This window comes from Colwellia hornerae (genome assembly GCF_007954355.1).
GTDB classification, from domain to species: Bacteria; Pseudomonadota; Gammaproteobacteria; order Enterobacterales; family Alteromonadaceae; genus Colwellia_A; species Colwellia_A hornerae.
Map to the genome: position 1 here is coordinate 1 of NZ_VOLR01000026.1, position 55,265 is coordinate 55,265.

General features: G+C 36.5%; 49 protein-coding genes, 4 tRNA genes and 1 pseudogene. 38 read left to right on the forward strand and 16 right to left on the reverse strand.

Going from position 1 to position 55,265, the window contains the following annotated elements:
- Positions 1-130, reverse strand: a pseudogene (locus ESZ26_RS15705) (IS110 family transposase); the annotation flags it as partial.
- Between the two features lie 125 nt (positions 131-255).
- Here ESZ26_RS15705 and ESZ26_RS15710 point away from each other — a divergent pair.
- From ESZ26_RS15710 to ESZ26_RS15745, 8 genes are all read left to right on the forward strand, one after another.
- On the forward strand, positions 256-1,119 hold the full coding sequence (locus ESZ26_RS15710) for a TIR domain-containing protein (protein WP_170246401.1): 864 nt from the start codon (positions 256-258) through the stop codon (positions 1,117-1,119).
- Positions 1,120-1,599: 480 nt separating this feature from the next.
- Entirely contained in the window at positions 1,600-2,487 is an 888-nt protein-coding gene (locus ESZ26_RS15715) for an alpha/beta fold hydrolase (protein ID WP_146800411.1), read from the forward strand.
- 244 nt (positions 2,488-2,731) lie between these two features.
- Positions 2,732-3,439 (forward strand): SDR family oxidoreductase, encoded by a 708-nt coding sequence (locus ESZ26_RS15720; protein ID WP_146800412.1) that lies wholly within the window; start codon positions 2,732-2,734, stop codon positions 3,437-3,439.
- Positions 3,440-3,544: 105 nt separating this feature from the next.
- Complete coding sequence (locus ESZ26_RS15725) at positions 3,545-4,627, forward strand: DUF418 domain-containing protein (RefSeq protein ID WP_146800413.1); 1,083 nt, start codon at positions 3,545-3,547, stop codon at positions 4,625-4,627.
- A gap of 341 nt (positions 4,628-4,968) precedes the next feature.
- Entirely contained in the window at positions 4,969-5,253 is a 285-nt protein-coding gene (locus ESZ26_RS15730; protein WP_146800414.1) for a hypothetical protein, read from the forward strand.
- A 98-nt stretch (positions 5,254-5,351) separates the two neighbouring features.
- Positions 5,352-5,891 carry a hypothetical protein gene (locus tag ESZ26_RS15735; protein WP_146800415.1) on the forward strand — a complete coding sequence of 180 codons (540 nt, stop codon included), beginning with the start codon at positions 5,352-5,354 and terminating at the stop codon, positions 5,889-5,891.
- A gap of 322 nt (positions 5,892-6,213) precedes the next feature.
- The gene (locus ESZ26_RS15740) at positions 6,214-6,960 is read left to right on the forward strand and encodes a CPBP family intramembrane glutamic endopeptidase (protein ID WP_146800416.1); all 747 of its coding nucleotides are present in this window, start codon (positions 6,214-6,216) and stop codon (positions 6,958-6,960) included.
- Between the two features lie 356 nt (positions 6,961-7,316).
- Complete coding sequence (locus tag ESZ26_RS15745; protein WP_146800417.1) at positions 7,317-7,547, forward strand: glutaredoxin family protein; 231 nt, start codon at positions 7,317-7,319, stop codon at positions 7,545-7,547.
- A gap of 380 nt (positions 7,548-7,927) precedes the next feature.
- Here the strand turns inward: ESZ26_RS15745 and ESZ26_RS15750 are convergent, their stop codons facing one another.
- Positions 7,928-9,154, reverse strand: a complete 1,227-nt coding sequence (locus tag ESZ26_RS15750) for a DEAD/DEAH box helicase (RefSeq protein WP_146800418.1) — start codon at positions 9,152-9,154, stop codon at positions 7,928-7,930.
- Between the two features lie 559 nt (positions 9,155-9,713).
- On the opposite strand from ESZ26_RS15750, the gene ESZ26_RS15755 reads away from it, so the two are divergent.
- The gene (locus tag ESZ26_RS15755) at positions 9,714-10,262 is read left to right on the forward strand and encodes a hypothetical protein (RefSeq protein ID WP_146800419.1); all 549 of its coding nucleotides are present in this window, start codon (positions 9,714-9,716) and stop codon (positions 10,260-10,262) included.
- Positions 10,263-10,281: 19 nt separating this feature from the next.
- On the opposite strand, the gene ESZ26_RS15760 is transcribed toward ESZ26_RS15755, so the two are convergent.
- Positions 10,282-11,256 (reverse strand): DnaJ C-terminal domain-containing protein, encoded by a 975-nt coding sequence (locus tag ESZ26_RS15760; RefSeq protein WP_146800420.1) that lies wholly within the window; start codon positions 11,254-11,256, stop codon positions 10,282-10,284.
- Between the two features lie 198 nt (positions 11,257-11,454).
- Here ESZ26_RS15760 and ESZ26_RS15765 point away from each other — a divergent pair, with 198 nt between their 5' ends.
- A complete protein-coding gene (locus ESZ26_RS15765; protein WP_146800421.1) occupies positions 11,455-11,730 on the forward strand; it encodes a GNAT family N-acetyltransferase in 276 nt (91 codons plus the stop codon).
- Between the two features lie 160 nt (positions 11,731-11,890).
- Here the strand turns inward: ESZ26_RS15765 and ESZ26_RS15770 are convergent, their stop codons facing one another.
- Positions 11,891-12,229, reverse strand: coding sequence for a GIY-YIG nuclease family protein (locus ESZ26_RS15770; RefSeq protein WP_146800422.1), 339 nt, complete (start codon positions 12,227-12,229; stop codon positions 11,891-11,893).
- Positions 12,230-12,696: 467 nt separating this feature from the next.
- On the opposite strand from ESZ26_RS15770, the gene ESZ26_RS15775 reads away from it, so the two are divergent.
- The 5 genes from ESZ26_RS15775 to minE all read left to right on the forward strand — a co-directional run bounded on the left by ESZ26_RS15775 (position 12,697) and on the right by minE (position 15,179).
- Complete coding sequence (locus ESZ26_RS15775; protein ID WP_146800423.1) at positions 12,697-12,969, forward strand: DUF904 domain-containing protein; 273 nt, start codon at positions 12,697-12,699, stop codon at positions 12,967-12,969.
- Entirely contained in the window at positions 12,969-13,250 is a 282-nt protein-coding gene (locus tag ESZ26_RS15780; protein ID WP_146800424.1) for a cell division protein ZapA, read from the forward strand. The genes ESZ26_RS15775 and ESZ26_RS15780 overlap by 1 nt, the downstream gene beginning before the upstream one ends.
- Positions 13,251-13,341: 91 nt before the next feature.
- A complete protein-coding gene (gene minC / locus ESZ26_RS15785) occupies positions 13,342-14,061 on the forward strand; it encodes a septum site-determining protein MinC (RefSeq protein WP_146800425.1) in 720 nt (239 codons plus the stop codon).
- Positions 14,062-14,089: 28 nt separating this feature from the next.
- The gene (gene minD, locus ESZ26_RS15790) at positions 14,090-14,899 is read left to right on the forward strand and encodes a septum site-determining protein MinD (protein ID WP_070374181.1); all 810 of its coding nucleotides are present in this window, start codon (positions 14,090-14,092) and stop codon (positions 14,897-14,899) included.
- 1 nt (position 14,900) lies between these two features.
- Positions 14,901-15,179 carry a cell division topological specificity factor MinE gene (minE, locus tag ESZ26_RS15795; RefSeq protein ID WP_070374180.1) on the forward strand — a complete coding sequence of 93 codons (279 nt, stop codon included), beginning with the start codon at positions 14,901-14,903 and terminating at the stop codon, positions 15,177-15,179.
- Positions 15,180-15,315: 136 nt separating this feature from the next.
- Here the strand turns inward: minE and ESZ26_RS15800 are convergent, their stop codons facing one another.
- The 4 genes from ESZ26_RS15800 to ESZ26_RS15815 form a co-directional block, all read right to left on the reverse strand.
- Positions 15,316-15,960 carry a DsbA family protein gene (locus tag ESZ26_RS15800; protein WP_146800426.1) on the reverse strand — a complete coding sequence of 215 codons (645 nt, stop codon included), beginning with the start codon at positions 15,958-15,960 and terminating at the stop codon, positions 15,316-15,318.
- Positions 15,957-16,400, reverse strand: coding sequence for a disulfide bond formation protein B (locus ESZ26_RS15805; RefSeq protein ID WP_146800427.1), 444 nt, complete (start codon positions 16,398-16,400; stop codon positions 15,957-15,959). Before ESZ26_RS15805 ends, ESZ26_RS15800 begins: the two co-directional genes overlap by 4 nt.
- Before the next feature lie 70 nt (positions 16,401-16,470).
- Positions 16,471-18,630, reverse strand: coding sequence for a S46 family peptidase (locus ESZ26_RS15810; protein WP_146800428.1), 2,160 nt, complete (start codon positions 18,628-18,630; stop codon positions 16,471-16,473).
- 239 nt (positions 18,631-18,869) lie between these two features.
- The gene (locus tag ESZ26_RS15815) at positions 18,870-20,957 is read right to left on the reverse strand and encodes a dipeptidyl-peptidase 3 family protein (RefSeq protein ID WP_146800429.1); all 2,088 of its coding nucleotides are present in this window, start codon (positions 20,955-20,957) and stop codon (positions 18,870-18,872) included.
- A 258-nt stretch (positions 20,958-21,215) separates the two neighbouring features.
- On the opposite strand from ESZ26_RS15815, the gene ESZ26_RS15820 reads away from it, so the two are divergent.
- A complete protein-coding gene (locus ESZ26_RS15820) occupies positions 21,216-22,040 on the forward strand; it encodes a M90 family metallopeptidase (RefSeq protein WP_146800430.1) in 825 nt (274 codons plus the stop codon).
- A gap of 268 nt (positions 22,041-22,308) precedes the next feature.
- Positions 22,309-22,830, forward strand: coding sequence for an NUDIX hydrolase (locus ESZ26_RS15825; protein WP_146800431.1), 522 nt, complete (start codon positions 22,309-22,311; stop codon positions 22,828-22,830).
- A gap of 67 nt (positions 22,831-22,897) precedes the next feature.
- Here the strand turns inward: ESZ26_RS15825 and ESZ26_RS15830 are convergent, their stop codons facing one another.
- Together ESZ26_RS15830 and ESZ26_RS15835 are read right to left on the reverse strand one after the other, a co-directional pair.
- On the reverse strand, positions 22,898-23,209 hold the full coding sequence (locus ESZ26_RS15830) for a GIY-YIG nuclease family protein (RefSeq protein ID WP_146800432.1): 312 nt from the start codon (positions 23,207-23,209) through the stop codon (positions 22,898-22,900).
- Positions 23,210-23,307: 98 nt separating this feature from the next.
- Entirely contained in the window at positions 23,308-24,252 is a 945-nt protein-coding gene (locus ESZ26_RS15835; protein ID WP_146800433.1) for a response regulator, read from the reverse strand.
- A gap of 307 nt (positions 24,253-24,559) precedes the next feature.
- Here ESZ26_RS15835 and ESZ26_RS15840 point away from each other — a divergent pair, with 307 nt between their 5' ends.
- The 3 genes from ESZ26_RS15840 (at position 24,560) to ESZ26_RS15850 (ending at position 27,996) form a co-directional block, all read left to right on the forward strand.
- Positions 24,560-26,164, forward strand: a complete 1,605-nt coding sequence (locus tag ESZ26_RS15840) for an ABC-F family ATPase (protein ID WP_146800434.1) — start codon at positions 24,560-24,562, stop codon at positions 26,162-26,164.
- Between the two features lie 187 nt (positions 26,165-26,351).
- The gene (locus ESZ26_RS15845) at positions 26,352-26,810 is read left to right on the forward strand and encodes a YehS family protein (RefSeq protein ID WP_146800435.1); all 459 of its coding nucleotides are present in this window, start codon (positions 26,352-26,354) and stop codon (positions 26,808-26,810) included.
- 4 nt (positions 26,811-26,814) lie between these two features.
- A complete protein-coding gene (locus ESZ26_RS15850; protein WP_146800436.1) occupies positions 26,815-27,996 on the forward strand; it encodes a DEAD/DEAH box helicase in 1,182 nt (393 codons plus the stop codon).
- Here ESZ26_RS15850 and ESZ26_RS15855 read toward each other — a convergent pair.
- Positions 27,993-28,376, reverse strand: a complete 384-nt coding sequence (locus ESZ26_RS15855) for a YkgJ family cysteine cluster protein (RefSeq protein WP_146800437.1) — start codon at positions 28,374-28,376, stop codon at positions 27,993-27,995. The genes ESZ26_RS15850 and ESZ26_RS15855 overlap by 4 nt on opposite strands.
- Positions 28,377-28,555: 179 nt before the next feature.
- Between ESZ26_RS15855 and ESZ26_RS15860 the strand changes: the two genes are divergently transcribed.
- Together ESZ26_RS15860 and ESZ26_RS15865 are read left to right on the forward strand one after the other, a co-directional pair.
- Positions 28,556-29,380, forward strand: coding sequence for an SDR family oxidoreductase (locus ESZ26_RS15860; protein ID WP_190278412.1), 825 nt, complete (start codon positions 28,556-28,558; stop codon positions 29,378-29,380).
- Positions 29,381-29,430: 50 nt separating this feature from the next.
- Entirely contained in the window at positions 29,431-29,961 is a 531-nt protein-coding gene (locus ESZ26_RS15865; RefSeq protein ID WP_146800439.1) for a peroxiredoxin family protein, read from the forward strand.
- A gap of 42 nt (positions 29,962-30,003) precedes the next feature.
- Here the strand turns inward: ESZ26_RS15865 and ESZ26_RS15870 are convergent, their stop codons facing one another.
- The gene (locus tag ESZ26_RS15870) at positions 30,004-30,492 is read right to left on the reverse strand and encodes a glutathione peroxidase (protein WP_146800440.1); all 489 of its coding nucleotides are present in this window, start codon (positions 30,490-30,492) and stop codon (positions 30,004-30,006) included.
- 30 nt (positions 30,493-30,522) lie between these two features.
- Positions 30,523-31,374 carry a bifunctional methylenetetrahydrofolate dehydrogenase/methenyltetrahydrofolate cyclohydrolase FolD gene (gene folD / locus ESZ26_RS15875; protein ID WP_146800441.1) on the reverse strand — a complete coding sequence of 284 codons (852 nt, stop codon included), beginning with the start codon at positions 31,372-31,374 and terminating at the stop codon, positions 30,523-30,525.
- A gap of 353 nt (positions 31,375-31,727) precedes the next feature.
- On the opposite strand from folD, the gene ESZ26_RS15880 reads away from it, so the two are divergent.
- From ESZ26_RS15880 to ESZ26_RS15940, 13 genes are all read left to right on the forward strand, one after another.
- Positions 31,728-31,804, forward strand: a tRNA-Pro gene (locus ESZ26_RS15880).
- A gap of 47 nt (positions 31,805-31,851) precedes the next feature.
- Positions 31,852-31,928 (forward strand) — tRNA-Arg (locus ESZ26_RS15885).
- A gap of 17 nt (positions 31,929-31,945) precedes the next feature.
- Positions 31,946-32,021: transfer RNA gene (locus ESZ26_RS15890), tRNA-His, on the forward strand.
- 57 nt (positions 32,022-32,078) lie between these two features.
- Positions 32,079-32,155 (forward strand) — tRNA-Pro (locus ESZ26_RS15895).
- A gap of 459 nt (positions 32,156-32,614) precedes the next feature.
- The gene (tig, locus tag ESZ26_RS15900) at positions 32,615-33,922 is read left to right on the forward strand and encodes a trigger factor (protein WP_146800442.1); all 1,308 of its coding nucleotides are present in this window, start codon (positions 32,615-32,617) and stop codon (positions 33,920-33,922) included.
- Between the two features lie 229 nt (positions 33,923-34,151).
- Positions 34,152-34,760: an ATP-dependent Clp endopeptidase proteolytic subunit ClpP gene (gene clpP, locus ESZ26_RS15905; protein ID WP_083278125.1), complete on the forward strand. Its 609-nt coding sequence runs from the start codon at positions 34,152-34,154 to the stop codon at positions 34,758-34,760.
- 80 nt (positions 34,761-34,840) lie between these two features.
- Positions 34,841-36,118: an ATP-dependent protease ATP-binding subunit ClpX gene (clpX, locus tag ESZ26_RS15910; protein WP_146800443.1), complete on the forward strand. Its 1,278-nt coding sequence runs from the start codon at positions 34,841-34,843 to the stop codon at positions 36,116-36,118.
- Between the two features lie 158 nt (positions 36,119-36,276).
- On the forward strand, positions 36,277-38,625 hold the full coding sequence (lon, locus tag ESZ26_RS15915) for an endopeptidase La (protein WP_146800444.1): 2,349 nt from the start codon (positions 36,277-36,279) through the stop codon (positions 38,623-38,625).
- A gap of 291 nt (positions 38,626-38,916) precedes the next feature.
- Positions 38,917-39,192 carry a nucleoid-associated protein HU-beta gene (hupB, locus tag ESZ26_RS15920; protein WP_070374161.1) on the forward strand — a complete coding sequence of 92 codons (276 nt, stop codon included), beginning with the start codon at positions 38,917-38,919 and terminating at the stop codon, positions 39,190-39,192.
- Positions 39,193-39,389: 197 nt separating this feature from the next.
- A complete protein-coding gene (locus ESZ26_RS15925) occupies positions 39,390-41,303 on the forward strand; it encodes a SurA N-terminal domain-containing protein (RefSeq protein ID WP_146800445.1) in 1,914 nt (637 codons plus the stop codon).
- An 87-nt stretch (positions 41,304-41,390) separates the two neighbouring features.
- On the forward strand, positions 41,391-41,999 hold the full coding sequence (locus ESZ26_RS15930; RefSeq protein ID WP_146800446.1) for a class I SAM-dependent methyltransferase: 609 nt from the start codon (positions 41,391-41,393) through the stop codon (positions 41,997-41,999).
- Between the two features lie 289 nt (positions 42,000-42,288).
- Complete coding sequence (locus ESZ26_RS15935) at positions 42,289-43,155, forward strand: class I SAM-dependent methyltransferase (protein ID WP_146800447.1); 867 nt, start codon at positions 42,289-42,291, stop codon at positions 43,153-43,155.
- On the forward strand, positions 43,148-43,909 hold the full coding sequence (locus ESZ26_RS15940; protein ID WP_146800448.1) for a type 1 glutamine amidotransferase domain-containing protein: 762 nt from the start codon (positions 43,148-43,150) through the stop codon (positions 43,907-43,909). Before ESZ26_RS15935 ends, ESZ26_RS15940 begins: the two co-directional genes overlap by 8 nt.
- Positions 43,910-43,948: 39 nt before the next feature.
- On the opposite strand, the gene ESZ26_RS15945 is transcribed toward ESZ26_RS15940, so the two are convergent.
- Together ESZ26_RS15945 and ESZ26_RS15950 are read right to left on the reverse strand one after the other, a co-directional pair.
- On the reverse strand, positions 43,949-44,470 hold the full coding sequence (locus tag ESZ26_RS15945; protein WP_146800449.1) for a VF530 family protein: 522 nt from the start codon (positions 44,468-44,470) through the stop codon (positions 43,949-43,951).
- A 66-nt stretch (positions 44,471-44,536) separates the two neighbouring features.
- Positions 44,537-45,370, reverse strand: coding sequence for an SDR family NAD(P)-dependent oxidoreductase (locus tag ESZ26_RS15950; RefSeq protein WP_146800450.1), 834 nt, complete (start codon positions 45,368-45,370; stop codon positions 44,537-44,539).
- A gap of 80 nt (positions 45,371-45,450) precedes the next feature.
- Here ESZ26_RS15950 and ESZ26_RS15955 point away from each other — a divergent pair, with 80 nt between their 5' ends.
- A complete protein-coding gene (locus ESZ26_RS15955; protein ID WP_146800451.1) occupies positions 45,451-46,260 on the forward strand; it encodes a crotonase/enoyl-CoA hydratase family protein in 810 nt (269 codons plus the stop codon).
- 237 nt (positions 46,261-46,497) lie between these two features.
- On the opposite strand, the gene ESZ26_RS15960 is transcribed toward ESZ26_RS15955, so the two are convergent.
- Complete coding sequence (locus ESZ26_RS15960) at positions 46,498-49,047, reverse strand: EAL domain-containing protein (RefSeq protein WP_146800452.1); 2,550 nt, start codon at positions 49,045-49,047, stop codon at positions 46,498-46,500.
- A gap of 426 nt (positions 49,048-49,473) precedes the next feature.
- On the opposite strand from ESZ26_RS15960, the gene ESZ26_RS15965 reads away from it, so the two are divergent.
- Together ESZ26_RS15965 and ESZ26_RS15970 are read left to right on the forward strand one after the other, a co-directional pair.
- Complete coding sequence (locus ESZ26_RS15965) at positions 49,474-53,433, forward strand: response regulator (protein WP_146800453.1); 3,960 nt, start codon at positions 49,474-49,476, stop codon at positions 53,431-53,433.
- 2 nt (positions 53,434-53,435) lie between these two features.
- On the forward strand, positions 53,436-55,094 hold the full coding sequence (locus tag ESZ26_RS15970) for a CheR family methyltransferase (protein ID WP_146800454.1): 1,659 nt from the start codon (positions 53,436-53,438) through the stop codon (positions 55,092-55,094).
- Positions 55,095-55,265 lie beyond the last annotated feature (171 nt).

Sequence of the window (55,265 nt, forward strand, 5' to 3'; positions counted from 1 at the left end):
AGGCGGCTTTATTACTGAGTATTTTACCTAGATGAGTTGATTTAGCGCCACGTTGGTCTTCAATATAAGCGACTTCAGTAAATGTTTTATGGGTATCTAAGCCAATGAAAAGTATGTTATGTTTTATCATGCTAGCCTCTGTTTGATAATGTTGACACATATATTATGGCTCTGGTTTGTAAAACTAACCCACATTTAGAGGCTAGCACCTTGTGGGGAGTCATTGTGTCTATATGCAGTTCAAGGATCCGAGTAGTGAAGCTGTTAAAAAATAAAATCAATAAACTAGCAGAAATGAGTGAAGCGTTTAATTGGAAAAACGGTAGTAAAAAGCATGATTCTCTAGAGCTGACTTTTGGGGGGCATTCACCTACGTGGGATACATGGGTAAATGATATAGAAAATATTTTGAAACTAACAGTTAAGCCAAATTCAGAACCTTTTGTTTATTTTAAAGCTGCAAATAATTCAAAGGTAAAAGGTAATAGTGAAGATAAATTTGAGTTTGCAAAAGACAGTTATATTAAAGCATTAAATGCGTTGATTTCGTTAATAGATGAAGGTGATATATTTAATGAATTATTAGTTTCAGGGCCACCAAAAAAAATAAATAACCCCAATGGCTCTCCTGAAAAAATAAAGGCATCTTCCTCCCTAGTACCAAGAAATAATAAAGTATTTATTGTTCATGGACATGACAATGCTTTAGAAATTGAATTAGCACTATTTCTTGCACAGATTGGAATTAAGCCAATTTATTTGCATGGAGAAATTGATGGTGAGCAAAGTATCATTGAAAAACTTGAAGCTAACAGTGACGTCTCCTATGCATTCATATTACTTACCCCTGATGAAGTTTTGTATACGATTGAGCAATCTAGTGTTGTAGATGTTGATAGAAAAAAAGTCATTAGAGCAAGACCTAATGTCATTTTTGAGTTTGGTTATTTGGTTGCTAAGCTTGGTATAAAAAATGTCTGTGTTCTTCACAAAGGTGATGTAGATATACCGACTAATTTAAGCGGTTTTATATATAAAAAAGTTGATGATAATATTGATGAAATTGGGTTGTTTTTAATTAAAGAGATTAAAGCAGCTGGTTTTAAGCCTGAATTATAATAGTATTTATGTAGTTACTTAAGCGGCCAAAAAGCACATGCTGCTGTTATTCCTGTTCTCATGGATAGTTATTTTTACAAGCTTAATAAAGTGTTTTATGGCAAAAAATTATGATTGTAGATTAGAGTAGTCACAACGACCCAATGCAATAAATGCGGTTTGAAATATAAAATAACTTATCCTGTTTTTCCCCATCATATCTTTAAAAACAAGGGGGCAAATCATTAGTGATATTCATATTAGACAATCAGAGCAAACGGAAAAAGCTTAAGTAAAGGTAGGCAGTTTTTATATTTAGCAATTATTCTAGCTTGCTTTTTAATTGTGTTATTTTAGTTTGCTGTTAATCAAACGATAAGCTATTAAAGAGAGATCAAAACAGTTTTATATTGTGCTCTCACATTTGGAAAATATCTACCATTTTAGCAAACCATTTTTGCCTTTTAATAGGGCAGACAGCAAATTAAACAGGGACAGTACATGAAATCATATTTAGGATTTTTATTTATTTTGGCAAGTTTTAGTTGTTTTGCCAGCGATGATATTTTATCACCGACAAAAAAGGGGCTTTATGATGTTGGCGGCTTTAAACTTTATTTAGAGTGTTATGAAAACGATAAACCTAAATTAATTTTAGAACAGGGTTTTACTCGAGCAGGTTCTGATGGAGCTTGGATGGATAATGTTAAGCGATTAAACAAAACTTTCAGTATTTGTTTATACGATCGTTCAGGCTTGGGTAAAAGTGAGAAAGGTCCTGTACCAGTTACCGTTTTTGATACTGCAAATTGGTTACATGAATTATTAAATGTTGCTGATGTTAAGCCTCCATATTATTTTGCTGGTGGTTCATATGCTGCCTATATTATTCGAGCTTACAATAATATATATACTAGTGATGTCTTAGGCGTTGTACTTATAGATCCAGCTGTTTATGGATATTTTCATACAATGGCTACAAGATGGCCTGACGGCTTTGAAACTAATAATAAAGATTTACGAGATATGATGGAACTTGAACTCAGTGTAAAAGACCCAATGTTTAAAGGTATTCCTGAAAAAGTAGATCACCTTAAAAGTTACGAATTAATCAAATCTTCAAAAACTTTTGGAAGCAAACCTCTTATTGTTCTTTTTTCACAAACGAGTAAAGGATATATCAACCAAACACCTAGATATGATGAAGCTTATTTTCCCGATAGTATTGCTAAACCTATGACTGAGTTGTGGGCCAGTGCTATTAACAGTTTTAAAGCTTTATCAAGTGACACAAAGATTATCTATTCACAATCAAAGAAACATCATTTACACATAGCAGATCCTGATCTGGTTGTTAGTAATATTGAATCATTGGTTAGTGGTAATTAATACCTAACAGCCATTTAAAAGCACAAGTAATCGTTGGCTGTTCAAGTTTACTCAATACTTAGAAAAGTATTATTTTCCTTGGTATTTATTTAGTATAACGGTATCAAAATCTTTGATAAGTAAGCTTGGTGGTTATTATATCTAATAAGGTATTAAAGTCGGGGGAAAACAGTCTGCTGTTTTTTTTCCTCAACATTCCAGTAATTTTTTGCCTCTTAATGGGGGGGCAGATTTAAGGTTCAATATGAGTGATTTAGTTGTATTAATAACGGGTGCTAATAGAGGCATTGGTTTCGAATTAACAAAACAATATCTTATCAATGGCTGGACAGTAATTGCTACCTGTAGAAATAAAAAGACATCGGCTGATTTAATTACATTGAAGGATGAGTTCTCTGAAAAATTGCTCATTGAATTAATGGATATCACTTGTCCAGAAAATATTGAGAGGTTAGCTAATAAACTCAGTGAAGAAAGCATCAAAATAGATTTAATAATAAATAATGCGGGTTATTTAGACCAAGAAAATAAAAGTATTCATGACATTAATTACGCAAATGCTGAAATGAGTTTTAAAGTGAATTCGCTTGGCCCATTGTATTTAACTCATTGCTTTTTATCTTTGATGAATAAAAATCGTCTATGTAAAATAGCTATAATTTCTTCGGTTATGGGATCCCTAACGCGAGAAAGAACTGTCGATTGGTATGGTTACCGAATGTCTAAAGCAGCAGCCAACATGCTAGCCGTGAACTTATCCAATGAACTTGTTAATGACAATGTCGCTGTGATCGCTGTTCATCCCGGTTGGGTTCAAACAGATATGGGCGGTTCTTGTGCAAGAGAAAATGTTAAAGATTCGGCTCTTGGGGTTATGAAAGTGATTCTAAATTTATCTCTTGAGACCACAGGGAAATTTTATGATTTTAAGGGGGAAGAATTACCGTTTTAATCAGCTGTTAAATAGGGACAATAAACGGTTGTTTTTTCTCCTTGAAAGTCTTTAGCTAATGACTTTTTTACCTATGAATAGAGCACAGTACTTTAAAGGATATTTATGAAGCAAAGAGTTATGGGATTTGATCTTGCTAGAGCATTAGCAATCTTTGGAATGGTTATCGTTAATTTTAAACTTGCGATGAACTCTGAAACAGGTAACGAGTTTTTACTGTGGTTCTCTGCGCTGTTTGAAGGAAGAGCATCTTCTCTTTTTGTTATCCTTGCAGGAATTGGTGTTACATTTTTAACCAATAAAGCTAGAAAATCAGAAGATAGCCTGATTATATATAAATGTCGATTATCGCTAATCAAAAGGGCCTTATTACTTATAACCATTGGGCTGATGTACACACCAATCTGGGAAGCCGATATACTGCACTTTTATGGCTTTTATTTTATGATTGCTGCGATTGTATTTATGGCGAGTAATCGAATTTTGTTGATCGTATCTGCTTCAATTGCCTTATCCTTTCCTATCTTGATGTTGTTGTTTAATTATGACCAAAATTGGAATTGGTCTAGTTTAACATATATGAATTTATGGTCTTTTGATGGAATGATAAGGCATGTACTCTTTAATGGTTTTCATCCTGTATTCCCTTGGGCTAGTTTTCTTATCTTTGGGATGTGGTTAGGGCGAGTCGATTTATCGCAAACCATCACTAGAAATCGATTACTTATATGGTCTCTTATTACCTTAGTAACGACTGAGCTTATCTTTTACTTCGCTCGTGTTTATATTGGAGATGGTGCCGAGCTTGGACTTTCGCCAGAAGAGATTACCGCGCTTTTTTCAATCTCAATTATACCGCCTTTTCCTCAATATATTATTTCTGCTGGCAGTTCTGCCTGTATAGTTTTGGTTGGCTGTTTATATTTTTCGGATAAGTTTAGAGAAAGTAAAATAAATGTATGGTTATGCCAAACGGGTCAGCTGTCTTTAACTCTCTACGTTGCTCATGTCATATTAGGCATGGGAGCTCTTGATAGTCTAAATAGGCTAAGTAACCAGACTATAGATTCATCTTTACTTAGTTCATTAATCTTTTGTGTTTGCGGCGTTGCTTTTAGTGTTTTTTGGCTTAAATATTTTAAAGCTGGACCGCTAGAATTGCTGTTTAGAAAGCTAACAAAGGTTTAAAACGAAACAATACAGTAGACTTTTTTCGTTCAACATTTTAATCAACAATGATTTATCTCTACATTCGGCTGTGCGGATTATGGAATTTACGTTGTATTTACCACTAATTATCACCAGTACCTTTTTATCGAAATAGACGAGAAAACCCCGTGATCCGAGCGAAGCTAAAGTCGCGGGGTAGTTCACTTGTCTTACTCTTTGCTCACTTTTGGTTTTTATAATCACTCATTAAGACGTTAAAAACTAATAAACCATTTAAGTAGCATAAATAAAATTTTGGGGGCCAATGGCTACTTATTTTAACTAACAATGTTTAACTACTTAGTAAGATTTTGGGTGTAATGAAGTATCTAATTGTTATATACAACAGCGCTAGTTTTGTAGCTTCATTGTGGTGTCTTTCGGCAATAACGCCTTTACTACTTTTCGTGGCTAATGATATTTATTGGATGTCGATAGTTGCTGTTGGTTTGATTATTCTTTATGGCTCTTCAATATCCTTATTTAGCAAAGAAAAAATAACTCAAGGCTGTTGGTGTAAATCTGATGTTTTTGCATATATTGTTGTTCCAGCGTGTCTATTTACCTATGTTACTTACATGATGTTATCTAGTGTAAACGCCTAAGTTACTCAAAATTTAAACAGTGACTTACCTTGCATTTAACTCAACCATTTTTTACTTTAGATCAGGTGTTATACTGCAGATGAGTATTGGATATCTCATTGAATTTTAATCCTAAACAGTGTTATCAAATAGAATCAACTTTAAAAGGATTTATTGAAGTGCCAGATACCTTCGAATCAAAAATTGTAAAAGCAAAGTTATCAATATCCTTAAACAAACTGGTGTTATTGACTTTTTTAGTCGTGATTGCCTATTTTGGCTATGAAAAATATGCGTTGCATAATACTGAACAAAAACAAGCATCAGCTTTTATTTTAACTCCTCAAGTCAATGATATTTACTTTTTAGACATGAGGTTGATTAATGATAAATTAAACCCTAAGCATAAATATAGATTAGCTAAAGTGGTCAGTGTTAGCGGTGGTAATACGGCTATTGTTTACGGAAGGGTTTTCTATCAATGGCAGAATGCGGTGGTAAATAGCATTAAGTATGATGATTTAAATAATAATAATTATTTTGAGCTAATACCCGACTACATTCCCTTTAGTTCAATTAAACAAATGAGGGCTAATGGAGCTATTTATCTCGTTAAACGCCCTATTCGAAATAGACTCTATGGTAAATTTGTTAATTAAGATGTCTATTGACTCTGCTTAATGGGTTTTAGCTCATGACTACCGTTGGTATTTCACATTTTAATACTCACAAGAGGACAAATAAGGCCTGCTCTTACTATAAATCAGCTCTCTAATAATATCGCTGACTTTTGCAAATATAATGGTCGGAGCTTCTAAACTCGCCACGTAAATGACAGGTTCGTCCTGTCGTTTTATTGAACCTAATAAATATACAGGTGGATTTTACAGGTAAGTAGGCTTAGATAAATACGTTTTAATATTAAGCATTGAGGTTAACTTCTCAATTGTTCTGTTTTTTCAATTAGGTTTTAATATATTTATGAATATCTCAAAGGTTAACCATCTATCAGGGGCGGTAAATAAGGTGATGTTATCGATATTGTCGATGCTATCGATATTACTTTTAGCTCTGGTACTACCGGTATTTTCAACCTTTATTGTCTTTATATCAGGTCTTGGTTCAATATTTTTAGATGAAGTACATACTATTGAACAGCTAAACATGAATCTAGGCTTTAATTTTACCACATCAATAGTTTCGGTATTTTTAATGCTGCCCCTTCTTCAGTATTATCTTTCCACAAAAAATAAAGAAAGTATAGTTAACCGATTAGCTTTAAAATCTATAACGTTAACACGGCTAATCATGACCTTATTAGCCGTGTTAACGTTCTCATTATTTGAATATTTTATATTTAGTATGGGGATTGTTGAAACACCAAGCTTTATGCTCGACTTTCTAGAGTCAATAGATACGGGACTTGAAATAACATTACTTATTTTAACTGTTGGGATCGTAGGTCCTTTTATTGAAGAAATTATTTTTAGGGGGATTGCCTTCTACAAGTTAGAACAAATCTCCTTAAATCCAATAATCATCATTGTCATTACCAGTTTAGCGTTCACCTTGATACATTCTCAATATCAACAAACAGAGGTATTTATTTTACTCTTTTTATCATCATGCTTATTAGGATCGATTAGATATGTAAGTGGCAATTTATGGTATTGCATATTTGGCCACATGGTCATGAATATTATAGTGGTTGCAGAAAGCTTTTTATAAAAGGGCTAAAACAAGTTCCTCTTAACATTCCTATAATCATAATGCGCTTTTAACATATTTTCTAATGTCAGTTACCTTTAACAGTAATGACATTAGAGAGAGGGTAGCTCTTTCAACAAAATGTTAGTATTAACAACAAAGAAAGAAAGTTTAATTGATAAAATTTTGCTGTTGGCAGCTCTAAGCATAAACGATTAAGCCAAAGCCCAAACAATTACTTGAAATGCATTTATCTTATTGGTTTAGCCAACTAGCTTAATTTTTTTAGATAGAATTGAAAGTTCAGCTAATTCATCTTTGTTTTTTTTGAGAGTTCAGTAAAATAGTGAGTCTTTAACAATTCTGCAAGGTTAGTGATGAAACGCGTTGTTTTATATATTTCAGATAAATGCCCCCATTCTCGTGAAGCTCAAAAATACTTGGATAATAATGGCATAAAATACAGATTAACCAATGCGAAAATGCAGCGCGGTAGAAAAGAGCTTGACGCTATAGGAGCTAGCTCTTTACCTGCCCTTAAAATTGGTAATGAAGTAATGATTGGCTGGAATCTAAATAACTTTAAGAAACTCTATGCCGACGATTAACAAGTTCAATTATCTAATTAGATAATAGAGTGATCAATAAGCGCAGAATGCTTGATCACTCTATTTCGAATGGAGAAAAAATATAGAAGAGTAGGGCATCATATAATCTGCTTCTGAGCATTATAATAATTAATGACCACTTTATGTGTACTACTGCTCAACGAATAGCACTTAATAGCTGTGGTTAGCCATTAGCGCAAACGTTAATCGAAAACGAATATTACTTAACACAGGGTGCTTGTTTGTACCGCAACCAGACTAATGCTGATAACTTTGCCTATTGTGCTTTTCTTTACCACAAAGAAAGGCACGCTAAGGCATCAACAGATGATATTTGTAGCCTAGCTAAAAATCTTTAGTAGGCTACTTTATAGCTAGGCTTATTTTCTTTTTTTTCTTGTGCTATTGGTTCTGTTCGATTTATTTGTTTTATTTACCTTTTTTTTAACTTCTTTAGGCACTTTTGAAAACTCTTTATGGAAAGGCTGCTCTGTAACAACAGGAATGACTTGCCCTATGCTATTTTCGATATTAATTAATTGCCTTATATCATTCTCTACAGCAAATGAAATGGCCATTCCACTTTTTCCAGCACGAGCAGTTCGCCCGATACGGTGTATGTAATTTCTTGGATCTTCAGGAAGGTTATAGTTAATAACTAAAGTAATATTATCAACATCAATTCCGCGAGCAGCAACATCAGTGGCAACTAAGACTCTTAGAGTAGAATCTTTAAAGTTTTGTAACGCCTCCTCTCTAACCGCTTGTGTTTTACTACTGTGAAGGCTAGCGGCTGTTATTGATGCTTTTTCTAATGCTTTAACAATGATGTCAGCGCCATACTTTGTTTTACAAAAGATGAGTACTTTTTCAAAATCAGGTTTTTGTAATATATTAAAGAGTAAAGGTACTTTATTCGCTTTTTCAAGATGGTATACACTTTGATTAACCAAATCGAGAGTAACCGTTTCAGCCGCAATTTGAATTTTTATTGGATCTGTTAAAATTGCTTCTGCAAGTACTTCTATTTCAGCGGGCATAGTCGCTGAAAACAATAGTGTTTGTCGGTTCTTTGGCAGTTTAGATATAATGGTTTGAACATCTTTAAAAAACCCCATATCAAGCATGGTATCTGCTTCATCTAAGACAAATATTTCTAACGCCTTAAAATTTATCTCTCCCGTTTCAATTAAATCCAATAATCTTCCTGGAGTGGCCACTAAAATATCAAGTCCAAGTGCTATCGAGTCAACTTGAGCTTGTCTTCCTACACCACCATAAACAACCTTAGTTTTAAGCCCTAAACCCTCAGAGTAGTCATCAATGTTTTGCATTATTTGCGAGGCAAGCTCTCTCGTTGGCGTTAGTATTAGCGAACGCGTGCTCTTCGCTTGGATATCTATTTTATTTCGACCAAAATTATTGATAATAGGCAGTGAAAAAGCCGCTGTTTTTCCTGTTCCCGTTTGCGCGATACCAAGCAGATCATTACCATTAATAAGAGCCGGGATACATTCTTTTTGGATCGGTGTAGGCTGTTTATAGCCCTTAAGAGTAACGCGATCAATAATCGACTCTAAAAGTGAAAATTCTTTAAATTCTGACATGCTGCCTCGGTGTCCTTAATCAATAGCCGACTATTCTAACAGAATGCTTTGATATATTTAAGACGTATTCAAGGTGGCATTTTAAGGCATAGTTAATTTTAAAGGGATGTATTGACAGTAAACCCTATAAAGTAAAGCATATAGATTGTATTTTCCTTCGATCTTAGGACTATATTCGTATCTAAAATGACCTAAAACGTCTTTAAAGTTAATCTGTATTAGCAAACGTTTGTTGCAATACTGACGGGTAAAGCTATTTATGCTAAGGATCTAATGGTGGATCACTTGTCATTATAAAAATAAGTAGTAACATCTGTTTTTTGTTAATACGCTATTTATGATTGAAAACTAATTAAAAATTAAAAATTAAAAATTAAAAATTAAAAATTAAAAATTAAAAATTAAAAATTAAAAATTAAAAATTAAAGGTTAAAGGTTATTGACAGGGTAATGTCGATGTTTTTAGTGGCAGCAGTCAATGTTAATAACGGGCGGTTCTAATGTAATTAGGGACAAAGCTAAAGCCATTGCTGAGGGGTTTAGCGGGTACACAATATTTATGAATATAGTTATAGTTTCAGATGTTTTTGGTATAACCCCCGCATTAATAAAGCTGAAAGAAAAACTCGGTGTAACCATTATTATTGATCCATATAATGGAAAAAGTATGGATTTTAAAAGTGAAGCTGAGGCATATTCATGCTTTATCGCTAAGATTGGGCTTGATGACTATATTTCAATAGTATTAAAAGCCTTGGCGTCGCTTGATGGCAAAACAACACTCATTGGGTTTAGTATTGGGGCTTCAGCTATTTGGAGAATATCTTTAACGAATGAAAATAATTTTATCAAACAAGCTTTTTGTTTTTATGGCTCACAAATAAGAAATTTCACCCAAATAGAGCCGTGTTTTAAAATAAATTTGCTCTTTCCTAAAAGTGAACCACATTTTGATGTTGTCGAGCTGATAAAAAAGCTTGAAGCCAAAGCTAATGTTAAAATAACACAAGTCGAGTACCTGCATGGTTTTATGAATTATTATTCGAATAACTTCAATAATACCGGTTATCAACGATATGTTACTTTATTGCAAACCATTACCCGTTAGTCTATTGCCACAGCAGACGTTAAGCACTTTTTTTATCCTTTTCATCTTCAATTTCATTTTTTCTAGTCTCATTCGCAAGTACTTTTAAAGATTGGTATAACGCTTCTTCTGCTGCGGATAAAATTTTTGGAAAAACAATTTTTAGTTTTACAAAAAAATCTCCAGCAATTTTTCCCGGTAAGCCCCGACCTTTTAGACGCATTTTAGCGCCACTACTGACCAATTTAGGCAGACTTAAATCAATGGTTCCTGCTGGTGTTGGTACTTTTACTTTTTCACCCAGTGCTGCTTGCCACGGGCTAATAGTAAGCTCGGTGATAATGTCTGTTCCTTCAATGATATATAAGGGATGAGGGTTAAAGCCCACTTCAATATATAAGTCACCATTTTTGGCGCCGCCAAAACCTGTTTCACCTTGCTTTTGTAAACGAATTTTCTGTCCAGGTTTAATACCTTTTGGAATACTTACTTTTAAGGTTCGCGCTTTTGATTGCGCTTGTCCATGTTCATCAACCACTTGATCTTGCAAAGTAAAGCTTCGAGTTGCCCCAGTATATGCATCAGGTAAGTCAATTAATATTTTTGCATGACTGTCTTGCCCTTGCCTAGACTGAGGAGCACGTGATGAATGTGGGTTTGCGTTGAAGCCGCCACCAAATAATGATTCAAAAAAATCACTGAAATCGCCTTGACCGCCGGCATTAAAACTACCATTACCTTGTTGCTGATATTGCTCTTGCCATTTAGGTGGTGGGGTAAAGCCAGCTTGGCCAGCTTGCCAATTACTACCCAGTTGGTCATAAGCTGCGCGCTTTTCTTTATCGCGTAACACGTCATAGGCTTCATTTATGTCTTTAAAGTGAGCTTCTGCATCTTTTTCTTTACTAACATCGGGATGAAACTTTCGTGCTAATTTCCGATATGATGTTTTAATTTCATCCTGAGACGACGTTTTATCAACGCCCATAATTTTGTAATAATCTTTATAATTCACAGTGACCTCCTGCGTAGTAAACCAGCAGATAAATATTGGCTTAATGTTAACTAGTCCAATTTGATGGCGTTATTATAAGAAGAAATAAAAATGATGAATGTCAGTAATGTGACACTTTTAGCAAAATATTGGCTGTAGACTTCTATCTTTCATGCTATTTTTTAGAAAGAAGTAGTTTAATCTCTTAAAGGAAAAATAATGTCTTACACGCTGATACATAACGCAAACGAATGTAAATACGAATACCATATCGATGGCGCGGTTGCTTATATCACTTACGATGATGAAAACGGTAACATGCACTTAACCCACACTATTGTTCCAGATGAGCTCGCCGGCAAAGGCTTAGCAAAAACACTTTTAGAAGATGTTCTTCAACAGATCAAAAATGATAATAAAAAAGCGGTTGCGCAGTGTTCATACATCATCAAATATTTAGAAAAACACCCAGAAGCAAGCGACCTATTTGTATAATTATTTTCGATAAACAGCGCCGTTAACGGTGAACTTTAGTATGAACAAAGTCACTGTCATTTATCGGCGCTTATAATCGATATATGATTGCAACCATGTTGACCATAGTCCTGATAATGTATAACTCAGCCGTTTATTAAGATCAGCCATATAAAATAGTTTAATGGATGCTCACAACGGGTATTTTTAATACTTCTCTTTTTAATATGTTGCTTGCAATTTCAGGCGACACTTCATAAAACTCGTTAACGTATCTTTTAGCCTCGAAATACTGTCTTATCTGATTTTTGACCTTACAGGGGTTTTCGCATGCCAAAGAAAAAAAGAGTTGATAATGCCCCGGACTTTTCTTTGAAAGTGACTTTGCATATTCTTCAGTATCATTCGAAGTACAACCGATTCTAATTACATTTGAAAAAATAGAATGTGTCATGATATAGACATTACCAAAAGAAATATTGTCAAGCGGGTTAGCCGGGGGGACATTTTTTAAGCTCATAAGTTTATGCTCATTGAGGATTTATCGCCTTTATGGTGATTTATGGTGTTATCTATATTGTTATTTTATCGAATATCCTGTCGATAATATTGATCTTGTGCTGCTATTTATGTTGTTGCTATATTATTTGAACCCAGCGTTGATTTGGCTCAATGTTTTAGATAGAGAAAGGGCGGTTAGAGAAGGGCAAGTTAATTTATTGATACAAAAGTGTCGATATGAAAAGAGTTCCCGTTGCTAAAGTTATACGGGTGTTAATTGTTATAAAAACTAAGCGAGTAGACCTATTAAATTTGTCGCTTGTTATTTGATCGAAGCGCTTATTTTTTAAGCGTGATTTTTTGTTCTATTCTATCTTTAATAATTGTTACACAAATTAAGGCAATAATTGCCGTAAAAAGTAGCATTCTGCCTCACTTTATATTAAATTTGCCGCCCTTAATTAGTACAGTTAACAAGAGCGCCTTATGAACGAAAATACTCTCCCACAACTCGAACAACTGATCGAAAAAATCATTGATAAAAATAACCAATTAAAAAGCCAAGTAGCAGAATTAGCAGAGCAAAAAGCAGAATTAGCTCAGCAAAAAGCAGAATTAGAACAGCAAAAAGCTTTGCTTGTCGATGAAAATGAAACTTTTCAGCTTGAAGTCTTAGAAGGTGAAGAAAAACAGAAACAAACAAATAATGTATTAACCGCTTTATTAGCTAAATTGCAAAGTGCAGAAGAGCTTAGTTAATGTCTATTAAAGACTCTAATGGCATCAGCATTGAAATTATGGGTAAGTTACATCAGTTTTCTTGCTCAGCTGAACAAGCAGAGGATTTAAAGGAAGCCGCTAGTAAACTTGCTGTAATGTGCGATGACATAAAACAGCAAAGAGGAAATGCTAGCAGCGAGCGTGCTTTATTAGTTGCGTCAATTAATTTAAGCTATTCATTATTAATAGCAAATAATAAAATTGAGCAAAATCAACATGGACAAGAAGCGTTGATTTCGACACTTAAAAACGCTTTATAAACACTTTCACCTTTTCTAGTATTGCCACTATCGTTGAGTACGTTAAGATAGTGGTAATAATCGTGACTTTATACTTAGGAAAATTTTAGCTATGGCTGATGCTAGCATTGAATTTAAAGGTTCAAGCTTTACCCTGTCTGTTTTACATTTAAAAACATCAAAATTAGCAGATATTCGTACTGATTTAGCAAATAAAGTCGCGCAAGCGCCAGATTTTTTTTATCTCGTTCCTATTGTGGTTAGTATCGAACAATTAGATAGCTCGGTTGACTATCAAGCAATCAAAACATTAATTGAAGAATTTAATTTTACCTTTGTTGGCTTTACGGGGGCTATCGCTAAAGAACAACGAACGTTGATCCGCGAACTCGGTTTTTCATTCGTTAATACGGCGAAACCCCAGACTTTAGATAAAACGGTTAGTGCCGAAAAGCCCGAAGTTGTAAAAACTGAAACACTAGCAGATATACCAGAGCGTAGCCTTTTTAGCGACAAAATACATCGCGGTCAAATTCGTTCAGGTCAGCAAGTTTACGCTAAAGACCAAAATTTAGTGGTTATTGGCTCAGTATCCGCTGGAGCTGAAGTGATTGCTGATGGTAATATTCATGTTTATGGTTCGTTACGTGGTCGAGCCATTGCCGGCGCAAAAGGTCATCATCATGCGCAAATATATTGCCAAAACCTTGAAGCAGAATTAGTTTCGATTAATGGTAACTATTGGCTGAGCGAGTCAATGGAGCAACATTGGGGCTCACCCGTATATATACATTTGACTGACAGTGAATTAACGTCATCAAAACTTATTTAACTTTTAACTTATAAAGGATATTCGGTCTATGGCACGAATAATAGTAGTTACATCAGGAAAGGGCGGGGTTGGCAAAACGACATCAAGTGCAGCAATCGGTCTTGGTTTGGCGTTAAAAGGTCAAAAAGTTGTATTAATTGATTTTGATATAGGCTTACGAAATCTTGATTTGATTATGGGCTGTGAACGCCGTGTTGTTTATGACTTTGTTAATGTGATTAATGGTGAAGCCACCCTAAATCAAGCGTTAATTAAAGATAAACGCGTCAGTAGTTTATCTATATTACCTGCTTCACAAACCCGCGACAAAGATGCGTTAAATAAAGAAAACGTTGGCAAGGTGCTTGAAGAACTTGGCAAAACCTATGACTATATAGTTTGTGATTCTCCAGCCGGTATCGAAGCAGGCGCTATGATGGCGCTTTATTATGCTGATGAAGCGATAGTAACGACCAACCCTGAAGTTTCATCGGTTCGTGACTCTGATCGAATTTTAGGTATGTTAGCTAGCCGTTCTCGTAGAGCAGAGCTAGGCTTAGAGCCAATTAAAGAACATTTATTGTTAACGCGTTACTCACCTAAGCGTGTTGACGATGGTGAAATGCTGAGTGTTGAAGATGTGGTAGATATTCTATCTATACCTTTATTAGGTGTTATTCCAGAATCACAAGCGGTACTTAAGGCATCTAATGCCGGTGAACCAGTGATTTTAGATACTGAAAGCGATGCCGGAAAAGCCTATCAGGATGTCGTCGATCGCCTTTTGGGTGAAACCGTTGATTTTAGATTTTTACATGCCAAGAAAAAAGGCATTCTTAGTCGTATGTTTGGAGGATAACATGGCATTACTTGATTATTTTTTACGTAAAAAAGAAAAGCAGGTAACAACCGCTTCAAAGGCGAAAGAGCGTTTACAAATTATTGTTGCCCATGAGCGTAATAGTCGAAATAAACAGCCAGATTACTTGCCGCAACTCACTGCGGATATCCTTGAGGTATTGCGTAAGTACATTAAAGTAACCGATGAAAGTTTTTCGATAAACCTTGATAATAAAGGTGGCGATTTAAATGTCTTAGAACTTAATATCGAATTAAGTGATGAAAACAGTATTAACTAAGTCGATTTGATTTTGTTTATCAGACCTTATTGGTAAACATAAAAAAGGCGGGTATTCTTTGAGAGGATACCCGCCTTTTTTCATTATACATTACGATAAAATGACTAAAATTATAGCGTCATCTTGTTTACAAAATCTAGTAGGCTTCGGCGATGGCTTGTTCAACTAACTGAGTTAACTGTTCGTAGCCAAAATTAACAAGAGGTTTTCCATTAACAAAAAACTGCGGCGTTGCTCGAACTTCGAGGGTTTTACCGTCTGCGATATCTTGCATTATAACCTTGCTAACGTTTTCGCTACTGACATCGCGCATAAACTGTTCGCTATTCAAAGGTAAGTCCTTTAATAACGCACGAGCGCTTTGTGGTTGAGCAACATGATGGCGAGTCCAGGCTTGTTGTTTGGCAAATAAAATTTCTACTGCCGGCCAAAACTGTTCTTGTAAGTGTGCGGCTTCGAGTAGTTTAACCACTTGATCTGACCCCTTATGGAAAGGGGTGTAGCGCATCATCACCTTAACTTTACCTGGGTAGCGTTTAATTAAATTATTTACCAGAGGGTAAAAAGCTGAACATGTTTCGCAAGCAGGATCGAAAAACTCGACAATAGTCACTTTTGCCTCTAACGGCCCTTTTATAGGCGCGCCAACACGTTCAACGATGTCGAGGTTTTCAACTTTAGTGCTCTGGTGGCTATTGCTTGCTTTAAATATTGTTGCTGCGCCAATAAAAACCAGCAGGATTATAAGGCTAGCGCTAATGAAAAGTGTTTTTTTATTCATGATGATTCCGATTTAGTAATAAAAAATAATAATAAAGCCATGAGACTAAAGGTTAATAAAGACATCATTGGCATATTTAAGAAGCCAAAAACATTGAGGTGTGTTGCTGAACAAGGAATATCTTGCACGCACGGTTGTGCGCTTTTAGGGATAAAACCGGCCACTAAGAGCACATGAAACAGTGCGGTGAGCCAGCCAAATAAAACTAATACACCCACATAGCGCGTCACTTTAATGTCGAATGGAAATAAGGCCATTGGCAAAATAACGACTAAAGGGTACATAGCAATTCGTTGATACCAGCACAAAGAGCAGACAGGGAGTTTAACAACCTCACTAAAAAATAAGCTGGCAAGCATGCTTATGGTGGCAAGTACCCAAACTGAAAAGAGTAACAACCAAGCTTTGGGTAAAGTGTTGTTAGCAGATATATCGTTCATATAATCTCGTTTAGTTAACGTTAAAAATCCAGCCTAAGCCGGATTTTTATAGTAAATAAAATTCAGCTAATTATTCAACTATATCCATTTCTTCAATAAGATTAGTCGCGCCGTCAACATGTTCCATTACCCATAACATGTATTTAATATCAACGTGAATAGATCTGTTTAATTGAGTGTCGTAATCCCAATCACCAATAATACTTTCATAAACACCGTCAAAGACTAAACCAACAAATTCTGCTTTATCGTTAAGGGTAGGTGAGCCAGAGTTACCGCCGGTGATATCTAAGGTACCTAGGTAATTTACCGGCACTGAGCCAAGTTCTTTTTTAGCGTATTCGCCGTAAGTTTTACTCTTAATTAAATCGAGTTGTTTTTTAGACGCATTAAAGGGTTTAACACCTGTGTCTTTTTCTACAATGCCTTCAAGTGTTGTGTAAGGTGTTGCTGTTAGTCCGTCTCTTGGCGAATAACCTTTTACGTTACCGTAAGTAATACGCAATGTGCTGTTCGCATCAGCGTAAACGGGTAGTTTTTTATCGTTAAAATAAGCGATTAACGCTTCCATATATTTAGGACGATAAGCTTGAATATTACCTGACAACTCTTCGTCTTTTTCTTCAAGTGCTTTTCTTACAGAAAAAGTCTTTACGGCAAGTTGAATAAAAGGATCAGCGCTTTTTTCAAAGTCTGCTACCGATTTATTCATCCAAGCAAGGCGAGTTTCTTGGTCAGCAATTGTTGATGTTTGATACATTTTTTCAAGCTTAGCACTCAGTGCTTTTTTATTTAAACCCTTTTCAAGTTCAAAAAACTCATCGATGGCGAGAATACGTGCTGATTTAGGCAATTCAACATAATGCGTTAACATAGCGAATAAAATCTTTTGATCGATATTTGCGTCGTATCGACGATTAAAGGTTTTCATGCTTTGTTCAAAGCGTGCAAGATCACGTTCTTGGTAACCGCTTTCTCTGGCTACGTTTGGTTTGTTTTTTTCTACGGCTAAACGATGTAAACGATAAGCGGTGCTTAACATTTTGTTGTAAGCCATATAACCTAGAATTAGATCGCGTGCTTGAGTTTTTTGGTCTTGTTTTAGTAGCTTATTTAGGCCGGTAAGTGCGTTGCCATATTTAGCTTTTCGCATTTTATCAGCATTGATCCAAGCGCTTAAGTCTTGTTCTAGTTGCTGTTTACGGGCTAACGTTGTGCCTTTATTATAGCTTTTTATCATGCTACCGTAATTTTTTGCGTAGTTAGCTAAGCCGGCTAAGGTACTTTCGTACTTTATTCTTGCTTCACTTTCTGGTGCAGACTCGTTATGAATTAAGTCGATAAGCTCTTCACGATAATTTTTAGCATTAGGGTAAGTCCAAGTAAATTGGTTCTCAACCTCTAGTGCAGTGCGGTAACGGTTGGTGCGTCCTGGGTAACCTAGCACCATAATGTAATCGCCTTCATCAACACTACTCTTATTCACTTTTAGGTGATGCTTTGGCTCATAAGGTACGTTGTCTTTACTAAAGTCGGCGGGTTGGCCATCTTTACCGACATAAGCACGATAAAAACCGTAGTCTCCTGTGTGGCGTGGCCACATCCAGTTATCAACATCGCCGCCATACTTACCAACACTACTTGCTGGAGCATGGACTAAACGAACATCGCGAATAGTTAATTGTTTAAATAAGTAATATTCTAAACCGCCATGAAAATTAACAACACTACAACGATATTTGTCATCACTTTCACATTCAGCCACTAATGTTTTTGAGTTTTTATCTATGGTTTTATAGCGCTCAGAGCCCGACATGTTCTCGGTAATGCTGGCTTTAATTAATGTGGTAACATCATTAATTTCTTCTGTTACATAGATACGACTGCCGGGTGTAGCGGGTAGCTCTTCATCAAAGGTTTTTGCTAGAAAACCATTGGCGAGTAAGTTGTTCTCTGCTGTTGAGTTGTACTGAACAGAGCCATAAACACAATGATGATTAGAAGCAACTAAACCTTTATCAGAAACAAAGGAAGCCGTACAGCCACCAAGGCTGACAATAGCCCCCATAGGAAAGCCAGTAAGATCGGTTAAGTCGTTAGGGTTTAATTTTAAACCTGCTTGGGTAAGTTCTGTTGCAATGCTTGGCAATTGGTGAGGTTGCCACATGCCTTCATCAGCAGTGGCAAGTGTCGAAGCCATTGCTAATAATAAAATCGTTGTTTTTTTCATTAGAATTCTCTGGATTGTATTAATTTATTTTTTAATTTTATAGTTATAAGCCGCGCGTAAATATTGGAAAATACTTAGTTGTAGTCTTTTTATTTATTATTGCTAGTCGACATTATGCCAAAGAAAACTTTAAGGATAAAGAGGACGTTTCAAGCAAAATAAAAAAGGCGCATGACCCTTTGTGATCATACGCCTTGGTCTCTTATAACGTTTACGTTATTTTAAGGTTTGCTTAGCAATTAATTTAAAACCGGTAATAAACCATAATCTTTACCATATTCCAACATCTGTTCTTGGAAATTATCAGGATAAGTAATGTTTACATCAGTAATTTTATCACCTTGATAAACCGCTTCTAATTTAGGATTAACAAAACCAGAATATGGCGCTAATTTAAGTTTTTCATAACGATTTAACACTTCTAAATGCAGTTTTTTGTCAACGTTAACGGCATAGCCTTCAATTAACGCTTGGCCTGCAGCAAAGTCACCTTCAGACTTTATTCGTTGTAATTCACGTAATAATTGGCCAAATAAGCTGCGTAGCTTTTGGTAGTCATTGACAACAAAGAAGGTTTTGCCATCACGGACTCGCTTTTCAATAACATTGTCAGCGGCACCTTTTTCAAACGCCCAACTTGCAATTAACTGTCGATTACGCATATGTGCTTCTTCAATATGCTCACCTTCTTTAAGACGGCGTAATTGCAACATCATACCGTTACGAATATAGCTGTCGTAGCTTGCTTTACCCACTTCTAAGCTTGGCATTGCGCCCATATCAATTAATTTTTGATCCATAAGATAGTACAAGGCAATTAAGTCGGCGCGACCTTCTTCAAGGGCTGACGAGTATTGCTTTAACGTTTCTTTAGGGGTGCCAACGCCTTCGTTAATTTGCCCAGAAGCATGACCAACAACTTCATGTAAATCGGTATGCAAGTGAGACGCTAATGGACCAAACTCTTTGCTACGAGCAAGCTCGGCATCATCCCAGACAAATTCGGCTAACGAGCCGCCTTTTACATTGTCATAAGCACTAACAATATTGGTTAAGCTTACCGACTTTGAACCGTGCTCAGCGCGTATCCAGTTAGCGTTGGGTAGGTTAATGCCAATAGGCGTAGAGGGAGATGCATCGCCAGATTCAATTACCACGGTAATGGCTTTACCGGTAATGCCTTTGACTTCTTTTTTCTTATGGCTTTCAATGAGGGGTGAATTATCTTCAAACCACTGAGCTTCTGCGGCAATTTTAGCAATCACTTTGGTTGCTTCGTGATCTTTTACCGAAACAACCGATTCAAATGAACCCCGGTAAGCTAAAGGATCGTCGTAAACTTCGATGAAACCGTTAACTACATCAACGTCGGAATTAACATCTTTAACCCACGCAATAGAGTAGTCGTCAAAGTCTTTTAAATCACCGCTTTTATAGTATTTTGATAATAACGTTAGCGCTTTACGTTGCTGCTCGTTTTCAGCAACGGTGGCTGCTTTATCTAGCCAAAAGACAATTTCGCTGATGGCTTTGTCATACATACCACCGACTTTCCATACTTGCTCAACGAGCTTACCGTCAATTTTCACTAATTTAGAGTTCAAGCCCCAAGATACCGGACGCTTAGGATCTACATCGACCTTACTTTTATAAAATGCTTCAACTTCTTGTTCGGTAACGCCTTCATAATAGTTAACTGAAGAGGCAACAACATTGTCGATGTCAGCAGACTGATTAACCATTTTAGGTGCAACCGTTGGGTCGAATAAAATTGGCGTTAGTAAAGCCACTAACTGCTCAGCACTTTGGTCTTTATTTAAAGGTAATTTACCTTTTTCGGCAACTGACATAACATAGCTTGCGAAAGTTTCTGGACTAAATTCAGGGCTGAATTTACCTGACATATAATGGTGATGAATGCCGTTAGAAAACCAGACACGTTTTGTGTATTCATTGAACTTTTGGAATTCTTCGCTGCTTTTGTCTCCGGCATAATCGGCGATAACCGCTTCTAGCGTATGACGTATGGTGAGGTTGTATTTGTAGTTATGATCCCAAGTAATATCACGACCAGAAAGCGCTGCTTTATAGAGATAGAATAACAATTCTTTAGTTTCTAGCGGCAACTCTTCAAAACCAGGGACTTGATAACGTATAACACGGATATCAGCAAAACGGTCTACCTGCCATTTAAATTCATTGCTGCTAGTTGCTGTCGCTTGATGAGTTTGCTTTGGCTCTGCTTTACTGTCGCTTGCTTCTTGTTCAGAGCAACCAGAAAGGGCGAGCACAGCTGCTAACGCTGCAGATATTTTTGATAATTTCATGTGGTTTTAATTCCAAGTATTGCCCTGCTATCGAGCATTTTATTATAAGTATTACTTAACGTTAAAATAATACTCACAATGTCGCAATATGTATACCGGTTAACTTTATTGGCAGCAATCAGCATTAAGTTTGAAAGGCGGTTTAACGTACTTATAAAATAGCATTTACGTTTTCAATTATGAAATATACCGGCAATAGCTTGATATATTATCATCGTGGACCTACATCATAGTAAATCCTAACCAGTAAAATTTATTATGTTGTCTTATCTACTTCCCATACTTATTGGCGTTTTACTTATCGGTTATTCTGTCGGTAAGCCCTATTGGCGAGAATATCAGCGCAATAAAATAAGACGACAGCCATTTAAAAAAACATGGCGAAAAATCATTCAGCAAAGAATGCCTTATTTTGGGCAAATGCCAACAGATTTGCAGTTGCAGTTAAAGCAACATATTCAGGTATTCTTGGCGGAGAAAAGCTTCGTTGGTTGTAATGGTGTTAAAATAACCGATGAAATACGTATAACTATTGCTGCCCAAGCATGTTTATTGTTGCTTAATCGCAAGACTAATTTTTACCCTAAATTACAAACCATACTGGTTTACCCTAGGGCTTTTATTAAGCAACAGCAAAATATGGGAACTGATGGCTTAAGATATCAACAAAAAGTAGCATTGGCGGGTGAGTCATGGGACTTTGGTAAAGTCGTCCTATCTTGGCAAGATACTTTAGACGGCGCAAAAATACCTGATGATGGTCGTAATGTCGTCATTCATGAGTTTGCTCACCAGTTAGACCAAGAAAATGGCCGCGCTAATGGTGCGCCTATATTAGATAAAGGGCAGAGCTATCAAGGTTGGTCTGCGGCTTTTTCTTTGCAATTTGAACAGTTAAAGAGGCAAGAAAGAACCGGGACGCCGTCATTATTTGATTATTATGGAGCGACAAATCCCGCTGAATTCTTTGCGGTTACCAGTGAAGTTTTTTTTGAGCAAGCTAAACAGTTTCATGCTAAGTATCCGATGCTCTATCAGCAACTTAAAAACTATTATCATGTTGACCCTGTTCACTGGGCGTAAGATTAAAATAGCAAAATAGCAAAATAGCAAAATAGCAAAATATCATCACCTTACGGTTAACAATACCGAGTAAGTGTATTTTTGATACTTGACAGTGTTTAGCATTACTTAGTCGGATACTATAAAGTTTTCGCCTAATGTCGTGTCACTGTAGTAAGATGTTCATATACTGTTGTTTAAAATTATTACGGTTAATGCAACATTGTTTAACGACAACAATTTGCTTTATCTGTCTTTGATTTTCTAGATATTTCTAAAGATCCCTGCTATGCGTTTATTAAAATCAACGATTCATCCTGACATTCGTGATATGTCAGTGCGCCAATTTACTCGAAAAGCGACTCGGGCTATTGTCTTAAAGGGTGAAGATATTCTTTTACTTTATACCAAGCGATATCATGATTACAGTTTACCCGGTGGCGGTATCGACGAAGGCGAAAGTAATATTGCCGGCTTAGTGCGCGAGTTAAAAGAAGAAACTGGCGCGCATAATGTGCAAAATATTCAAGCGTTTGGTTTATATGAAGAGTTTAGACCTTGGCATAAGCCCGACTTTGAACTTATTCATATGGAGTCTTATTGTTATATTTGCTCGATAGATGAAGAATTACTTGAAACCGAGCTTGAAGCGCATGAAATTAATAATGGCATGTATCCACTTTGGATGAATATACATCAAGCGATCAGTCATAATGAGCAGACCATAGCCAATAGCAAAAAGAAGGGACTTTCTATTGAACGTGAAACCTTTTTGTTAAAGCTTATTGTTAGTGAGCTATTAGTTAAATAGGGTTGAACGGTTAAGTAGCCCTTGTTTAGTCGAGGTAAGGGAGATGCTTTTATAAAAATTAGTGAGTTTACTCTTCACTAGTAATAGCAATTCTTAAGGTTTCTCTTTGTAGTAATTTTACAGCGACCTCTGCCGATACTTGGTAAAATTCGTTAACGTATTCTTTAGCGTTTAAATACGTGCGTATTTTCTTTTTAATAGCACACGGATTGTTGCACGCTAAAGAAAATACCAGTGAGTAATCACCTGGTGAGTTTTTTGAAAGTGACCGAGCATATTCTTCAGCATCATCTGGAGTACAGCCTATTCTTATCACATCTGAAAAAAAGGAGTGGGTCATCACATAAACGTTACCGATTGAAACAGTGTCTTTTTTCATGTTTTTTATAAAATTCCTTATTTATATTTATATTCAATAATTCAAGCGCACTTTATCTTTATAATAAAGTGCCTGATTGAATAATTAATCGTACTGGCTTAAACTATTTTTAAATAATCTTTAATTATCTTTGCGCCATTACTGGCTTGAATCGGCTTAAAGATAAAACCAGAAACGCCACTTGCTTGGCATTCATCGACGAGTCCTTTATCGGTAACCGAAGACAACATTACCACAGGTACATTTGAGCCGCTGGCACGAATAGCTTTTAATGCTTCGTTACCGTTCATCTTAGTCATCACAACGTCCATGAAAAGGAAGTCAGGGGCTTGGTTTTTTACCGCTTCTACCGCGGTACTACCATCGTCTGCCTCAATAACATTTTCATAACCTAAACCAGTTAAAAAGCGTTTTATTGCTTTTCGTATCATCGCACTATCGTCAACAAGTAATATTTTGCTTTCTAATGGCAAAGGCGTGCTGTGTGGGTTCGCAATACCCGAACTTTGCTCTCTTTCAACATGACTGGTTTGAAAATTAACATTACGGACCAACAAATTAAAATAGTATCGACCAACGCCTTCAACGGTAATTGGTACCGTTATTATCTCCTTAACACCTGCTAAGTACTTTTCCATATCTTTAAAATTATGGATGAAATAAGGGCTAGAAAAATCAAATTTTAAGTTGTTGCGGCTCAGTAAATCGGTTGCTCGACCAACAATGGTATTGCCCCATTCTGCTAAGGCATTACTTAACTCGTCATTTATTTCTGTGTAATCATATGCTTCGTCAAACATGTTTTGGCAAACAGAATTACCAATAGCTACTGCAGTTTCTGGGTAATGATGCATCATAATTACCCCATCTAAACAGCCAGTAATATCAGAACAAACGGCATAACCTTTAAAGCGAAAGTCTTCAACTGTATCGATAAAAGCTTCGCCGGCGCTACCCGATAAACTGGTCATCGATTTTAAGCTAGCAATAGATTCGTTGATAAAAGGATGTAGAGTGACTTTATAAATTGTATCAATAGACATGAAATATCCGCATATATTATTTTTATTGTGCGAATAAAATACTAGAGCAAATAAGGTTTTGCAAGAAAATACCCGAGGTGATGAACAAGCTTTAATTTTTTTATTTAATAATATATCAAGCACTAATCGCTTCTGTATTGCTATTGGTGAAAAAACAACCAAAAATATTGAGGATTAAGTAGAGAAAATAGAGTTTTTACTGTATAATGCGCCACTTTATTTTGATGGTCTTAAATATGTTTCTATTTTTGCTATCTTCACCGTTGCTGGTTAACACTTTTAGTTAGCACTATTTAGGAATTTATCTTTGATCACTACATCTAACATTACAATGCAATTTGGCGCAGAGCCTTTGTTTGAAAACATTTCGGCTAAATTTGGCAATGGTCACCGCTACGGTTTGATCGGCGCAAATGGTTGTGGCAAGTCTACATTCATGAAGATACTCAGTGGTGATTTAGTACCAAGTTCAGGCAATGTATCGGTTAGCACGGGCAACAAAGTGAGTACGTTGGGCCAAGACCAGTTCGCTTTTGAACAGCACAATGTTATTGATACTGTGATCATGGGTGATATGCCGTTATGGAAAGTAAAGCAAGAAAGAGATGCTATCTACGCACAAGCTGAGATGAGTGAAGCCGACGGTATGCGTGTTGGTGACTTAGAAAGCGAATTTGCTGAAATGGACGGTTACACGGCTGAAAGTCGCGCCGGTGAAATATTATTAGAAGCGGGCATTGAAGAGTCATTTCATTACGGTTCAATGCAACAAGTTGCCCCAGGTTGGAAGCTTCGTGTACTTTTAGCTCAAGCCTTGTTTGCTAACCCTGATATCTTATTACTCGATGAGCCAACCAATAACTTGGATATTCATACCATTACTTGGTTAGAAGCTGAGCTAAACAAACGCAAATGCACCATGATTATCATTTCGCATGATAGACATTTTCTTAATTCAGTTTGTACACATATGGCAGACATCGATTACGGTGAATTACGGGTTTACCCGGGTAATTACGAGTTCTTCTTAGCGCAGTCTGGTTTGTTACGTGAGCAGTTATTAGCCGGTAATGATAAAAAAGTTGCTGAAATTGCTGAATTACAGGATTTTGTTAACCGTTTTGGTGCTAATGCTTCTAAAGCAAAACAAGCAAGTTCTCGTGCTAAGAAAATGGATAAAATTAAACTTGATGATGTAAAATCTTCAAGTCGTATTACGCCAAAAATTGCTTTTGCTCCTGGCAAGAAGATGCACAGACAGGCATTAGAACTTGAAGGTTTAGCCCATGGCTTTGACGGTGTTACTTTGTTTTCTAAAGGTAATTTATTGTTAGAAGCGGGTGCTAAATTAGCCATCATCGGAGAAAACGGTGTTGGTAAAACGACGTTACTACGCTGTTTAATGAGCGAGTTAGAGCAGACTGAAGGTGTGGTTAAGTGGTCTGAAAATGCTTCAGTGGGTTATTGCCCACAAGATAGTGGTTCATTCTTTGATAATGACTTAACGCTGATGGAATGGATGTCTCAATGGCGTAGACCTTGTCACAATGATTTAAGTGTTCGTGGTATGTTAGGACGTATGCTATTCACTGATGACGATGCCAACAAAAAAGCACGTAACTGTTCAGGTGGTGAAAAGAATCGCTTGTTATTTGGTCGCTTAATGATGGCAGATATCAATGTGCTCATTATGGATGAGCCGACTAATCACATGGATATCGAAGCGATAGATGCATTGAACAATGCGCTGAAAGACTTTGAAGGTACGTTAATTTTTGTTAGCCATGACCGTGAGTTTGTTTCTAGCTTAGCAACGCGTATTATCGATATTAAAGATAAAAAGCTTGTTGATTTTCAAGGCTCGTTAGACGAATACCTTGATAGCCAAATACAAGCACAAAAAAGAGCTTAGTGCTCTTTTCGTTAAGCTTATTAATTGTTAAAAACGTCTTTAATGGCGTTTTTAACGCGTTAACTAAGCACTATATATAGACAAAAATGAGTTAGCTAATATTTAAAACGAGTGCGCTATACTTTTTACCATTCTGAAGACAACTCTACTGTTGTCTTCACTTTAACAACGTTCCCTAGGTCTAAACATGATAAACAATGATATTCTTCGTCGCTTAAGTACTTTACTTGGTTTTGATGACGAAAAAACCCGTGCTGTCTTTAAATTAAATGCCTGTGAAATAACAGCAGAGCAATTGGTTTGTTTTTATAAAGAAAAAGACGATGAAACTTATGTTGAGCTACTTGATGTAGAATTTGCCAGCTTCCTCAATGGCTTAATTATTGAGAAAAGAGGTGCAAAAGAAGGACCACAAGCGGTGCCTGAAGATGTTTTAACGAATAACGCTATTTTTAATAAGTTAAAAATTGCCTTTTCTTTACATGCCGATGAAGTGATTGAAACGCTTGAATTAGCAGAGCTGAGCTTAACCAAATATGAATTAAGTGCATTTTTTAGAAGTATCAGCAATAAACATTATAGAGATTGTAGTGATGAAGTTTTATCGACCTTTATTAAAGGTTTAAAAATTAAACTTCAAGGATAGTATTATGCCATTTTCGACACTGGGATTAAGTGAACCGCTTTTAAAAGCCCTTGCTGACTTAAAGTATAGTGAGCCAACAGCTATTCAGAAAAAAGCTATTCCGGTTATTTTATCGGGAAAAAATCTTGTTGCTGCAGCGCAAACAGGTACCGGTAAAACGGCGAGTTTTGTCTTGCCGATGCTTGAAAAACTTAATACCGAACGAAAATTACGTGGCAAACGTATTCGAGCGCTTGTTCTTACCCCAACACGTGAACTTGCTGTACAAGTAGAACAAAGTATCCGTGATTATGGTCAGTATTTAAACTTAAGTTCGATGGCAATGTACGGCGGGACTGATATTGAACCGCAAAGGCAGAAACTCATTTGGGGCGTTGATATCGTTGTTGCAACCCCAGGGCGATTACTTGATATGGCTCATCAACGTGCTTTGCATTTTGATGAACTCGAAGTACTTGTTTTAGATGAAGCCGACAGAATGCTTGATATGGGGTTTATTGAAGATATTAATAAAATTATTGAACGTTTGCCGCTCGAACGTCAAAACTTATTATTTTCAGCCACTATTTCTGATGATGTTCGTGCGTTATCAAAGCGAACCTTTAGTAATGCAACAGAAATCTCAATTGGCAATAATAACGCCTCCAAACCTAAAATTGATCAATGGTTAATAACGGTTGATAAAGGTAATAAATCGGCATTACTGAGTCATTTAATTATTGAACATCAATGGCAACAAGCGCTGATCTTTATCGAAACAAAACATGGTGCAGCTAAACTTGTTAGCCAGCTAGAAAAGCGCGGCATTAGTGCCGAGTCTATTCATGGTGGCAGAACACAAGCGATGCGAGAGCAAGTACTTAATGACTTTAAAGCGGGAAAAATTAAATTTCTTGTCGCTACAGGTATCGCTTCGCGTGGTCTTGATATCGGCGAGCTTACGCGAGTGGTTAATTACGACTTACCTGATCAAGTTGATGACTATATTCACCGTATTGGTCGAACAGGTCGAGCGGGCGCTTCTGGAGAAGCGGTATCATTTGTGGCAAAGGACAACTTTAGAAACTTGTGTGCGATAGAAAGTCGCTTAGGGCATGTTATTAAACGCAAAGAGTTTGAAGGTTTTCCGGTTAAAAAAGTGGTGCCACTTTCTATTTTAAATTACGTGCCAAAAAATAAGCGTTAACTGCGGCTCATTAATTTATTAAGTTTGTCTTGTGCTTGTTGGGGATGAGTTAAATCGATGACGTCTATCATTTCACACTCATCCCTGATCATCTCACTGATATTACTCGGATAATCCCGACAGTCTTCCGGACGGTCTAGATAAATAGCACAAGTATATTTAACCTGTTCGGATGCCTCTTGGTTAGGCATTTTTTCTAGGAAAGGGCACTGTGTTAGTTGTTGGCCAGTTTTAGGGCTAAACCAAATCTTATCTTTTATTACATATTGATGAATGTGCGGGCGAAAAATTTCCCACATTTCAATATCTTCAATGGAAGCGGCTATGCCTCCGTCGCCATATTTTATACAGCACTTGCCACATTGATTACAATCTTTCAATGGTTGCTTGACTCATTTTAGTGTTTAAACAAAAGTGTATCATGTTAGCCTAACAATTATTGTGCTAGGCATTCGTGTTTCTCGATACCATTAATTATCTCGCCTTGTGCTGATTTGATATCCCCAGTATGCTCACCGACAATAAAGCAAATCTTCGAATTAAAGGTAATAATAACAGCGTGAAAAAATCTATTTTAATAACAGGTTGTTCAAGTGGTATTGGTTTAGATGCGGCTCTGACATTATCAACGAGAGGCTATCAAGTTTTTGCTACCGCAAGAAAGCAAGCCGATGTCGTTATGCTGCAAGAAAAAGGCTTAACCGCCTGTCAGCTTGATTTAACGCAAGCTGACAGTATCCATGCGGCACTTGCTTTTGTGCTTAAAGAAACCGGGGGAACGCTAGATTTTCTTTTTAATAATGGCGCCTATGGTCAGCCGGGCGCATTAGAAGACTTACCAACTCAAGCGCTGATAAGCCAATTTGAAAGCAATGTTTTTGGCTGGCATGAGCTGACCAAACAAGTTATTCCGGTTATGCGCAAGCAAGGCCACGGTCGGATCATTCAATGTAGTTCGGTGTTGGGTTTCGTTTCTATGGCTTATCGAGGTGCGTATAATGCCTCAAAATATGCCATCGAAGGTTTATCTGACACCCTGAGGTTAGAGTTGAAATCAGCCAATATCGCGGTAGTGCTTTTACAGCCGGGTCCTATTAATACTCAGTTTCGCGCCAATGCCTTAAGTGTTTTTACAGCAAACATTGATGCTAAAGACAGTGCTCATCACGTTGAGTATCAACAACAAATAGCAAGGCTTGCCAGTAAAACCTCGAATGCAAAATTTACTTTAGAAGCCGCAGACGTCACCAAAGCGTTGATCCATGCCTTAGAGAGTAAACGGCCAAAAATAAGATACAGAATTACTGTGCCTACTAAACTATTTGCCGTATTCAAACGTATACTACCGACAAGTTGGCTCGATAATCTTTTAGCTAAAGGTTAATGAGGTAAAATTACAACAAAATATCCATTCATTTTTAAAAGGTAACTCTGATGAAAAGAACATCAAAAGTAGTTTGTACATTATTAGCCGTATTTACCAGTTTTAGTTTGTTAGCCGCTGATTTAAAAGTGGGAGAGCAAGCACCAGATTTTAAATTACAAGCCACCAATGGTGATTATTACCAACTCAGTGACTACCAAGGTAAGCAAGCTGTTGTGCTAGCTTGGTATCCAATGGCTAACACTCGTGGTTGTACCATTGAATGTAAGTCATTGGTTGAGAAGGGGCATTTGATCAGAGCGTATAATGCAAGTTACGTGATGGCCAGTGTTGACCCATTAGATGACAATAGAGATTTTGCTAAGAAAACCGGTGCAGATTTTCCGATGTTAAGTGATCCAACAAAAGCCACTGCAAAAGCCTACGATGTCTTGAATATGATGCAGGTTGCCAGTCGTGTGACATTTTATATTTCTAAAGAAGGTGAAATCTTGAAAATAGATGATGATATTTCGCCAAGAACAGCGGCAGAAGATATTGCTAGTAACCTTGAAATGTTAAAAGTAGCAAAAGCTCAATAAGATAATAAGAGCAACCAACACTTGTTGGCTGCTCATTATAAGTTACTCAGCGAGTAACTTTTCTATATCTGCTTTAATGCTAGTCGGTTTAGTGGTTGGCGCATAGCGTTTAACCACTTGGCCTTGCTTGTTCACTAAAAACTTAGTGAAATTCCACTTGATGCTCTTAGAACCTAGTATTCCAGGTGCTTGTGCCTTTAAAAAGGTAAAGAGAGGGTGAGTGTTGTCGCCATTGACGTCAATTTTATCAAATAATGGGAATTTGATATTAAACGTTAGATCACAAAACTGCTGTATTTCCTCGTTACTGCCTTTCTCTTGCTGCTTAAACTGATTACAAGGAAAAGCTAAAACCGCTAAACCTTGTGTTTGATACTCACTGTAAAGTGATTGTAAGCCTTCATATTGTGGCGTAAATCCGCAGGCACTTGCCGTATTGACGATGAGCATCACTTTACCTTGATAGTCTTTCAACTCAACGGTTTCTTTTTTATTGTTGATCGCATTAAACTGATAAATCGAGTCAGACATAGTTTGTTCCTTTATATAAACGGCTTAAATTTAGTGAAACTCTTCACAAGCGATCAAAGTGTTCTCAATTAAACTTGCTACTGTCATTGGACCTACGCCACCAGGTACCGGAGTAATATGAGCTGCTTTGGTTTTAGCGATATCAAAACCTACATCGCCAACGAGTTTGCCATTCGCTAAACGGTTAATACCGACATCGATGACAATAGCGCCTGCTTTAATCCATTCTCCCGGAATGAATTCAGGTTTTCCTACGGCAACTACCAGTAAGTCAGCATTACGTATTTTATCTTCAAGATTTTTGGTAAATCTATGTGTGGTGGTTACTGTGCAACCGGCCAGTAATAGTTCTAACGTCATTGGACGACCAACAATATTTGAAGCGCCGACGATCACTGCCTCTAAACCATGAGGGTCTATACCGGTAGTCTCTATAAGCTTAATAATACCTTTAGGTGTGCAGGGGCGCAATCCTGGTTGACGAAGTGCTAACTTACCTACATTGAATGGGTGGAAGCCGTCGACATCTTTTAAAGGGTTGATATGCTCGATGATTAGATTAGCATCTAAACCTTTTGGTAAAGGGAGCTGAACAAGAATGCCATCAATATTTTCATCATTATTTAACTCATCAATTAAAGTAAATAATTCAGCTTGAGTGGTTGTGGGTGGCAGATCATACGAGCGAGAAAGAAAACCAACTTCTTCACATGCTTTACGCTTACTTCCAACATAAACTTGTGAAGCTGGATCAGAGCCGACTAATATCACCGCTAGCCCAGGAGGTCGTAAGCCATTTTTAATGCGTATTGCTACTTTTTCTTTTACTGAGAGCCTAAGCTGCTGAGCAATGTATTTACCGTCTATAAGAGATGCTGTCATGATAGTTTCGATTAACTTAGTTAAATGTGAAAAACAACGCTATTTTCGCATAAAAACCTAGACTGTTATAGCTACTGTTCCTTTAAATGGTCTTTTATTCGGTAATATATCGCTAAATGAAGATATAAAAAATAAAATCCACCTTTAACAGGTGCTCGAGCAACTGAATTTATTGATAATCTAAGACTTGCTATATTTATAGGCAAAAAGTGGTGTTTATCAAGCGGCTTGTTTTAAAAGTGAGCAAACGGTTATTTTTTTATAAAAAAGGTTTGACGGGGCTCAGGCAACTAGGTAATATCCGCATCCGTTGAAAGGGACATGTTTTTAGTTGTTTTTAACCTAGTACATATCGGTGATTAGCGCAGCTTGGTAGCGCACTTGGTTTGGGTCCAAGGGGTCGCAAGTTCGAATCTTGCATCACCGACCACTTTTTTAATTATTTTAATAACTAAAAATTTGGTCTGTAGGTAATGTGCGCCCTTAGCTCAGCTGGATAGAGCAACGCCCTTCTAAGGCGTGGGTCGCAGGTTCGAATCCTGCAGGGCGTACCAAACAGTATTTTACAATGGTGGCTATAGCTCAGTTGGTAGAGCCCCGGATTGTGATTCCGGTTGTCGAGGGTTCAAGTCCCTTTAGCCACCCCATTTTTCTCAAGAAATGGTGTTTAAATATTGTAGTAAAGAAAGTTAAGTAGAAAATGTCGGTGATTAGCGCAGCTTGGTAGCGCACTTGGTTTGGGTCCAAGGGGTCGCAAGTTCGAATCTTGCATCACCGACCACTTCTTATTCGTATATCTGTTGTTTATCAATTCCTCGTTTTATACTTCTATTTAAAAATCATAAGTTTATCTGATATAAATTATTTAATTGCCCGTTAAACCAATTTAATGTGCTTTATGTTTAATTTATTGCACTTAAATAAAGTCAGCACACATTGTTTTTACTCGTTTTATCGCTCATTTAAAAAATAAGTCAAAAATAACGTCATTAAGGGGTCGACTCTTATAACAAGCATCGCTATAATTTCGCGTCATTATTTTAAAATCTAGGTCTTTATCATGCCTTTTAAACCTCGCTGAGCGAGGAACTATTTATTGGTATTGATATTTACTCTGATTTTTCGGGCTTCTGTAGCGTTGGTTATAGGGCTACAAACGTCACACTCTTTGGCTAATTAAGCTGTGAAGTAGTTGTGTTATTGAAAGCGTTACTAAAACGCTAAGTTTTGAGGTATTAAAATGCAAGTTTCAGTAGAGACTACACAAGGTTTGGAACGTAAGTTAACTATTTCTGTTCCTGCAGAATCAGTAGATGTAGAAGTTAAAAACCGTCTTCGTCACATATCAAAAACCCAGCGAATTAATGGTTTCCGTCCAGGCAAAGTTCCTGCGACTGTTATCCAAAAGCGTTACGGTCAATCAGTTCGCCAAGAAGTTGCTGGCGAATTAATGCAACGTAACTTTGTTGATGCAATTGTTGCAGAAAAAATGAATCCAGCTGGTCGTCCAAGTTTTATTGCTAAAAGCAATGAAGACGGCAAAGCGCTAGAATTTGAAGCTACTTTTGAAGTTTACCCTGATGTTGCTTTAACAGGCTTAGAATCAATTAACGTTGAACGTCCTGACGTTGAAGTTACTGATGCTGATTTAGATGAAATGTTTATTACATTACAGAATCAACATAAAACGTGGAAAGAAAACAAGCGTAAAACTAAAGCGGGTGACAAACTTGTTTTAGATTTTACTGGCCGTGTTGACGGTGAAGTTTTTGAAGGCGGCGAAGCTAAAGATTTCGAACTTGAATTAGGCGCTGGTCGCATGATCCCTGGTTTTGAAAAAGAAATTACTGGCATGAAAGCTGGCGACGAAAAAACAATCAAAGTGACTTTCCCTGATGATTACCATGCTGAAAACCTTAAAGGTAAAGAAGCAGAGTTTGATATCGTTCTTCACAAAACTGAAGGTCCAGTATTACCAGCAATCGATGAAGATTTTGCCAAATTGTTTGGTGTTCAAGACGGTGGCGTAGCAGCATTACGTACTGAAGTAAGCACTAACATGACTCGTGAGTTAACCCAAGCGGTTAAAGCTAAAGTTAAAGAGCAAGTCATTGAAGGCTTATTAGCCGCTAACGATGTTGAAATTCCTAAAGCGCTAATCGCTCAAGAAATTGACGTTTTACGTAAGCAAGCAATGCAACGCTTTGCGGGTCAAATGGATCCTAATAACATGCCAGAGCTTCCAGCTGATATGTTTGAAGAGCAAGCTAAACGTCGTGTTAAAGTTGGTTTGTTACTCGGTGAAGTGATCAAAGTTAATGAATTAAAAGTTGACGAAAATAAAGTTAACGAATTAATTGCATCAGCGGCATCAGCTTACGAAGATCCAAAAGAAGTTATCGAGTACTACGCAACAAACAAAGAGCTTAATCAACAAATGCAAAATGTTGCATTAGAAGAGCAAGCTGTTGAATTGTTACTCGCAAGCGCAAAAGTTAACAATAAGAAAGCAAGCTTTAAAGATATAATGAATCCAGAAGGTAAATAAGACCGAGCCTTTTAAGCTTCTTGCCATTGAGCAAAGAAACTTAGTTGTCTTAGTCGCTACCATTTGCTTAGATTTGTCGCACTTTAGTGAAACAAATGTGAATTGGTAGACCTTTTAGATTGACATTATGTCAAGCAATCGCTTAAATGGCTGGTATGGGGACATACGAGCCATTTTTTATATAGAAAGGAAATTTTAGTTGTTTACTTCTCAAAATAATTCTCAGAAAATCACCAGCACTATCGATAGTGCTTTAGTGCCAATGGTTATTGAGCAAACACCTAAGGGTGAGCGCTCGTTCGATATTTATTCAAGACTTTTAAAAGAGCGTGTTATTTTCTTATGTGGTCAAGTTGAAGACCATATGGCTAATTTGATTGTTGCTCAGTTATTATTTCTTGAGTCTGAAAGTCCTGATAAAGATATATACTTATATATTAATTCGCCTGGTGGTTCGGTAACTGCAGGTATGGCTATTTACGATACGATGAAGTTTATTAAGCCGAACATCAGCACCGTATGTATTGGTCAAGCGGCTAGCATGGGCGCATTCTTATTATCAGGCGGTGAAAAAGGTAAACGTTATTGTCTACCTAATGCCCGTGTGATGATTCATCAGCCACTAGGTGGTTTCCAAGGTCAAGCATCTGACTTTGAAATTCATGCGAAAGAAATTCTTTATATCAAAACTAAATTAAACACCTTAATGGCCGAGCACACTGGTCAGTCATTAGAGAAAGTTTCTCATGACACCGACCGTGACAACTTTCTAAGTGCAGAAAGTGCGGTTGAATATGGATTAGTTGACTCCATATTAACAGAACGATTAGATAAATAATTTCACAACTTTGTGATCTAGATAATTTATGAAATACTTAACAGTATCTGTATTAGAAATTAAACAAATTGAGGTTCCGTATGACCGATATTAAAAATGGTGACGGTGATAACGGCAAGCTTTTGTATTGTTCGTTTTGTGGCAAGAGCCAACATGAAGTCCGTAAACTTATTGCTGGTCCGTCAGTATTTGTTTGTGATGAATGTGTTGAACTGTGCAACGATATTATTCGTGAAGAAATAAAAGAAATTTCCCCGAAAGAAGAAAAAGAAAGCTTACCAACACCGATAGAGATCCGTGAAAGTTTAGACGACTACGTTATTGGTCAAGATCACGCGAAAAAAGTATTAGCGGTAGCGGTTTATAATCACTATAAACGTTTACGTAATGGCGACTCTCACAATGGTATCGAGTTAAGTAAAAGTAATATTTTACTTATAGGACCAACGGGTAGTGGTAAAACATTATTGGCTGAAACCTTAGCGCGTTTACTTGATGTGCCATTTACAATGGCCGATGCAACGACATTAACTGAAGCCGGCTATGTTGGTGAAGATGTTGAAAACATCATTCAAAAGCTTTTACAAAAATGTGATTACGATGTTGAAAAAGCCCAGCGTGGTATTGTTTACATCGATGAAATTGATAAGATTTCACGTAAATCAGATAATCCATCAATTACCCGTGATGTATCAGGTGAAGGTGTTCAACAAGCATTGTTAAAGCTTATTGAAGGCACTATTGCTTCAGTTCCACCACAAGGTGGGCGTAAACATCCTCAACAAGAATTTTTGCAGGTTGATACCTCAAAAATCTTATTTATCTGTGGTGGCGCATTTGCCGGTTTAGATAAAGTTGTTGAGCAACGTTCACATACAGGTGCAGGTATAGGTTTTGGCGCAGAAGTTCGCGGCAAAGATAGCAAAAAAACGCTAACCCAACATTTACAAGATGTTGAGCCAGAAGATCTAATTAAGTATGGTTTAATTCCTGAATTTATTGGTCGTTTACCCGTTGTGGCAACATTGACAGAACTTGATGAAGACGCATTAATTCAAATATTGCAAGAACCTAAAAATGCGTTAACTAAGCAGTTTGGTGCATTATTTGACATGGAAAACGTTGAACTAGAGTTTAGAGAAGATGCGTTAATCGCTATTGCACACAAAGCAATGGTGCGTAAAACGGGTGCGCGTGGTTTACGCTCAATCGTTGAAAGTGTCTTACTTGATACTATGTACGAATTGCCATCAATGAATAATGCGATAAAAGTTGTGGTCGATGAAACAGTAATAAAAGGTGAATCAAAACCTATTATTATTTACGATACACCGCAGGAAAAAGTAGCGAGCGAATAGCTGTTCATTGCTAATTTTCTAGGTATTTCGATAGAAAGAGTTAGATGACCTTGGTCATTTAGCTCTTTTTTTTTATCTATCCGTTGAAAGCCTTACTAAAATCCCCATATACTTTTTAACTACAATTTTTTCCCTACTGATTTTCGAGAGAGTAACCTATGACCGAAGAGTTATCTGGTATCAATGAAATTCCTGTTCTAGCCTTGCGCGACGTTGTTGTGTATCCCCAAATGGTGATCCCATTATTTGTAGGTCGCGAAAAATCTATTCGCTGTTTAGATATTGCGATGGAAAACGACAAGCAGGTTTTTCTTGTTGCCCAAAAAGATGCGGCAGTTGACGACCCTACAGCCGATGATGTTTATCGCGCGGGTACGATTGCCACTATTTTACAAATGTTAAAGTTACCTGACGGCACGGTGAAAGTGTTAGTTGAAGGTGCGCGTAGAGCGCGTATAACTCAATTTGTTGAAACACAAGAATACTTCACTGCCGATATCGAGTTTCTCGACGTAGAAACCGTTAACGAAGACGATTGTGAAGTCTTGGTTCGTTCCGCTATTTCTCAGTTTGAAGGTTATGTAAAGCTCAATAAAAAGATCCCCCCTGAAGTGTTAACTTCAGTTTCAGGTATCGATGATGCTGAACAATTAGCGGATACCATGGCTGCGCATATGCCATTAAAGCTCGCTGAAAAACAAAAAGTACTAGAAATAGAGAATGTTGCTCAACGTCTAGAATACTTAATGGCACTGATGGAAGGCGAAATTGACTTATTACAAGTTGAAAAGAAAATTCGTACTCGTGTTAAAAAACAAATGGAAAAAAGTCAGCGTGAATATTATTTGAATGAGCAAATGAAAGCCATTCAAAAAGAATTAGGCGATGACGAAGAAGGCTCAAACGAAGTTGAGCAGCTTGAAAAGCAAATTGAAGATGCGCAAATGCCAACAGAAGCTAAAGAGAAGACTTTAGCCGAAGTACGTAAATTAAAAATGATGTCACCGATGTCAGCTGAAGCAACCGTGGTTCGCTCATACATCGACTGGATGATCAGTGTGCCTTGGAAGAAGCGTAGTAAGTTAAAGCGTAACTTGAAGCTTGCCCAAGATATTTTAGATAAAGATCATTACGGTTTAGATAAAGTCAAAGAACGTATTTTAGAGTACCTAGCGGTTCAGCAACGTGTCAGTCAGCTAAAAGGACCTATTCTTTGTTTAGTTGGTCCTCCAGGGGTTGGTAAAACGTCTTTAGGACAATCTATTGCTAAGTCAACCGGACGTAAATACGTGCGTATGGCATTAGGTGGTGTACGTGATGAAGCTGAAATCCGAGGTCATCGCCGTACCTATATTGGTTCTTTGCCGGGTAAGTTAATTCAAAAAATTGCTAAAGTAGGGGTCAAGAACCCACTGTTTTTATTAGACGAAATAGACAAGATGGCTTCTGATATGCGTGGCGATCCTGCTTCTGCATTATTAGAAGTGCTTGATCCTGAGCAAAATACGACGTTTAACGACCATTACTTGGAAGTTGATTACGATCTATCGGATGTGATGTTTGTTGCCACTTCTAATAGTATGGATATTCCTGGGCCTTTACTGGATCGCATGGAAGTTATTCGTTTGTCGGGTTATACCGAAGATGAAAAGCTCAATATTGCCAAAAACCACTTACTCGATAAGCAAATTGGTCGTAATGGTTTAAAAGAAAAAGAAATTTCTATTGAAGACAGTGCCATTATGGGCATTATTCGCTATTACACCCGTGAAGCGGGCGTACGTAGCTTAGAGCGTGAAATTTCAAAACTATGTCGTAAAGCGGTAAAAGCGATTTTATTAGATAAAAAAATCAAAAAAGTCACCATCAATCAAGATAACTTATCTGAATTTTTGGGTGTACAACGTTTTGATTATGGTAAAGCCGATAGTGAAAATAGAATAGGTCAAGTAACAGGTTTAGCCTGGACATCTGTAGGTGGTGAGTTATTAACTATAGAGACAGCTTCTGTTCCCGGTAAAGGTAAATTGACTTACACCGGTTCATTAGGTGACGTGATGCAGGAATCGATACAAGCAGCGATGACGGTTGTGCGTAGTCGAGCCGATAAATTTCGTATTAATGCTGATTTTCATGAAAAACGCGATATTCATGTCCATGTACCTGAAGGTGCTACGCCAAAAGATGGGCCAAGTGCCGGTGTTGGTATGTGTACGGCATTAGTTTCTAGTCTAACCGGTAATCCGGTCAGAGCTGACGTTGCTATGACAGGTGAAATCACTTTACGTGGTGAGGTACTTCCTATTGGTGGCTTAAAAGAAAAACTCTTGGCTGCTCATCGTGGTGGTATTAAAACGGTCATTATTCCAAAAGATAATGAGCGCGATTTGGAAGAAATTCCGGATAATGTCAAAGGTGATTTGGTTATTCATCCGGTAAAATGGATTGAAGAAGTACTCGATATTGCCTTGGAGCACCCAGTAGAAAAATTTAAATTAGGTAAATGATTTGACAAAAATGCTGTTTTTTTAGTAAATAAAAGAAAAAATAGCAAAAAATTAACAAAAAACAGTGATTTTTGCTTTTCAAACACTGAAACTGTGTTAAGTTAATGTCGCTGATAACGCTAGACCCCCATCCATATATAGGATTAGGGTTTAGTTAAGATAAAAATAAATAATAAATTTTATTTTCTTAAACACAGTACCTGATGTTCAAAAGAAGCTCACTATAAAAGTTTCTGCAGGACGCTAAAACAAATGACGGTACTGAATAATAACAATTGAAGGGGAATACTTGTGAACAAATCTCAACTAATCGAAAAAATCGCTGCTGGTGCAGACATCTCTAAAGCTGCTGCTGGTCGTGCGTTAGATTCATTTATTGAAGCTGTTACAGACGAATTAAAAAATGGTGAGCAAGTTGCTCTAGTTGGTTTTGGTACTTTCTCAGTACGTGACCGTGCTGCGCGCACTGGCCGCAACCCACAAACGGGTGCAACTATTCAAATCGCTGCCGCTAAAATCCCAGCATTTAAAGCTGGTAAAGCATTAAAAGATTCAGTTAATCCATAATTATCTGCTTCATTTTTTGTAGATAAATTAGAAAAGCCTTTTTAAACGAAGGCTTTTTTTATTTTACACAGCCAATAAATAGCTTCATTTATATCACTATAAAAATAATTAAATCTTCGTCTGCTACTTCAAGGTCAGTGATGCTTCTGATAGAATCCTGAACAAAGATATATCTGTCGTAATAAATAGAGAAAAAGATGTTAGAAAATATTCGAGAAGGTTCACAGGGCTGGATTGCAAAATCAATCCTAGGTTTAGTTATTTTAACTTTTGCATTAGCGGGAATTGGTACTTATACCAACTCAGTTGACACATCTGTCGCTGACGTTAACGGTGAAAAAATATCACAAGATGCTTTTAATAAAGCTTATCAAGCACAACGTAATCGTATGGCACAACAATTTGGTGATATGTTCGAAACATTATCAGCAGATGAAAATTATATGGCGAATTTTCGCAACGGTATATTAGATAACTTAATCAATGAAAAACTCATTGATCAAAGTACGGTTGATATGTCGATTCGTGTTTCTGATCAGCGTATTAAGAGCACTATTCGCACGATGACTGAGTTTCAGGTCGATGGTGTTTTTGATAATAACCGTTATTTAGCGATGATTAACCAAGCGGGTTTTTACCAATCTTCAGATTTTCGTGACTATTTACGTGTTCAAATGACGCGTCGCCAATTAACACAAGCACTTGTTGCAAGTGAGTTTAACTTGCCGTACCAAGAAAAACAGGTAAATGCCTTACAAAACCAAAAGCGCAACGTTCGCTATGCAACGATTAACGCTGAACAATTTAAAGCCGGTATTGAGTTAACTGATGACGAAATTAATCAATATTACTTAGCTAATCAAGCCCGTTTTGAAAACGAAGAGAAAGTAAAACTTAACTACATCGCACTTGATGTTAACGATATTGCTAAAACAATTGAAGTAAGTGACGCTGACGTTAAAGCTTATTACCAAGAGAATATCGCCAGTTATCGTCAAGACGAGCAGCGTCGTGTTGCTCATATTTTAGTTGAGTTTGGTGATGATGAAGTTGCAGCGAAAGTTACTGCAGAAGCTTTACTAGCACGTGTTAATGGCGGTGAAGATTTTGCTACTCTAGCTAAAGAAAGTTCAGACGATACTTTCAGCGGTGAAAATGGTGGTGATTTAGAATGGATTGAACGCGGTGCCATGGGCGACGCGTTTGACGAAGGCGCGTTCGCGTTAACAGATGTTAACAGCGTAAGTGGTGTTGTTGAAAGTGACTTTGGTTTTCATATCATTAAATTAACCGACCTAAAAGCTGAGCAAGTGCAGGCCTTTGATGAAGTAGAAGTTGAACTGCAAGCGAAGGTAAGTCAATTAAAAGCGCAAAATAAGTTTTATGATTTACAACAAGAAATGGCACAATTAAGTTTTGAATATCCTGATAGTTTAGACGATGCAGCTAATGCCGTTGATTTAAAAATAATGACGACAGACTGGTTAAGCAAATTTGGCAATATAGCCCCGTTTGATAGCCCTAAAGCAATCGAAGTGGCTTTCTCTGACTTAGTACTGCAAGAGAACTTAAACTCAGACATTATTGAAATTAGTGATACTTTAGCGATTGTTATTCGTTTACAAGAATACCAACCAGCAGAAGTTAAGCCACTTAGTGACGTTACTGCACAAATTCGTGACACGCTAATTAGCGATAAAGCAACAGAACTAGCACAAACAACTGCTGACTCTTTACTTGTTTCATTTAAAGCAGGTAACGATATTAGTGAGCAGTTAACCGCGATTAACGCAACCTTTGTTGAAAAAGTCGATGTTGCTCGCTCAGGTGGTGATATTGCCCCTAGCTTAAGCCGTGAAGCTTTTAAATTACCTCACCCAGCGGAAGGTAAGATTTCAGCAACGACGGTAACATTAAATAACGGCGATTTAGCCTTATTAGAAGTTCAAGCGGTTACGGCGAGTAATGTTGAAAAGGCACTTGAGCCGAGAATGGCACAGCAGCAAACGCAACAACTTGCACAATCTGCTTACCAAAGCTTTGTTGAAGCATTGAAAGTTAATGCTGAAATTACTCGTAAAGTCATAACGGCGCCAGTATCTCAGTTTTAAATGGCTAAGTGACTCTGTCATAAGGCGATTAAGTAAAATTAACAATACTTATTAACGACTAGTATTGCATTAAATGAAGGCTGCAAATTGATTGCAGCCTTTTTTATTATCGATAGAAAAAATAAAAATAAAAAAGATAAAGCTATGCATTCATCCTTGTTGAACAAATATTTACCCGAACTTAGCCGCTATAAAGTTTCATTACCAATATTAGATCTAGCTTGTGGCAATGGCCGGAATGGTCTATTTTGTCTGCAGAATAAATTAGCGGTGAATTTTGCAGACAGTAACGCGCAATCATTAGCTAACGTTAAGCAAACAATAAATAATGCTGCAGATAAATATCAAGCGACTTTAGCTACTTTTTGGCACGTTGACTTTGAGCAAGGTGGTTCCCAGCCATTAGCTGAGCACAGTTATAGTGCGGTGATGGTATTTCGCTACTTACATCGACCACTTATAGAACAGATTAAAGCGGCGATAGTTCCTAATGGTCTCGTTATCTATGAAACCTTTACCTTAAGTCAAGCTGAACTCGGTCGTCCCAAAAAACCTGACTTTTTATTACAAATCGGGGAATTAGCCGAGCATTTTATTGATTGGCAAATTATTCACTATTTTGAAGGAACAACACTTTCAGATACCGGTGATCGTAGTCAAGCGATAGCACAAATAGTGGCGAGAAAACCTTTATAATTGCGCTCAGCGTTTTATTTACCAAGCTAACGAGCTGGCATTTTTGCTTATATAACCCTATGGCGAGGCGAAAAAGATTCATGTCGCCAATTAAGGATCCATAACAAAATCATCTTTATGCGAAATGGCAGCATCCGGTAAGCAAAGTACAAAGCCAGCACCTTAATTGCTAACTGTTATCAATTAAGAAAATAAGTGGGTTTTAGCGTTATTTTAATTATCACTGAAATTCTGCACTTTGCGTGTTAACGGTATACAATGCTTATTTTACTATCCTATAAATATCATTATGTATATTGATCCTAAATGGCGCGTTTTAACGGTTGGCGATGGCGACTTATCTTTTTCTGCATCCTTACTCAAACATCATCAACTGCAACAACTGACAGCAACCATTTATGACAATATGGCTTGTTTACAAGAAAAGTACGGCGATGATTATTATCAGCAGTTACAGCAGGACAATTGCCAAGTAATCACAGAATTCGACGTAACCGATAAAAGTACTTGGGGAGTGTTAGCTAAGAAATCATTTGATTTGGTGATTTTTCAATTTCCATTACTTCCCGCTTTTTCTTCTGAACAAGCTTTTCAAGCTCAGTGCCAACAATTAAGTGTGAATACCTTAAACAGAGCTTTACTGAGAAAATATCTGTTGAACTGCTTTCAATACTTCCTCGATGAAAATGGTGCAAAACTTGCGTTCATCACATCAAAGAATGTTAAACCTTATCTGCAATGGAATATTGAAAAAGCGTTAATCACTGATACAGATATCAACTATATTGGTCGCTTTTTCTTTGACATCACTAAATTTCCAGATTATAAAGTGAGGAATGTAAACAGAGATAAACATGTTAAATCAACACAAGGGACAACTTATATATACAGCCAAGCGTCTTTAGAAAACTGTAAAGCGACATTTGATGCTCATAGCGACGACTATATAACGTATAACCGCAAAAGCAGGGTGCCAGAAGACAGAACATGCCTAGCTTGTCGAACAGGAGCTTTCGCCACAGACCACGACAAGCAAATGCATTTAGCCACCAAGAAACATCAGCAAATGTTCGCCTACGAGCAGCAATGGACTTATTTCTTGCAACAAGAACACGCGGACAACGAAATCTTAAATAGGGTCAATAAAGATGCATAATAAAAAAGTACTGATCCCATTACCGCGCTATGGTTGCGATCCTTCAGAAGTCGCTATTCCTTGGTTATTGCTAAACGAACAGCAGATTGAAATGACTTTTATAACGCCTGATGGCAAGGTCGCGACGGCTGACGATATAATGCTGACGGGAAAAAGTTTGGGCTTGCTCAAGCCCTTATTACAGGCTCGGCAAGATGCAATAAAAGCCTACCGTCAACTGGAAGAATCAGTTGAATTTAATAAGCCCTTATCTTACACCGATGTCAAAGCCAGTGACTTCGATGGGCTATTGTTACCGGGAGGGCATGACAAAGGGGTAAAAGAATATTTAGAATCAGCGGTATTACAAAGGTTGGTGGTTGATTTTTTTAATGAAAATAAACCTGTCGCGGCTGTCTGCCATGGAGTATTAATTCCAGCGAGAAGTATTGATCCTAAAAGTCAAAAGTCGGTCATCTATAATTATCAATGTACTGGGCTATTAAAACGTCAAGAACTTATGGCTTTCCAATTAACGCGACTTTGGTTAGATGATTATTACTTAACGTATCCAGAAACAACCACAGAAGATGAATTAGTGGCAGCACTTGCCAGTAAAACTCAATTTATTGCCGGCAGTTTGCCATTAGCTCGTGATGATTTACAGCACATGTCACGTGGCTTTATCGTTAAAGATAGAAACTACTTATCGGCGCGATGGCCTGGAGATATTTACAATTTTAGTTTGACATTTATTGATATGTTGACAGATTAACCTTGTGGTTAACCTGTCAATTGAATGCTTATGTTGATGTTACTTCGGAGATTCTGAGTAAGGGTTTGAAGCTGCACTCGCTGGTTTTGAGCGTTCAGGTTTTTCTGTACGACGAGCAAAACCCTGTTCATTTTTATCTTTATAGCTACCCTTACTACTACTTCTGCTATCTCGACCGTGTGATGAAGGTTTGTTGTCAGAAAAATTTGACGATCTGATTGTCGGAATAGGCGCTTGTCCTAAAATGAGTACAGCAGGGTCTTTAGGTTTTTGGCGTGCAGGTATCACTCGCAGACGTGGTGGAATTTCATATTGTTCATCATCTGCTTTCGGCAAGTTCTTAAATTGGTACAAATAAAAACGTTCCATTTTTTCACGTGCCCATTCGGTCTTACGCAAAAACTTTAAGCTAGATTCAAGACTAGGCTTGTTTTTAAAACAATTAATATTGGTATATTCCGCTAGAATTTCCCAACCATAATGATCAAACACTTCATTTAATAGTGTATCTAATTTAAGCCCGTGCAAAGGATTATTGAGTTGTTCGTTTTCTAGCGTCATGAGATTCTTTTTTACTAAACAGTTATAGCGATATTATATACGGATATGTTGACAATGTACTCGCCTTTATTGTGTTTTGTTTTTGTAACGCTTTTTTGCTTTTCGCCCTTTTTTATAAAGTGTCGGTCTGAGAAAGCGTCTTAGTGAAGGAAATAGATAAGAAACAGTGGTTAACCAACCGCTTGAACGAGGTAAGGTAATTTCGACTTGCTCACCTTTGGCAACGCAAATTATGGCATCTGTGACTTGTTGCGGACTACTCATTGGCTGAGAAAATACAATATCTTCCACTTCATCAATTTCAGACATAATAAAACCAGTATTGATTGGCCCTGGAGAAACCAAGCCAACGATAATACCTGAGCCTTTTAATTCATCAGCGAGTGCGTAGGTAAAAGCACGTAAGCCAGATTTAGTCGCACAATAGGTTGCTGCACCTTGTAATGGTGTGCGGCCAGCTAAAGATCCAACATTAACTATGCCACCAAAGCCGCCATTAGCAATGCTCCTGCGAATATAAGGTAAAATTAATGTGCTAAGTTCTATGGGCGCACGGAGATTAACGTCAACCATTTTGGCTAATTGCTCAGCGGTGTTATGTTCAACATTACCACGCTGGTGATAGCCAGCATTATTAATAAGATAATGAATACCGCCAAATTTTTCCTGTGCACTGACCAGCATTTTTTGGCAATCTGCCGAATTAGCGACATCCATCGCGATAGTTAACACAGACGTTTCAACTGAAAGTTCTTTGTCTATCTCGTTAAGTGCTTGTTGCCCTCTTGCCAATAAAACTAAATTAGCCTTCATTTTTGCTAATGCTCGAGCGGTTTCTGCACCGACGCCTGCCGATGCACCGGTGATGACGATTGTTTTTCCTTGAAAATAATTATTCATGTTAATGCTTCCAGTCAAAATTTTTTATTTACTTCTCAGGTATACAAGGTTATTTTATTCTGGTCTAACCAGAGGTCAGTATGCCAGAAAAAACTGTATTGTTAACTATCGAAAACAACATTGCTTATGTTGCACTTAATCGCGCAGATAAACATAACGCTATTAATATGATGATGTTTTATCAGCTTGATAAAATTATTAAGCAATTACAAAAAGACAAAACACTCCGTGCGGTAATTGTCCATGGTAAAGGTGTAGATTTCTGTAGTGGCTTAGATGTGAAGTCAGTGATGAAGGCACCTATTAATATCCTAAAACTACTGTTTAAATGGTTACCCGGACAATCCAATTTAGCGCAACGTGTCTCTACGGGCTGGCGAAAAATACCAGTACCTGTGATCATGGCTTTACATGGCAGAGTATGGGGTGGCGGTTTACAAATAGCACTCGGTGGTGACTTTCGTTTTGTTGAACCAACCGCGACCTTATCTATTTTAGAAGCGAGGTGGGGGCTAATTCCTGATATGGGAGGAAGCTTAGCACTAAAAGAACATTTACCGGCTGATCAAGCCAAGCTGCTCGCGATGACCGGAAAAGAAATTTCTGCACAACAAGCGCTTGAATATCATTTGATCACTGAAATATCTTCCGATCCTATGGCTTCTGCAAAAGCGTTAGCAGAAACCCTTATCCAACAATCACCTGATGCTATTGCCGGCGTTAAAAAACTCTACAATCAAGTATGGTGGCGCAGTGATCGTTTTACGTTAGCACGAGAAACTTTTTATCAATTAAAAGTTATGCTTAGCAAAAATCAAAAGATAAAAAGTTATAACCAAACACATGATACAAGTGAAGCTAAAATATTTAAAGATAGGAGTTCTTGGTAGCGTGTGATACAAGGCAAGTAAATAGAAAAAGCATATATCATGCTTTCTTTCAGAGGCTAATGTTAAATTAAAACCTGAAAAAGGCTAAAGAACAAAGCTCCAGCCAAACTAATGGTTGGACACATAGTTAGTGCTTATCACTGCTTTAGTTATTGTGCACTTCAACGTTGAATCTACGGGTTATGATGTATGCTAATTATAAAATCACAATGTTTATAGTGGTTTAGGAGAACTGTTTTAAACGCTGAGAGCATAACGTTCATGCATCAAAGACATTTCTTGAATTAGCTCCTCATAAATATATTCCAGCCCTATTATCCCTTGTAAAACTTCTTTATATTGAGCATTTTTATGTAACTCTAATAACTCTTCAGATAGAGTGTGCATACTCTCATGTAAATTATTAACTTTATTCAAAGTGTTAACGGATTCAAAATAGTTATCACCATATTTCTTTAATAACTTGCTAAAATGGCAATCATGAATATTTTGATACTCATAGTTGTTACTTTCACACTTTAAAAATGCAACTATGTTTTTAAGCCCTAAGCGTTTTTCTACAATAGCCATAAGGAATTTAGATTGCGCATCATTTAATAAACTTTGCTTTGTCCATGAACTGTCTGGCTTCCACTCACCTAGCCAATCGATAAACTTATCACTTGGCATAGGACGCCCTATAACATAGCCTTGAGCAAGTTCACATCCGAGTTGTAATAATATTCTACCATGTTCTAATGTCTCTACACCTTCTGCAATAACCTGCATCCTAAAAGCATCAGAGAGACTAATAACACCTTCTATGATCGCAAGATCATTGGGGTCGTCTAACATATCTCTTACAAAGCTTTGATCAATCTTGATATAGGTTAGCGCTAATTTTTTAAGATAGCTTAATGATGAATAGCCGGTACCGAAATCATCTAGAGCAAAGTGTACGCCAAATTCTCTGCAACGGTTAATGACTTTTGATGCTTTGGGTAAGTCTTCAAGTCCACTTGTTTCAAGGATTTCAATTTCTAGAAAAGAAGGTTTTACATTTGGAAATTCTAATAAAATCTTTTCAAATTGTTCAAAAAAGTTACTTGATAAGAGTTGTAGAGCGCTAATATTAACACTTATTGGTATGTGTATACCCAAACTCTGCCAGTGTTCTATTTGCTTGAGAGCCGATCTTATTACCCACTCCCCAAGAGAAATAGACAATGCATGACCTTCCATTATAGGCAAAAACTCATTAGGCGGTACCAGACCTTTTTCAGGGTGTTCCCAACGAATTAGCGCCTCTGCCCCTACAACTTCACCGGTTCTCATATTGACTTTAGGTTGATAATAAAGCACAAACTCATCGGTATTCAGTGCTTCACGTAAACGTTGAATCTGCTCAAAGCGTTCTCGTACTAAATCATCTTCCTTGGTATCAAAAATATGATAGCGATTTTTTCCAGATAATTTTGCTTCAAACATGGCTTGATCAGCTTGGCGTAACAGATGATCGGGATCAATTCTTTCAGCTTGAGGGTAAAAAGTAATGCCAATACTTGCTGAAACTTGGATCGAGAGTTTATTAATAAAAAATTGTTGTGCTGCTGAATTAAGTAAACGGGTTATTAATGACAAGCTACTTTTAATATCAGGTAAGTTTGACAGTATTATAACAAACTCATCGCCGCCAATTCGAGCAAGCGTATCTTCTTTGCGTAATATTCCCTGCATTTCTTTTGATAATGCTATAAGCAATTGGTCGCCTACATCGTTTCCATAGGTATCGTTTACGGCTTTAAAATTATCAATGTCAATAACAACAACAGCTAACGATTGATTGCGACGTTTTACTTGTTTCATGTTCTGTTGCAGGCGATCTGCTAATATTATACGATTACTTGGTAGACCCGTTAACGTGTCGTAATGCGCCATATATATCAGCTTTTCTTCCGCTATCTTCCGCCCTGAAACATTATTAATAAGCAGTCGTAACTCGAGTGCATTGTAATTTTTTTCGGTAGTTGCACTTAAGTACGCCCAAAATATAGTCTTATCAGGTTGTACAATTTTTAATTCACACTCTGCATGGTTACTAGGTTCTGAAAGTGCTTCGGAAAATAGTTTATAGGTATGTTGATAATCTTTTGCTACAAAACTTGCAAAGGATTTATTTATTAATTCGTTCTGGCCAAGCCCTAACAACTTTGAAGCTGAAAGGTTTGATTCTTGAATCATACCTTCTTCATTAAGGGTGCAATAACCGATAGGAGCTAAATTATAAAGATCAAAATAGCGTTGTTTAGTTTCTTTGAGTTCTTTTTGACTACGTAGTAAACCGAATGTCTTTTTATTTACCATCTGGTCAAGATTTTTATTGAATAATATAAGCTCTTTTTGTTTGGTAAAAAGCTTTATGTAAACTTTTATTTTTGCTAAAAAACTATATTTTTCAATTGGTTTTGTAAAGTAATCAATTGCGCCAAGCTCAAAGCCATGTTGAACAAACTCTTCTTTTTTAAAGGTAGCACTGAGAAAAACAACGGGAATATTCTTTGTTTTAGCATTTGATTTTAAGAATTTAGCCACTTCAAAACCATTCATACTTGGCATTTGTATATCTAAAATAATTAAATCAATATCTTCACTTATAGAGATTTGTAAACACTCCTCACCACTGAGTGCCCTTATGGTATTTAAATTTTCAAGTTTTAATTTATCAAGCAGATTTTCTAATATATAAAGATTCTCATTAAGATCGTCCACGATAAGAATATTTATCTGTTCATTTTTTTTATCTATCAAAACAAATCCATTTTTTTTTCAATTAATGCAGCTATTACTTATGTATATCACGTATTGCATTGAGTGTCAGGACTTGTTTTTTGAAAATTTTGTATTGATTGGGATAAATTTATGGGGATAAAATTTTTAACAACAAAACCAAAAATACCACACCGCTTATCTTGTCTATCTATATAGTTGATATATTCAAAAATAACAAATTTCAACCGTATGCAGTCATCATCTTACCTTTAAGTTTGGCTGGGTTTAGGTTTTTATAATCGGTAATTGGCTATAGACATGACTAAGACTCGCTTCCGTTAATGATTAAAACTGATTGCTTGGTTTTCCACAATTGCCCTGATAATTAGTGCTATAGTGATCATAATTAAAAAAAGGATGTACTAATGATTAAACATACGACACTCGTTAAAAAAGGATGCACTAATGATTAAAGATATGACATTAGTTAAAAGAATATCTCTGCTTAATTTTTTTTCTATGCTGGGTATCATTATAATTTTGACATTAGGTTTATTCAGCCTGAGCGTGATGAATGATAATTTCAATCAAGTTATAGAAAAAGATGCAGCTAAAGCTATATTGAGTAAAGATATAAAAGCAAACCTTCTTGAAATGCATAGGTCGGAAAAAAATGTAATATTATCATTGACTCAAGAAGATATGCGCGGGTACAATAATGATTTTTTAGCCGCTCAAGGTGAGATTGAAAAAAACATTGTCGACTTAACAATAATTATAGATAAGGAAAACCTTGCAAAGCTAGAAGCGATTAAAACCTTCTACGGTAGATATTCCAATGTCTATGAAGACATCTATAATTTAACCATAAAAAATTCAAATCAAAAGGCTAAAACACTACTGAATGTAGATGCTATCAACAAGATAGAAATTTTAGATACACTCACTGATGACCTCGCTTTAATTATTAATAATGAGATGTTAAGCGTAGTCTCAAATTCAAATTCAAATTCTAAAGTTATAGCCTCAAAGCTACAAGCATTAACACTTATCTCTTCTATAGAGTCTACTATTTTAAAATCGGTAAGAGATGCTGGTCGTTCAATTTTATTAGTCGATGCAGATAAAATCAAAAAGGTGGCTGAGCGTTCAAATTTCTCATTATTACAAGTAAATAGAGATGCTAGAAAGCTGAGAGCTATTACTGACAAGGATAAAAATACAAAAATTGATCAGATAATCGTTGCACTTAGAGCATATGAAAAAGTGCAATCAGAAGTACTGAACTTAGCGATTAAAAATACAAATCAAAAAGCACTTGAACTCTCTACAACAAAGTCAAAAGGGTATATTGCTAAAGCAAGTGAACTCATCTCTGAAATAGTAAGCTACAACGATAAAAGAATGAATGAGGCAAAGGTACTCTCTGATACTCGATATAATGAGGCATTTAGTCGTTTACTTATAATTTTTAGTGCTGTTTGTATTTTCTTGATTTACTTTTCTGTTATTACCTATAAATATTTTAATGAAAAACTCGACACGGTTTATAATAAAATAGACATCATTAAAACGGGTAAATTTGAAGATGACAACGATGCAAGTGAATCTCTCGACGAATTAGGCATGATAGCAAGCGCTTTAAGTATTTCAATAAAACTTTTAAGAGAAAGTGATGTTAAATCGACCAATCAAAATTGGGTAAAAGAGGGAGTAAACACATTAAATCAAGAGTTGAGTACTCAAACTGATACTGTTGAAGTAAGTCATAAATCAATTCACTTCTTATGTACCTATCTTAATGCGGGTATTGGTTCATTATATATTTTTGATGAAGAAACAGAAACGTTAAAACAATACGCAAATTATGCTTATGTTCAAAGAGAAGAAATAGCAAACAAGTTTGCATTAGGCGAAGGTACTGTCGGACAAGTAGCACGTCAAAAAAGCCCGATACAACTTAAAAATATTAAACGAACACAACTTGTGGTAGACACAGGCACAACAAGTGAACCGCCTTTAAATACCTATACATTCCCTTTAATTTACCAGAATAAACTTTTTGGGGTCATTGAAATTGGTTCTAGTGAAATATTTGATGCAAATGCAGCAGAGTTTTTCTTGTTAGCCAATGAGATTATTGCCACTGCACTCTCTTCTTCTAAACAGAGTCAAAAAGTTCAAAAACTGCTAGAAGAAACGCAAATTAAAAATCAAGATATTGAAAAAGCAAACGTTCAAATGCAAGAGCAGCAGCAAGAACTTGAAGAAGCAAATGCTCAAATGGAAGAGCAGCAACAACAACTTGAAGAAGCAAACGCTCAAATGGAAGAACAGCAGCAACAACTTGAAGAAGCAAACGCTCAAATGGAAGAGCAGCAACAACAACTTGAAGAAAAAAATCTTACCCTTGAAGAATCTCAGCTCGCTTTAGACAAACGAGCAGATGATTTGGCTATGTCTAGCAAATATAAATCAGAATTTTTAGCCAATATGTCACATGAACTTCGAACACCACTTAACTCCATTATCTTACTTTCCGATATGTTACAAGATGATATGTTTGGACACTTAGATAAAGAAGAGATTAAAAAAGCTTCAATTATTCATAATAGTGGCAATGAATTACTGAGACTTATAAACGATGTGCTTGATCTTTCAAAAGTTGAAGCAGGTAAAATGGATGTTATCGTAGACTCATTTAAATCAAGTACCTTTAATGAAGAGATTGGGGCACAATTTGAACATCAAGTCGAAGAAAAAAACCTAAAGTTCATTACGTCAGATAGCTATAAAGGCGTAATTCGTAGCGATAAAGATAGATTGGCACAAGTTGTGCGCAACCTGATCTCTAATGCTTTAAAATTTACAAAGCAAGGAACAATTTCTTTAGATATAAAAAATGGTGACAATGACAGCATTGAAGTCTCGGTGAGTGATACCGGTATTGGCATATCCAATGATCAATTAAAAAGTATATTTGAAGCGTTTCAACAGGCTGATGGAGGTACCAGTAGAATCTATGGTGGTACAGGACTTGGTCTCTCTATTAGTAAAGAGCTTATCCATATGTTAGGTGGAGAAATTCGGGTAATATCTAAGATTAATGAAGGAAGTACTTTTAGCATTATAATCCCAAATATGAAGAAAGGTACAAATGAAGATACAGATGTAAATAAGCATACAGATGTAGATAATCATCAAGAAATAAAATTAGCACAAACTAATACGTCTATTATCGAAAGTATTGATGATGATAGGGGGCTTTTAACTGCAGTAGATAAAGTATTTTTAATTATTGAAGATGACAGGGGATTTGCTGAGACCTTAAGAGAAAGAATCAATAAAGAAAATGAATATGCACTGATAGCGTTAAATGGTAAAGACGGCCTAGCATTGGCAAAAGAGTATGACGTAAAAGGGGTTTTATTAGATTTAGGACTTCCTGATATGAATGGAATAGATGTACTCAAAGAATTTAAAATGAATCCAAGCCTGAGAAAAATCCCGGTATATGTGATTTCTGGAGAAGAAAGGGCTAAACAGACACTAGAGCATGGTGCTATCGGTTATAGTTTTAAACCTGTTGCTAGGAATGATATTTCACATGCGATAGAGAAGATAAACTCTTTTAATGAGAAAAAAGTAAAAGATCTACTTTTAGTTGAAGACGATGACACGCAAAGAGAGGCTTTACTTGAATTTACTCAAAGTGGCACTGTTAAATCAACAGGAGTCTCTACAAAAGAAGCCGCCCTTAAAGAACTAGATAAAGGCATTTATGATGGCATTATTATAGATTTAGGCCTAGATGATGGCAATGGCTATGAGATATGTGAGTATATTAAAGAAAATAATATTCAAATTCCTATTATCATTTATACCGGAAAAAGTCTAAGTACTGAAGAAGAGCAAAAATTACGACAATACACAGATACCATAGTAATAAAAACGGTAGCATCACAAAAAAGACTTTTAGAAGAAGTTGATATTTTTATGCACCGGGTAAAAGTTAAAAATAAGGGAAAAGTACAAAATATTAATGATATAGATTTAAGTGGCACAAAAATATTGGTTGCCGATGATGATATACGAAATATTTATGTGTTGAGTGAAGCATTAGGCTCTAAGGGAGCAGAAATAATAACAGCAAACAATGGTAAAGAAGCCGTTGATACTTTAGATGAACATAGCGACATAGATGTCATTCTAATGGATATTATGATGCCCGTTATGAATGGCTATGAAGCAACAAAAATTATTAAAAGTAATGCTTCAACAAAACATATCCCTATTATTGCAGTAACGGCAAAAGCGATGGCAGAAGACCAAGTTAAAGCACTTGAAGCTGGATGCGATGACTATATATCAAAACCTTTAAAAATGGATATTTCATTAGGTATAGTAAAGAGTTGGATTAGCTAACTATGGTACATGTTGCATTAGATAATAATACAAAAAAAATACTTGTTGAAGACGTAATTAACGCTTCAGATACTCGAGTATTAAAAAAAGAGCTATCTATTGGTTTAAAGAGTCTTACCTATGAAATTAGCTTTGTAGGTATTGATTCCATCCCTTATTGGCTGGTAAAATTCCTTCTAAAGATGAAGGATAATGTCGCTATTGAAACTACACATAGTGCCTTATGGGGATATTTGTCAAAACTAGGCATAAAAAACAATTTAAAAAATAGCTATGAAGCCGATGCCTCTATAAGCAGGGAGCCGGTTAAAGCGATAGTCTTTGGTGGAAGCGCGGGAAGTATTGAAAAAATAGTCAAATTGATAACGCTATTACCATATACAGACATAGCTATTTTTATTGTTGTACACCTTAGCCCAAATAAGAAAAGTCTTTTAGTCCCTATTATTCAAAATGTAACGCAATATGAAGTGTATGAAGCCGTTCACAACACGCAAGTGAGAACTAATTGTATCTATATTGCACCACCAAATTATCATTTAACCATAATCGATAATTACATGTACTTAGATAAAACGGCTCTTGTTAGTTATTCTAGGCCCTCTCTAACGACAACATTTAAGTCTTTGGCGTATGAATATCAAAGTGCTTTGGTTGTGGTACTATTGTGTGGGTATGGCAGTGATGGAACCCAGAGCCTAGCGGATTTAAAACAAAACAATAGTGAGGTTATTATACTTGACCCCAAAGAGTGTGAAGCTACGGCGATGCTTTTTAATGCTATTGAAACAAATAATTATTCGAAAATATTAACACTACAAGAAATTGCAACATATCTTAAATTACTGCTAAGTGTAGAAGTTGATATTGAAGATGAGATTGAAAATTTTTTAGAAAATATAAAATTGACTTACGGGTATGACTTTCTAAATTACGATAGAAACTCTTTAAGTAGAAGAATAGAATTAACGATGAAGCAAAGTATGATAAATAGCTTTGGAAAATTTAAAAAAAGTGTTTTTGAAGATGAGACCTTATTTGCAAAATTACTCAGTTCTTTTTCAATCAATGTAACCACTTTTTTTAGAAACCCGGAAGTCTTTAAAATGTTGAGGGAAGATGTTGTTCCTTACCTAGATACTTTTCCATCGATAAGAGTCTGGTGTGCGGGGTGTTCTCGTGGTGATGAGCCTTATAGTATCGCTATTATGTTAGATGAAATGGGTTTATTACATAAAAGTTTAGTGTATGCGACTGATTTTAATCCTCGTGTTTTAAACGAAGCAGGGAATGGTTTTTTTTCTAGCGATGATTTTACTAATTTTGAATCAAATTACATTAAAAGTTCGGGTAAAAAAGAATTGCGAAATTGGTTTGAATTTGAAGAAAATGTTATTGAGATAAAAGAACATATCAAAAAGAAAGTCTTGTTTTTTCAGCATAATTTAGTGACCGACGATTCTATTAATGAGTTTCATTTGATTTTTTGTAGGAATGTACTTATATATTTTAATCGAAACTTACAAAAAACAGTGTTCAATACTATAGATGATTCACTTTTTAAAGGGGGAATTTTAGTGCTTGGAGAAAGTGAAAAGCTACTCAAAGAATATGATTATAAGGTACTAGACAAGAAAATATATAAGAAAGGATTGGTGTAGTGAAGTAAGTGCCAATTAAGGTGTGCAGTTATAATGTTAGCTTAGACCCTGTAACAAAATCTGTGTAACTGCCTATCATTAATACCCATATAGGGTTTAGGATAGGCAGACTATGAATAAGAAAGAACTAGAAGTATTTGCTAAGCAAGCAGCCAAAGGTATTAAGTCCGA

Coding starts and splice junctions, on each gene's coding strand:
- minD (WP_070374181.1), top strand. CDS start 14,090: ATGGCACGAATAATAGTAGTTACATCAGGAAAGGGCGGGGTTGGCAAA.
- ESZ26_RS15970 (WP_146800454.1), top strand. CDS start 53,436: ATGGTACATGTTGCATTAGATAATAATACAAAAAAAATACTTGTTGAA.
- ESZ26_RS15815 (WP_146800429.1), bottom strand. CDS start 20,957: ATGAAATTATCAAAAATATCTGCAGCGTTAGCAGCTGTGCTCGCCCTT.
- ESZ26_RS15825 (WP_146800431.1), top strand. CDS start 22,309: ATGCGTTTATTAAAATCAACGATTCATCCTGACATTCGTGATATGTCA.
- ESZ26_RS15740 (WP_146800416.1), top strand. CDS start 6,214: ATGAATATCTCAAAGGTTAACCATCTATCAGGGGCGGTAAATAAGGTG.
- ESZ26_RS15715 (WP_146800411.1), top strand. CDS start 1,600: ATGAAATCATATTTAGGATTTTTATTTATTTTGGCAAGTTTTAGTTGT.
- ESZ26_RS15745 (WP_146800417.1), top strand. CDS start 7,317: ATGAAACGCGTTGTTTTATATATTTCAGATAAATGCCCCCATTCTCGT.
- ESZ26_RS15955 (WP_146800451.1), top strand. CDS start 45,451: ATGCCAGAAAAAACTGTATTGTTAACTATCGAAAACAACATTGCTTAT.
- ESZ26_RS15835 (WP_146800433.1), bottom strand. CDS start 24,252: ATGTCTATTGATACAATTTATAAAGTCACTCTACATCCTTTTATCAAC.
- ESZ26_RS15850 (WP_146800436.1), top strand. CDS start 26,815: ATGCCATTTTCGACACTGGGATTAAGTGAACCGCTTTTAAAAGCCCTT.
- ESZ26_RS15805 (WP_146800427.1), bottom strand. CDS start 16,400: ATGAACGATATATCTGCTAACAACACTTTACCCAAAGCTTGGTTGTTA.
- minE (WP_070374180.1), top strand. CDS start 14,901: ATGGCATTACTTGATTATTTTTTACGTAAAAAAGAAAAGCAGGTAACA.
- ESZ26_RS15755 (WP_146800419.1), top strand. CDS start 9,714: ATGAATATAGTTATAGTTTCAGATGTTTTTGGTATAACCCCCGCATTA.
- minC (WP_146800425.1), top strand. CDS start 13,342: ATGGCTGATGCTAGCATTGAATTTAAAGGTTCAAGCTTTACCCTGTCT.
- folD (WP_146800441.1), bottom strand. CDS start 31,374: ATGACAGCATCTCTTATAGACGGTAAATACATTGCTCAGCAGCTTAGG.
- lon (WP_146800444.1), top strand. CDS start 36,277: ATGACCGAAGAGTTATCTGGTATCAATGAAATTCCTGTTCTAGCCTTG.
- ESZ26_RS15800 (WP_146800426.1), bottom strand. CDS start 15,960: ATGAATAAAAAAACACTTTTCATTAGCGCTAGCCTTATAATCCTGCTG.
- ESZ26_RS15945 (WP_146800449.1), bottom strand. CDS start 44,470: ATGACGCTAGAAAACGAACAACTCAATAATCCTTTGCACGGGCTTAAA.
- ESZ26_RS15775 (WP_146800423.1), top strand. CDS start 12,697: ATGAACGAAAATACTCTCCCACAACTCGAACAACTGATCGAAAAAATC.
- clpX (WP_146800443.1), top strand. CDS start 34,841: ATGACCGATATTAAAAATGGTGACGGTGATAACGGCAAGCTTTTGTAT.
- ESZ26_RS15820 (WP_146800430.1), top strand. CDS start 21,216: ATGTTGTCTTATCTACTTCCCATACTTATTGGCGTTTTACTTATCGGT.
- ESZ26_RS15770 (WP_146800422.1), bottom strand. CDS start 12,229: ATGAGCTTAAAAAATGTCCCCCCGGCTAACCCGCTTGACAATATTTCT.
- ESZ26_RS15950 (WP_146800450.1), bottom strand. CDS start 45,370: ATGAATAATTATTTTCAAGGAAAAACAATCGTCATCACCGGTGCATCG.
- ESZ26_RS15750 (WP_146800418.1), bottom strand. CDS start 9,154: ATGTCAGAATTTAAAGAATTTTCACTTTTAGAGTCGATTATTGATCGC.
- tig (WP_146800442.1), top strand. CDS start 32,615: ATGCAAGTTTCAGTAGAGACTACACAAGGTTTGGAACGTAAGTTAACT.
- ESZ26_RS15870 (WP_146800440.1), bottom strand. CDS start 30,492: ATGTCTGACTCGATTTATCAGTTTAATGCGATCAACAATAAAAAAGAA.
- ESZ26_RS15865 (WP_146800439.1), top strand. CDS start 29,431: ATGAAAAGAACATCAAAAGTAGTTTGTACATTATTAGCCGTATTTACC.
- ESZ26_RS15845 (WP_146800435.1), top strand. CDS start 26,352: ATGATAAACAATGATATTCTTCGTCGCTTAAGTACTTTACTTGGTTTT.
- ESZ26_RS15780 (WP_146800424.1), top strand. CDS start 12,969: ATGTCTATTAAAGACTCTAATGGCATCAGCATTGAAATTATGGGTAAG.
- ESZ26_RS15965 (WP_146800453.1), top strand. CDS start 49,474: ATGATTAAAGATATGACATTAGTTAAAAGAATATCTCTGCTTAATTTT.
- ESZ26_RS15765 (WP_146800421.1), top strand. CDS start 11,455: ATGTCTTACACGCTGATACATAACGCAAACGAATGTAAATACGAATAC.
- ESZ26_RS15940 (WP_146800448.1), top strand. CDS start 43,148: ATGCATAATAAAAAAGTACTGATCCCATTACCGCGCTATGGTTGCGAT.
- ESZ26_RS15725 (WP_146800413.1), top strand. CDS start 3,545: ATGAAGCAAAGAGTTATGGGATTTGATCTTGCTAGAGCATTAGCAATC.
- ESZ26_RS15720 (WP_146800412.1), top strand. CDS start 2,732: ATGAGTGATTTAGTTGTATTAATAACGGGTGCTAATAGAGGCATTGGT.
- ESZ26_RS15830 (WP_146800432.1), bottom strand. CDS start 23,209: ATGAAAAAAGACACTGTTTCAATCGGTAACGTTTATGTGATGACCCAC.
- ESZ26_RS15810 (WP_146800428.1), bottom strand. CDS start 18,630: ATGAAAAAAACAACGATTTTATTATTAGCAATGGCTTCGACACTTGCC.
- ESZ26_RS15935 (WP_146800447.1), top strand. CDS start 42,289: ATGTATATTGATCCTAAATGGCGCGTTTTAACGGTTGGCGATGGCGAC.
- ESZ26_RS15925 (WP_146800445.1), top strand. CDS start 39,390: ATGTTAGAAAATATTCGAGAAGGTTCACAGGGCTGGATTGCAAAATCA.
- ESZ26_RS15730 (WP_146800414.1), top strand. CDS start 4,969: ATGAAGTATCTAATTGTTATATACAACAGCGCTAGTTTTGTAGCTTCA.